General features: G+C 58.7%; 52 protein-coding genes. 40 read left to right on the forward strand and 12 right to left on the reverse strand.

What is annotated here, in order from left to right; genetic code table 11:
* Positions 1–52: 52 nt before the first annotated feature.
* From EJA72_RS24020 to EJA72_RS24030, 3 genes are all read right to left on the reverse strand, one after another.
* Positions 53–610: an L-threonylcarbamoyladenylate synthase gene (locus tag EJA72_RS24020; protein ID WP_157714392.1), complete on the reverse strand. Its 558-nt coding sequence runs from the start codon at positions 608–610 to the stop codon at positions 53–55.
* A 54-nt stretch (positions 611–664) separates the two neighbouring features.
* Complete coding sequence (dprA, locus tag EJA72_RS24025; protein WP_157714393.1) at positions 665–1765, reverse strand: DNA-processing protein DprA; 1101 nt, start codon at positions 1763–1765, stop codon at positions 665–667.
* Positions 1766–1844: 79 nt separating this feature from the next.
* Positions 1845–2870: a LysM peptidoglycan-binding domain-containing protein gene (locus tag EJA72_RS24030; protein WP_157714394.1), complete on the reverse strand. Its 1026-nt coding sequence runs from the start codon at positions 2868–2870 to the stop codon at positions 1845–1847.
* Between the two features lie 172 nt (positions 2871–3042).
* On the opposite strand from EJA72_RS24030, the gene def reads away from it, so the two are divergent.
* The 5 genes from def to EJA72_RS24055 all read left to right on the forward strand — a co-directional run bounded on the left by def (position 3043) and on the right by EJA72_RS24055 (position 7744).
* Positions 3043–3549, forward strand: a complete 507-nt coding sequence (gene def, locus EJA72_RS24035; RefSeq protein WP_157714395.1) for a peptide deformylase — start codon at positions 3043–3045, stop codon at positions 3547–3549.
* A gap of 71 nt (positions 3550–3620) precedes the next feature.
* Entirely contained in the window at positions 3621–4580 is a 960-nt protein-coding gene (gene fmt, locus EJA72_RS24040) for a methionyl-tRNA formyltransferase (RefSeq protein ID WP_157714396.1), read from the forward strand.
* Complete coding sequence (gene rsmB, locus EJA72_RS24045) at positions 4577–5887, forward strand: 16S rRNA (cytosine(967)-C(5))-methyltransferase RsmB (protein ID WP_157714397.1); 1311 nt, start codon at positions 4577–4579, stop codon at positions 5885–5887. Before fmt ends, rsmB begins: the two co-directional genes overlap by 4 nt.
* Before the next feature lie 21 nt (positions 5888–5908).
* Positions 5909–7282 carry a Trk system potassium transporter TrkA gene (trkA, locus tag EJA72_RS24050; RefSeq protein WP_157714398.1) on the forward strand — a complete coding sequence of 458 codons (1374 nt, stop codon included), beginning with the start codon at positions 5909–5911 and terminating at the stop codon, positions 7280–7282.
* Between the two features lie 147 nt (positions 7283–7429).
* Positions 7430–7744, forward strand: coding sequence for a tetratricopeptide repeat protein (locus EJA72_RS24055; protein WP_157714399.1), 315 nt, complete (start codon positions 7430–7432; stop codon positions 7742–7744).
* Here EJA72_RS24055 and EJA72_RS24060 read toward each other — a convergent pair whose 3' ends face one another.
* The 3 genes from EJA72_RS24060 to tag all read right to left on the reverse strand — a co-directional run bounded on the left by EJA72_RS24060 (position 7745) and on the right by tag (position 9637).
* The gene (locus tag EJA72_RS24060; protein ID WP_157714400.1) at positions 7745–7984 is read right to left on the reverse strand and encodes a PilZ domain-containing protein; all 240 of its coding nucleotides are present in this window, start codon (positions 7982–7984) and stop codon (positions 7745–7747) included.
* Positions 7985–8151: 167 nt separating this feature from the next.
* Complete coding sequence (locus tag EJA72_RS24065; RefSeq protein WP_178129554.1) at positions 8152–9039, reverse strand: lysophospholipid acyltransferase; 888 nt, start codon at positions 9037–9039, stop codon at positions 8152–8154.
* 40 nt (positions 9040–9079) lie between these two features.
* Positions 9080–9637 (reverse strand): DNA-3-methyladenine glycosylase I, encoded by a 558-nt coding sequence (tag, locus tag EJA72_RS24070; RefSeq protein WP_157714401.1) that lies wholly within the window; start codon positions 9635–9637, stop codon positions 9080–9082.
* Positions 9638–9718: 81 nt separating this feature from the next.
* Here tag and glyQ point away from each other — a divergent pair, with 81 nt between their 5' ends.
* The 4 genes from glyQ to EJA72_RS24090 all read left to right on the forward strand — a co-directional run bounded on the left by glyQ (position 9719) and on the right by EJA72_RS24090 (position 14125).
* Positions 9719–10672, forward strand: a complete 954-nt coding sequence (glyQ, locus tag EJA72_RS24075; protein WP_003213601.1) for a glycine--tRNA ligase subunit alpha — start codon at positions 9719–9721, stop codon at positions 10670–10672.
* Positions 10669–12723, forward strand: a complete 2055-nt coding sequence (glyS, locus tag EJA72_RS24080) for a glycine--tRNA ligase subunit beta (protein ID WP_157714402.1) — start codon at positions 10669–10671, stop codon at positions 12721–12723. The genes glyQ and glyS overlap by 4 nt, the downstream gene beginning before the upstream one ends.
* A gap of 6 nt (positions 12724–12729) precedes the next feature.
* Positions 12730–13263 (forward strand): D-glycero-beta-D-manno-heptose 1,7-bisphosphate 7-phosphatase, encoded by a 534-nt coding sequence (gmhB, locus tag EJA72_RS24085; protein ID WP_157714403.1) that lies wholly within the window; start codon positions 12730–12732, stop codon positions 13261–13263.
* Between the two features lie 82 nt (positions 13264–13345).
* Positions 13346–14125 carry a 1-acyl-sn-glycerol-3-phosphate acyltransferase gene (locus tag EJA72_RS24090; protein WP_157714404.1) on the forward strand — a complete coding sequence of 260 codons (780 nt, stop codon included), beginning with the start codon at positions 13346–13348 and terminating at the stop codon, positions 14123–14125.
* Between the two features lie 270 nt (positions 14126–14395).
* On the opposite strand, the gene gyrB is transcribed toward EJA72_RS24090, so the two are convergent.
* Genes gyrB through dnaA form a run of 4 tightly spaced genes read right to left on the reverse strand, consistent with a single transcriptional unit; the run spans position 14396 to position 20606 of the window.
* Positions 14396–16813, reverse strand: coding sequence for a DNA topoisomerase (ATP-hydrolyzing) subunit B (gene gyrB, locus EJA72_RS24095; RefSeq protein ID WP_157714405.1), 2418 nt, complete (start codon positions 16811–16813; stop codon positions 14396–14398).
* Positions 16814–16818: 5 nt separating this feature from the next.
* Positions 16819–17922, reverse strand: a complete 1104-nt coding sequence (recF, locus tag EJA72_RS24100; RefSeq protein WP_157714406.1) for a DNA replication/repair protein RecF — start codon at positions 17920–17922, stop codon at positions 16819–16821.
* A gap of 20 nt (positions 17923–17942) precedes the next feature.
* Entirely contained in the window at positions 17943–19046 is a 1104-nt protein-coding gene (gene dnaN, locus EJA72_RS24105; RefSeq protein ID WP_008155702.1) for a DNA polymerase III subunit beta, read from the reverse strand.
* 39 nt (positions 19047–19085) lie between these two features.
* On the reverse strand, positions 19086–20606 hold the full coding sequence (gene dnaA, locus EJA72_RS24110; protein WP_178129555.1) for a chromosomal replication initiator protein DnaA: 1521 nt from the start codon (positions 20604–20606) through the stop codon (positions 19086–19088).
* 566 nt (positions 20607–21172) lie between these two features.
* Between dnaA and rpmH the strand changes: the two genes are divergently transcribed.
* The 26 genes from rpmH to EJA72_RS24240 all read left to right on the forward strand — a co-directional run bounded on the left by rpmH (position 21173) and on the right by EJA72_RS24240 (position 48748).
* Positions 21173–21307 (forward strand): 50S ribosomal protein L34, encoded by a 135-nt coding sequence (rpmH, locus tag EJA72_RS24115; protein ID WP_003213577.1) that lies wholly within the window; start codon positions 21173–21175, stop codon positions 21305–21307.
* Positions 21308–21323: 16 nt separating this feature from the next.
* A complete protein-coding gene (gene rnpA / locus EJA72_RS24120) occupies positions 21324–21725 on the forward strand; it encodes a ribonuclease P protein component (RefSeq protein ID WP_201116479.1) in 402 nt (133 codons plus the stop codon).
* On the forward strand, positions 21718–21963 hold the full coding sequence (yidD, locus tag EJA72_RS24125) for a membrane protein insertion efficiency factor YidD (RefSeq protein WP_052966011.1): 246 nt from the start codon (positions 21718–21720) through the stop codon (positions 21961–21963). Before rnpA ends, yidD begins: the two co-directional genes overlap by 8 nt.
* Before the next feature lie 2 nt (positions 21964–21965).
* Positions 21966–23651: a membrane protein insertase YidC gene (gene yidC, locus EJA72_RS24130; protein WP_157714407.1), complete on the forward strand. Its 1686-nt coding sequence runs from the start codon at positions 21966–21968 to the stop codon at positions 23649–23651.
* Between the two features lie 79 nt (positions 23652–23730).
* Complete coding sequence (gene mnmE, locus EJA72_RS24135) at positions 23731–25101, forward strand: tRNA uridine-5-carboxymethylaminomethyl(34) synthesis GTPase MnmE (protein ID WP_157714408.1); 1371 nt, start codon at positions 23731–23733, stop codon at positions 25099–25101.
* Between the two features lie 550 nt (positions 25102–25651).
* Entirely contained in the window at positions 25652–27550 is a 1899-nt protein-coding gene (mnmG, locus tag EJA72_RS24140; RefSeq protein ID WP_178129557.1) for a tRNA uridine-5-carboxymethylaminomethyl(34) synthesis enzyme MnmG, read from the forward strand.
* A complete protein-coding gene (gene rsmG, locus EJA72_RS24145) occupies positions 27547–28191 on the forward strand; it encodes a 16S rRNA (guanine(527)-N(7))-methyltransferase RsmG (protein WP_157714409.1) in 645 nt (214 codons plus the stop codon). The genes mnmG and rsmG overlap by 4 nt, the downstream gene beginning before the upstream one ends.
* A gap of 18 nt (positions 28192–28209) precedes the next feature.
* Entirely contained in the window at positions 28210–29007 is a 798-nt protein-coding gene (locus EJA72_RS24150; protein ID WP_157714410.1) for a ParA family protein, read from the forward strand.
* A gap of 9 nt (positions 29008–29016) precedes the next feature.
* Positions 29017–29889 (forward strand): ParB/RepB/Spo0J family partition protein, encoded by an 873-nt coding sequence (locus EJA72_RS24155; protein WP_157714411.1) that lies wholly within the window; start codon positions 29017–29019, stop codon positions 29887–29889.
* A gap of 148 nt (positions 29890–30037) precedes the next feature.
* On the forward strand, positions 30038–30445 hold the full coding sequence (locus EJA72_RS24160; protein WP_157714412.1) for a F0F1 ATP synthase subunit I: 408 nt from the start codon (positions 30038–30040) through the stop codon (positions 30443–30445).
* A 16-nt stretch (positions 30446–30461) separates the two neighbouring features.
* A complete protein-coding gene (gene atpB, locus EJA72_RS24165; protein ID WP_157714413.1) occupies positions 30462–31331 on the forward strand; it encodes a F0F1 ATP synthase subunit A in 870 nt (289 codons plus the stop codon).
* 133 nt (positions 31332–31464) lie between these two features.
* Entirely contained in the window at positions 31465–31722 is a 258-nt protein-coding gene (gene atpE / locus EJA72_RS24170; protein ID WP_002555987.1) for a F0F1 ATP synthase subunit C, read from the forward strand.
* 56 nt (positions 31723–31778) lie between these two features.
* Positions 31779–32249: a F0F1 ATP synthase subunit B gene (locus EJA72_RS24175; RefSeq protein ID WP_008027535.1), complete on the forward strand. Its 471-nt coding sequence runs from the start codon at positions 31779–31781 to the stop codon at positions 32247–32249.
* Positions 32250–32261: 12 nt separating this feature from the next.
* Entirely contained in the window at positions 32262–32798 is a 537-nt protein-coding gene (locus EJA72_RS24180; RefSeq protein WP_008027533.1) for a F0F1 ATP synthase subunit delta, read from the forward strand.
* Positions 32799–32819: 21 nt separating this feature from the next.
* Positions 32820–34364: a F0F1 ATP synthase subunit alpha gene (gene atpA / locus EJA72_RS24185; protein ID WP_157714414.1), complete on the forward strand. Its 1545-nt coding sequence runs from the start codon at positions 32820–32822 to the stop codon at positions 34362–34364.
* 50 nt (positions 34365–34414) lie between these two features.
* The gene (gene atpG, locus EJA72_RS24190; protein WP_157714415.1) at positions 34415–35275 is read left to right on the forward strand and encodes a F0F1 ATP synthase subunit gamma; all 861 of its coding nucleotides are present in this window, start codon (positions 34415–34417) and stop codon (positions 35273–35275) included.
* 27 nt (positions 35276–35302) lie between these two features.
* Positions 35303–36682 (forward strand): F0F1 ATP synthase subunit beta, encoded by a 1380-nt coding sequence (gene atpD / locus EJA72_RS24195; protein ID WP_008155715.1) that lies wholly within the window; start codon positions 35303–35305, stop codon positions 36680–36682.
* A gap of 45 nt (positions 36683–36727) precedes the next feature.
* Positions 36728–37153 carry a F0F1 ATP synthase subunit epsilon gene (locus tag EJA72_RS24200; protein ID WP_157714416.1) on the forward strand — a complete coding sequence of 142 codons (426 nt, stop codon included), beginning with the start codon at positions 36728–36730 and terminating at the stop codon, positions 37151–37153.
* A gap of 117 nt (positions 37154–37270) precedes the next feature.
* Positions 37271–38638 (forward strand): bifunctional UDP-N-acetylglucosamine diphosphorylase/glucosamine-1-phosphate N-acetyltransferase GlmU, encoded by a 1368-nt coding sequence (gene glmU / locus EJA72_RS24205; protein WP_157714417.1) that lies wholly within the window; start codon positions 37271–37273, stop codon positions 38636–38638.
* Positions 38639–38841: 203 nt separating this feature from the next.
* The gene (locus tag EJA72_RS24210) at positions 38842–39621 is read left to right on the forward strand and encodes a DeoR family transcriptional regulator (RefSeq protein ID WP_178129559.1); all 780 of its coding nucleotides are present in this window, start codon (positions 38842–38844) and stop codon (positions 39619–39621) included.
* Between the two features lies 1 nt (position 39622).
* Positions 39623–41455, forward strand: coding sequence for a glutamine--fructose-6-phosphate transaminase (isomerizing) (glmS, locus tag EJA72_RS24215; protein ID WP_157714419.1), 1833 nt, complete (start codon positions 39623–39625; stop codon positions 41453–41455).
* A gap of 76 nt (positions 41456–41531) precedes the next feature.
* Positions 41532–42428 (forward strand): LysR family transcriptional regulator, encoded by an 897-nt coding sequence (locus EJA72_RS24220; protein WP_157714420.1) that lies wholly within the window; start codon positions 41532–41534, stop codon positions 42426–42428.
* A 133-nt stretch (positions 42429–42561) separates the two neighbouring features.
* On the forward strand, positions 42562–43188 hold the full coding sequence (locus EJA72_RS24225; RefSeq protein ID WP_157714421.1) for a glutathione S-transferase family protein: 627 nt from the start codon (positions 42562–42564) through the stop codon (positions 43186–43188).
* Between the two features lie 64 nt (positions 43189–43252).
* Positions 43253–45283, forward strand: coding sequence for a pyridoxamine 5'-phosphate oxidase family protein (locus EJA72_RS24230; RefSeq protein WP_157714422.1), 2031 nt, complete (start codon positions 43253–43255; stop codon positions 45281–45283).
* 161 nt (positions 45284–45444) lie between these two features.
* Positions 45445–46641, forward strand: a complete 1197-nt coding sequence (locus tag EJA72_RS24235) for a DUF3142 domain-containing protein (protein WP_157714423.1) — start codon at positions 45445–45447, stop codon at positions 46639–46641.
* The gene (locus EJA72_RS24240; RefSeq protein WP_157714424.1) at positions 46628–48748 is read left to right on the forward strand and encodes a hypothetical protein; all 2121 of its coding nucleotides are present in this window, start codon (positions 46628–46630) and stop codon (positions 48746–48748) included. Before EJA72_RS24235 ends, EJA72_RS24240 begins: the two co-directional genes overlap by 14 nt.
* Here the strand turns inward: EJA72_RS24240 and EJA72_RS24245 are convergent, their stop codons facing one another.
* A complete protein-coding gene (locus tag EJA72_RS24245) occupies positions 48749–49378 on the reverse strand; it encodes a LysE family translocator (protein WP_157714425.1) in 630 nt (209 codons plus the stop codon).
* Between the two features lie 145 nt (positions 49379–49523).
* Between EJA72_RS24245 and EJA72_RS24250 the strand changes: the two genes are divergently transcribed.
* Entirely contained in the window at positions 49524–49997 is a 474-nt protein-coding gene (locus tag EJA72_RS24250) for an Lrp/AsnC family transcriptional regulator (protein WP_157714426.1), read from the forward strand.
* A gap of 22 nt (positions 49998–50019) precedes the next feature.
* On the opposite strand, the gene lpdA is transcribed toward EJA72_RS24250, so the two are convergent.
* On the reverse strand, positions 50020–51420 hold the full coding sequence (lpdA, locus tag EJA72_RS24255) for a dihydrolipoyl dehydrogenase (protein ID WP_157714427.1): 1401 nt from the start codon (positions 51418–51420) through the stop codon (positions 50020–50022).
* Between the two features lie 215 nt (positions 51421–51635).
* Here lpdA and hflK (EJA72_RS24260) point away from each other — a divergent pair, with 215 nt between their 5' ends.
* The 4 genes from hflK (EJA72_RS24260) to EJA72_RS24275 are packed head-to-tail and all read left to right on the forward strand — an operon-like array spanning position 51636 to position 57593.
* Positions 51636–53594 carry a protease modulator HflK gene (gene hflK / locus EJA72_RS24260; protein WP_157714428.1) on the forward strand — a complete coding sequence of 653 codons (1959 nt, stop codon included), beginning with the start codon at positions 51636–51638 and terminating at the stop codon, positions 53592–53594.
* On the forward strand, positions 53591–54631 hold the full coding sequence (hflC, locus tag EJA72_RS24265; RefSeq protein ID WP_157714429.1) for a protease modulator HflC: 1041 nt from the start codon (positions 53591–53593) through the stop codon (positions 54629–54631). The genes hflK (EJA72_RS24260) and hflC overlap by 4 nt, the downstream gene beginning before the upstream one ends.
* A complete protein-coding gene (gene hflK, locus EJA72_RS24270; protein ID WP_157714430.1) occupies positions 54628–55686 on the forward strand; it encodes a protease modulator HflK in 1059 nt (352 codons plus the stop codon). The genes hflC and hflK (EJA72_RS24270) overlap by 4 nt, the downstream gene beginning before the upstream one ends.
* A complete protein-coding gene (locus EJA72_RS24275) occupies positions 55683–57593 on the forward strand; it encodes a cation-translocating P-type ATPase (protein ID WP_157714431.1) in 1911 nt (636 codons plus the stop codon). Before hflK (EJA72_RS24270) ends, EJA72_RS24275 begins: the two co-directional genes overlap by 4 nt.
* Positions 57594–57671 lie beyond the last annotated feature (78 nt).

Here is a 57671-nt window from a genome sequence, read left to right on the forward strand (position 1 = left end):
TCCCACAAGACCTGTGGGAGCTGGCCTGCCGGCGATGAACGATAACGTGGTCTCAAGCCGGGCGGATGACGTTCCCGGTCGCCAGATCCCGAATCACGCTCGGGTTCTTGCGCCCACCCAGATTCCCACCCATCACCCAATCAAGCTGCCCACGGAAATACTGTTCCACGCGAATCCGCGTGCGCGCCGCCGGCCGCCCTTGGGGGTTCGCCGAGGTCGACACCAACGGCCCGACCACTGCGCACAAATCCCGCACCAACGGGTGATCGCTGACCCGCAGCGCTACCGTTTCATGCACGCCGGTTATCCATTGCGGCAACATATTCTGATGCGGCACCAGCCAGGTATTCGGCCCCGGCCAGGTGCTGGCCATGCGGTCCATCCACAGTTCAGGGAAATCCTCGAACAGGAAGTCGAACTGGCGAATGTTGTCGGCCACCAGGATCAAGCCCTTGTGCACCGACCGGCCCTTGAGCAGCAGCAGACGTTCCACCGCTTCTCTGTCCCACGGGTCACAACCCAGACCCCAGACCGCCTCGGTTGGATAGGCAATCACCCCTCCTGCGCGAACGGCTTGCGCGGCTTGTTGCACACGCCAACTGTTGACCATGAAAAACTCTCCGGAATAAGGCTCTGCGCAGTTTACCGATCTTCCTTATAAAACCTAGCTCACCCGTGCAAACCAGCGCCCGCTTTCGCAGACGACCCGGCCTTCCATTTCCAGTTCGGTCAGCGCCGCCAGTACTTTGGGCAAGGTCCAACCGCTGGAGACGGACAAGGCTTCACTGGTGTGCGGCGCCGCATGTAACAGCATGAGCAGAGGATGGACCACCGACGACGTCTCGATGGACAAGGGCAACTGTTGCCAGCCGCGCAAGGCTTCGAGGATATGTTCGATGGTTTCCACCAGCATCGCACCGTCACGAATCAGCTGATGACAGCCCTTCGCGCCAGGATGATGAATCGACCCAGGAATGGCATACACCTCGCGACCTTGCTCCGCCGCCAGCCTCGCGGTAATCAATGATCCACTGGCCACACTGGCCTCGACCACCAGTACACCGAGGGATAAACCGCTGATGATTCGGTTGCGTCGCGGGAAGTTGCTGGCGGTGGGACCGGCGTCCAGCGGGAACTCCGAAAGCACTGCACTGCCCGACGCAATCATCGCGTCAGCCAACCGTCGGTTGCGCTGTGGATAAAACTTTTCAAGTCCCGTGCCAAGTACCCCGACCGTTTGCCCGCCCACGTCCAGCGCAGCTTGATGCGCGGCGGCATCAATACCCAGTGCCAGACCGCTGGTGATGACAAAACCGGCGCTGGCCAGGCTGCGCGAAAACGCGGCGGCGGTGTCCATCCCCGGCCGGGAAGCACGGCGACTGCCAACCATCGCCAGTTGCGGTTTTTCCAGAATTCCCGGATCGCCCGCCACGAACAACAGCGGCGGTGAATCGCTGATCTCTGCGAGCAGCGCCGGGTAGTCAGGTTGGTCCCACATCAGTAAATGCTGGGCCGGACGCTCAAGCCAGGCCAATGCGTGGCTCGCGCCATCACGGACTTCACTCGATCTTCGAGCCTCCGAACAAGTAGCCGGCAATCCCAGCGCACGCCATGCACTGGCCGGCGCGCTGATGGCTTTGGACGCCGAGCCGAAGGCTTCGAGCAATTTCTTGAACCGCGCCGGGCCGAGTTCCGGCAGACGATGCAGACGTAAACGAGCTTCCAGTTCCGCAGGGGAGACCGGTGCAGCAGCAGACGGTGACATGGATCATCCTTGATCGTTATGAGCCCCGTTCAAACGGGAATAAGCTGTGGATAACTCTGTTGGTAACTTGTGGAGCAGGCTAAGGATTTCGCACCTTGTCCAGCACCGCCAAAGAACGCGATGCATTGAGCACCAATCCGTAACTGAGTTTGTCGTAGGTGCGAAAAACCATCAGCAAACCGGCACGCTCATCCGGAATCTTCAACGGCTGGCCGGTGATTCGGTCACGCACGGTTTCGCCGGTTTTCATCACCACCAGCACGTTGCCTTCAGCCAGACCGTCGCGTTGCCCCTTGTTCAGCGTGACGACGTCCATCGCACCGATCTGCGTAACCCCGCGCGGCACATCAATGATCAAGCCGTTGATCTCGCTTTTGGGTGCACTGGGCATGAAGGTCGAGTTGATAGATCGTTCCTCCCCACTGAACAACCGGTCGCCAAGACGCACTTCCTGGGTCGTGCGCTGCAACGCCAGCGTGGCCACATCGCCTTCGGTGGCCACGACTTCACCGCCGCCAATGTCGTCAGCGTTGATGCCCAGGAATTCTTTGCTCTGCGGGTCGGTGTAGACCTTGCCCTGGCGGAAGATGCCGTACACCGGCTGATCCGGATCGAAATGACCGCGGGCGAAAATCCGGTCGCCGGTGCCGCTGAGCACGCGTTCGGCATCGCCGGCGACGATGTAGGGCGCCTTGTCGAAATCCTCGACCTTGTCGACGATGCGGTTGCTCAACAGAAAACTGTTGATCGATTGCAACGGAATGCTCGGGATGGCCTCAGCCACCGGACTGCTGCGGATGCGTGGCGAGAGCTTGATGGTGCCCCGTGACGCGCCGCGGTTGAGCGTCAACCGCGGCTGGCCGTTGACGTAGACCAGCGACAGCGAATCCCCGGGGTAGATCAGATTGGGGTTCTGGATCTGCGGGTTGGCCTGCCAGAGCTCAGGCCATTGCCATGGCTCACGCAGGAACTTGCCGGAGATGTCCCAGAGTGTGTCGCCTGCAACAACGGTGTATTGCTGTGGAAAACCTTCCCTGAGTTGCACTTGCCCGTGCGCCAAACCGGCCGAGGCCAGAAGGAGCAGGGCGAGTAGTGATTTCCTCATGCGGTGAATCCCTTTATTATGTGCGTTCGCGTGAAACGCCAGAGCCCTCGTGGCTCGCTCCGGATTCTTTGCAGAAAAGAAAAGGGAGCTACGCTTCACAACGGTAGCCTGCATCTTCGGACCCGCCAGGCCATCGACCCGACTTTACCTCACACGTGCAGCAAATAAGCCTATGGCCATTTTAGACATCCTCGAATTCCCCGACTCGCGTCTGCGCACTATCGCCAAACCTGTGGCTGTAGTGGACGACGAAGTACGTCAGTTGGTCGATGACATGTTTGAAACAATGTATGAAGCGCCAGGCATCGGCCTCGCCGCGACCCAGGTCAACGTGCACAAACGTATCGTCGTGATGGACCTCTCCGAAGACCGCAGCGAACCACGGGTGTTCATCAATCCCGAGTTCGAATCCCTGACCGACGAGATGGAGCAATACCAGGAAGGCTGCCTCTCGGTGCCGGGTTTCTACGAAAACGTCGATCGCCCACAGAAGATCAAGGTCAAGGCGCTGGACCGCGACGGAAAGCCCTACGAACTGATCGCAGAAGGCCTGCTCGCCGTGTGCATCCAGCATGAATGCGACCACCTCAACGGCAAATTGTTCGTCGACTACCTGTCCAATCTCAAACGCGACCGAATCAAGAAGAAACTGGAAAAGCTCCATCGCCAGAACGCTTGATGCCCTCCTTCCAAAGGCTTGCTGCGGCAAGCCTTTTTCTTTTGCGACTGCTTTGTAAATGAGAGCTTCCCATGACTGAGCCACTGCGCATCGTCTTTGCCGGCACCCCGGAATTCGCCGCTGAACACCTCAAGGCCCTGCTCGACAGTCCTTACGAGATCGTCGCGGTCTACACCCAGCCAGACCGTCCGGCAGGCCGCGGGCAAAAGCTGATGCCGAGCCCGGTCAAGCAACTCGCACTGGAAAACAACATCCCGGTGCTGCAGCCGCCGACCCTGCGCAACGAAGACGCGCAGGCTGAACTGGCAGCGCTCAAGCCGGATTTGCTGGTGGTGGTCGCCTACGGCCTGATCCTGCCGCAAGTGGTGCTGGATATTCCGCGTTTGGGCTGCATCAACAGCCACGCCTCCTTGCTGCCACGCTGGCGGGGTGCGGCGCCGATCCAGCGCGCCGTTGAAGCGGGCGACAGCGAAAGCGGCGTGACCGTGATGCGCATGGAACTGGGCCTCGACACCGGCCCGATGCTGTTGAAAGTCACCACGCCGATCACCGGTGATGACACCGGTGGCAGCCTCCACGATCGTCTGGCCGAAATGGGCCCACCGGCAGTGATTCAAGCCATTGCCGGCCTGGCGGCTGGCACGCTGGAAGGCGAAGTGCAGGACGACAGCCTCGCCACCTATGCGCACAAATTGAACAAAGACGAAGCGCGTATCGACTGGACCCGCCCGGCCATTGAGCTGGAGCGCCTGGTTCGCGCCTTCAACCCATGGCCGGTTACCCACAGCACACTGAACGGCGAAGCGCTGAAAGTACTCGCCGCCAGCCTCGCCGAAGGGCAGGGCGCCCCCGGTGAGATCCTCAGTGCGAGCAAGGACGGCTTGATCGTGGCCTGTGGCGAGCAAGCGCTGTGTCTGACGCGTCTGCAATTGCCCGGCGGCAAGGCGCTGAACTTCAGCGACCTGTTCAACAGCCGTCGTGAGAAATTCGCCGTCGGCACCGTGCTCGGTCAAACGGCGGACGCCCAATGAACCCGCGTCTGGCCGCCGCCAAGGCACTCGCTGCTGTTCTGAACGGAAAAGCCTCACTCAACAGTTCGTTGCCAACGCAAATGGACAAGGTTGAAGACCGCGATCGCGGTTTCACCCAAGACCTGGCGTTTGGCACCGCTCGCTGGCAGCCGCGCTTGTCGGCGCTGGCGGCGAAATTGTTGCAAAAGCCGTTCAAGGCAGCGGATGCCGATGTCGAAGCGCTACTGCTGGTCGGCCTCTACCAATTGCTTTACACCCGCGTTCCGGCCCACGCGGCCATCGGCGAAACCGTCGGTTGCGCCGATAAGCTGAAAAAGCCTTGGGCCAAGGCCTTACTCAACGCGGTGTTGCGCCGCGCCCAGCGTGAAAGCGAAGCGCTGCTGGCCGAACTTGAACACGACCCGGTGGTGCGCACGGCCCACCCGCGCTGGCTGCAAAAATCCCTGAAAGCGTTTTGGCCTGAGCAATGGGAAGCCATTTGCGCAGCAAACAACGCGCACCCGCCGATGATTCTGCGGGTCAATCGCCGTCATCACGCGCGCGATGCCTACCTGGGGCTGCTGACCGAAGCGGGCATTGCCGCCACGCCGTGTGTCTACAGCCAGGACGGCATCATCCTCGACGCCGCCGCTGACGTGCGCAGCCTGCCGGGTTTCGCCGAAGGCTGGGTCAGCGTGCAGGACGAGGCGGCGCAACTGGCTGCCGACCTGCTCGACCTGGCGCCAGGCCAACGGGTGCTGGATGCCTGCTGCGCTCCCGGCGGCAAGACCTGCCACATCCTTGAAGCCGAGCCTGCCCTGGCCGGCGTCGTGGCCGTGGACCTGGAAGCCAAGCGTCTGGTGCGGGTGCGGGAAAACCTTGCACGCCTGGGCCTGAGCGCTGAATTGATCGCCGCCGACGGCCGCGACACCGCGACCTGGTGGGATGGCAAACCGTTCCAGCGCATCCTGCTCGACGCGCCGTGCTCGGCCACTGGTGTGATCCGTCGCCACCCCGACATCAAGTTGACTCGCCAACCCGACGACATCGCCGCGCTGGCGGTGCTGCAAGGCGAATTGCTCGATGCGCTGTGGATAACTCTGGAGGTCGGCGGGATTCTGCTTTACGCCACCTGTTCCACGTTGCCGACCGAGAACACTGAAGTCATCGAGGCGTTCCTGGCCCGTACGCCGGGCGCCCGCGAACTGGACCTCGCCACGACGGCCGGCATCAAGCAGCCCCATGGTCGCCAGTTGCTGGCCCAGGAAGGCGGCCACGACGGGTTCTACTACGCCAAGCTGATCAAGATCGCCGCCGCGCGCGGTTAATGGATTCAATGGAGTGACTGGATGAAAATCATCATCCTCGGTGCTGGGCAGGTCGGCGGTTCGCTGGCGGAGCATTTGGCCAGCGAAGCCAACGACATCACGGTAGTCGACACCGACGGCGAACGCCTGCGCGATCTGGGCGATCGGCTGGACATTCGCACCGTGCAGGGCCGCGGCTCGTTGCCGACCGTCCTGCGCCAGGCCGGCGCGGACGACGCTGACATGCTGGTGGCCGTGACCAACAGCGACGAAACCAACATGGTTGCCTGCCAGGTCGCCCACACGTTGTTCCACACGCCGACCAAAATCGCCCGGGTCCGCGAAGCCGCTTACCTCACACGCAACGAACTGTTCGATAACGAAGCGATTCCCGTCGACGTGCTGATCAGCCCGGAGCAAGTGGTCACCAACTACATCAAGCGCCTGATCCAGTACCCGGGCGCCTTGCAGGTGATCGACTTCGCCGATGGCAAAGCGCAATTGGTGGCCGTGAAGGCTTACTACGGCGGGCCGCTGGTGGGGCAGCAGTTGCGTCAGTTGCGCGAGCACATGCCGAATGTCGAAACCCGCGTCGCCGCGATTTTCCGTCGTGACCGGCCGATATTGCCCCAGGGCGATACGGTGATCGAGGCGGACGACGAGGTGTTTTTCATTGCCGCCAAAGCGAATATTCGTGCGGTGATGAGCGAAATGCGCCGCCTGGATGAAACCTACAAACGCATCGTGATCGCCGGTGGCGGGCAGATCGGTGAGCGCTTGGCCGAGGCGATCGAAAGTCGCTATCAAGTGAAAATCATCGAAATGAACCCGGCGCGCTGCCGCCATCTTTCAGACACCCTGGACAGCACGGTGGTGTTACAGGGCAGCGCGTCGGACCGCGACCTGCTGCTGGAAGAGAACATCGCCGATGCGGACCTGTTCCTGGCGCTGACCAACGATGATGAAGCGAACATCATGTCCTCGTTGCTGGCCAAGCGCCTGGGCGCGAAGAAGGTGATGACGATCATCAACAACCCGGCCTATGTTGACCTGATCCAGGGCGGCGATATCGACATTGCCATCAGCCCGCAGCTGGCGACCATCGGCACCTTGCTGGCCCACGTGCGACGGGGCGACATCGTCAGCGTGCACTCATTGCGCCGGGGCGCGGCGGAAGCCATCGAGGCGATCGCTCACGGCGATGCGAAATCGAGCAAGGTGATTGGCAAGGCCATCGAGGACATCGGGTTGCCGCCCGGGACGACGATTGGCGCGATCATTCGCGACGAAGAAGTGATCATCGCCCACGACGACACGGTGATCGAAGCGGGGGACCATGTGATTCTGTTCCTTGTGGATAAGAAGCACATTCGGGATGTGGAGAAGCTGTTTCATGTGGGGTTGAGTTTCTTCTGAGGCTTTTTTGGAGGCTGACCCGGCCCCATCGCGAGCAGGCTCACTCCTACCTTTGGAATGCGCTCCCCTGTAGGAGTGAGCCTGCTCGCGATAGCCATCTCACTAGTCCCCATTCATCCCTGACTCACCTCTACCTAGGAGTCCACAATGATCGAATCCCTGGAAAAAATGCTCGCCAAAGGTGTGGATAACTCATTGCTGCGCTTCGGCCTGGGCAAGGGTTACCTGGATTTGGGCGAGAACGCCAAGGCGGCCGAACATTTCCAGCGTTGCGTCGAACTCGATCCGAAGTATTCGGCGGCGTGGAAGCTGCTGGGCAAAGCGCACCTGGCGCTGGCGGACTACTTGGCCGCGCGTCAGGCTTGGGAACAGGGCCTGGAAGCCGCCCGCGCTCACGGCGACAAGCAGGCCGAAAAAGAAATGACGGTTTTTCTGAAGAAGCTCGAACGTCAGGCGCTCTGATCAGAGATAACGCAGGCCAATGCCGTCGGCATCCACCAGCACCACTTCCATGCGAACCCGCGGCGCACCTGTGGGTAAATCCTGCACCTGACCGAACACCACCGCGCCTTTAGGCAACGCCGACAAGCGCGGATGCTTGACGTAGACGCCGGTGGTCGAAAGGTTGCGGGTCTGCCCAAGGCAATCGCCGAAGCTTTCGTGACTGATCTTGATACGAAACGATTTGATGTGTTCGGACATCTTCTGCGCCCTTTAATGAACAGTTGTGGATAACCCTGATCCTGTAGGAGCGAAGCTTGCTCGCGAAGGCGATTTAACATCCAACATCAATGTTGAATGTAATGGCCTCTTCGCGAGCAAGCTCAGCTCCTACAGGTTCAAGTTATCCACAGATCATGCCAATCAACTCAATACCAGCGCTCTTCGCCCGGCGGGCGCTTCTTGAAGCGCTTCATGCTCCACATGTACTGGCTCGGGTACGCCGCTACATAGCGTTCGACCACCTTGCTCATCGCCGCGCATGACGTTTCGGTATCGGTGCTGTACATGGCCTCCGGCGCGGCTTCGAGAATCACTTTGTAGCCCGAACCGTCCGGCAATCGCAGCGCATGCAGGAACACGCCAACGGCTTTGCCGCCAGCGAGCATGTTCGGCACAAACTTGCTGGTCAGGGCCTGAGTGGCGAAGAACGGCACGAAAATCCCGGCGGATTCGGCCGGTTCCGGGTCAGCGGGAATCCCCACTGCACCACCTTTGCGCACTTCCTTGATGACACTGAGGATGCCTTCCTTGGTGGAAGCGGCGACCTTGTTGCCCAGTTGTACGCGTTGCTTGCGCAGCAACTCATCCACCGCCTTCAACTTTGGCGGACGATAGAAAATGATCGGTTTGCACTGGCTGCAATAGAAGTGGTTCAACACTTCCCAGTTGCCCAGGTGGCTGGTAATCCCCACGACACCTTTGCCGGAAGCGAGGGCGTCCTTCAAGACGTCCAGCCCTTCGACTTCGCGCACCAGGTCAATGGAACGCTGTGCCGGCCAGATCCACGCGCAGGCGCTTTCGGTCAGGGATTTGCCAATGTCTTTCAGGCTCTGGCCGACCAGACGCTCGCGCTCGGTGGGGTCCATGTCGGGAAAGCACTTGGCGAGGTTGATCCGCACCACGTCGCGGGAACGGTTGGGAGTTTTCCACATTATCCAACCGATGGCCGAACCTACCGCCTGCACTGCCCGCCAAGGAAGCAGGGCAAACAACCGCAGAGCGCCTACCAGCAAGGCGCCTTTCAACTTATCCACAGGTCACTCCTGATCTTGTGCTGTGCGCGAGGCGGCTATTCTAACCGCCGTTCGCCAGTGTCGCGTAGCGATCGCAATCCTGGGTGTGGTCCATGACCATCCCCGAGGCCTGCATCAGTGCGTAGCAAATGGTCGGGCCGACGAACGTGAAGCCGGCCTTTTTCAGGCCCTTGCTCATCTCCACGGCGACCGGGGTGACCGCCGGCACTTCGGTGCGATCCTTGAAGTGATTGATCACAGGCTTGTCGCCAACGAACGACCAGAGAAACGCCACCGGGTCTTCGAGCGCCAGCCAGGCCTGGGCGTTGCGCCGGGCGGCGTTGAGTTTCAGGCGATTGCGGATGATGCCCGGATCGAGCATCAATTCATCGATTTCCGCGTCGCTCATCTGCGCCACCCGCTGCACGTCGAAGCCGAACAAGACCTCGCGATAACGCTCGCGTTTGCGCAGCACGGTGATCCATGAGAGGCCGGCCTGGAACCCTTCGAGCAAAAGCAACTCGAACAATCCCTGCGCATCGCGTAGCGGCGTGCCCCACTCCTGGTCGTGATAAGCCATGTACAGCGGATCTTCGGAACACCAAAAGCAGCGTGGCATAAGGCTCCAGGGGGCGTGCGCAGCAACGAATCGGGTATACTCCCGCTCTTTAAATCGCAGCCCAAGAAACAGGTGAATTTCGTGAGCCAGCCTACGCCAGCCGTGCGTACCTTCCAAGACTTGATCCTCGCCCTCCAGCAATACTGGGCCGAGCAAGGTTGCGTGGTACTTCAGCCCTACGATATGGAAGTAGGCGCCGGGACTTTCCACACTGCCACGTTTCTGCGCGCCATCGGCCCGGAAACCTGGAACGCCGCTTATGTGCAGCCCAGTCGTCGTCCGACTGACGGCCGCTACGGCGAAAACCCGAACCGTCTGCAGCACTACTACCAGTTCCAGGTGGTCCTGAAGCCGAACCCGGACAATTTCCAGGAACTGTACCTGGGCTCCCTCAAGCACGTCGGCCTGGACCCGCTGGTCCACGACATTCGCTTCGTCGAAGACAACTGGGAATCGCCGACCCTCGGCGCCTGGGGTCTGGGCTGGGAAGTCTGGCTCAACGGCATGGAAGTGACGCAGTTCACTTACTTCCAGCAAGCGGGCGGCATTGAGTGCTACCCGGTGACCGGCGAAATCACTTACGGCCTCGAGCGCCTGGCGATGTACCTGCAAGGCGTGGACTCGGTCTACGACCTGGTCTGGGCTGACGGTCCGTTCGGCAAAGTGACTTACGGCGACGTGTTCCACCAGAACGAAGTGGAGCAGTCCACCTACAACTTCGAACACGCCAACGTCGAGAAGCTGTTCGAGCTGTTCGATTTCTACGAAAGCGAAGCCAAGCGCCTGATTGAACTCGACCAGCCACTGCCGTTGCCGAGCTACGAAATGGTGTTGAAGGCGTCCCATACCTTCAACCTGCTGGATGCGCGCCGGGCGATCTCGGTGACTGCGCGTCAGCAATACATTCTGCGAGTGCGCACCCTGGCGCGTTCCGTTGCGCAAGCCTACCTGCTGGCTCGCGCCAAGCTGGGCTTCCCGATGGCGACCCCGGACCTGCGTGATGAAGTACTGGCCAAGCTGGAGGCTGCACAATGAGTGCTCTGGATTTTCTGGTTGAACTGGGCACCGAAGAACTGCCACCCAAAGCCCTGAACACCCTGGCTGATGCGTTCATGGCCGGTATCGACAAAGGCCTGCAGGCCGCTGGCCTGAACTACGAGACCAAAACCGTCTACGCGGCGCCGCGTCGCCTGGCTGTGCTGATCACCTCGCTGGCGACCCAGCAGCCGGATCGCAGCATCAACCTCGATGGCCCGCCACGCCAGGCCGCTTTCGATGCTGAAGGCAACCCGACTCAAGCGGCATTGGGCTTCGCCAAGAAGTGCGGCGTCGAGCTGAGCGAGATCGATCAGAGCGGCCCGAAACTGCGTTACAGCCAAAGCATCGCCGGCAAACCGACCGCGAGCCTGCTGCCGACCATCGTCGAAGACTCCCTGAACGACCTGCCGATCCCGAAGCGCATGCGCTGGGGCGCTCGCAAGGAAGAATTCGTTCGCCCGACCCAATGGCTGGTGATGCTGCTCGGTGACCAGGTCATCGATTGCACCATCCTCGCCCAGAAGGCCGGTCGCGATTCCCGTGGTCACCGCTTCCACCACCCGGAAAACGTGCGCATCACCTCGCCGGCCAATTACCTGACCGACCTACGTGCCGCCTACGTATTGGCCGATGCCAACGAGCGTCGCGAGCTGATCAGCAAGCGTACCGAAGCGTTGGCGACGATGCAGGAAGGTACTGCGATCGTCCCGCCAGCCTTGCTCGACGAAGTGACCGCGCTGGTCGAATGGCCGGTGCCGCTGGTGTGCTCGTTCGAAGAACGTTTCCTCGACGTGCCACAAGAAGCGCTGATCACCACCATGCAGGACAACCAGAAGTATTTCTGCCTGCTGGATGCCGACGGCAAGTTGCTGCCACGTTTCATTACCGTGGCCAACATCGAAAGCAAAGACCCGCAGCAGATCATCGCCGGTAACGAGAAAGTGGTTCGCCCACGCCTGACCGACGCCGAATTCTTCTTCAAACAAGACAAGAAGCAGAAACTCGAAGACTTCAACCTGCGCCTGCAAAACGTGGTGTTCCAGGAAAAGCTCGGCAGCGTCTACGACAAGGCCGAGCGCGTTTCCAAACTCGCTGCGTTCATCGCTCAGCGCATTGGCGGCAACGCTGCCTGGGCTTCCCGTGCCGGCCTGCTGTCCAAGTGCGACCTGGCGACCGAGATGGTCGGTGAGTTCCCGGAGATGCAAGGCGTCGCCGGTTACTACTACGCGCTGAACGACGGCGAGCCGGAAGATGTAGCCCTGGCGCTGAACGAGCAGTACATGCCTCGCGGTGCTGGCGCTGAACTGCCAACCACCCTGACCGGTGCGGCCGTCGCCATCGCCGACAAGCTCGACACCCTGGTCGGCATCTTCGGCATCGGCATGCTGCCAACCGGTAGCAAAGACCCGTATGCCCTGCGCCGTGCTGCACTCGGCGTGCTGCGCATCCTGATCGACAAGAAGCTCGACCTCGACCTGAACGACGCCGTGGCATTCGCCGTGAATGCGTTCGGTGCCAAGGTCAAGGCTGCCGGCCTGAACGATTCGGTGCTGGAGTTCATCTTCGACCGTCTGCGTGCCCGTTACGAAGACGAAGGCGTGGACGTCGGCACTTACCTGTCGGTGCGTGCCCTGAAGCCGGGTTCGGCGCTGGACTTCGATCAGCGTGTCCAGGCAGTTGAAGCCTTCCGCAAATTGCCGGAAGCAGCAGCCCTGGCGGCAGTGAACAAGCGCGTTTCGAACCTGCTGAGCAAGGTCGAAGGCTCGGTGCCGACGGTCGTTGAAGCCAAGTACTTCGACAACGCCAACGAATTCTCCTTGTACTCGGCGATCCAGCAGGCTGACCAGGCTGTCCAGCCGATGGCCGCTGCGCGTCAGTACAGCGAATCGCTGGCGCGCCTGGCAGCACTGCGCGAACCGGTAGATGCGTTTTTCGAAGCGGTAATGGTCAACGCCGAAGATGCCAAGGTCCGGGCTAACCGCTATGCGCTGCTGGCGCGTCTGCGTGGCTTGTTCCTCGGCGTCGCCGACATTTCGTTGCTGGGGTAAGACTGTTTGAAACTGCTGATTCTCGATCGGGACGGGGTGATCAATTACGACTCCGACGCTTACATCAAGTCGGTGGAGGAGTGGATTCCGCTCCCCGGTTCGGTCGAGGCCATCGCGCAGTTGAGCAAGGCCGGCTGGACGGTAGCGGTCGCTACCAACCAGTCGGGCATCGCTCGTGGCTATTACGACATCGCCACCCTGGACGCCATGCACGCGCGCTTGCGCTCGCTGGTGGCGGAGCAGGGTGGGGAAGTCGGGCTGATCGTCTATTGCCCGCATGGGCCGGACGAAGGCTGCGATTGCCGCAAGCCAAAACCCGGGATGCTGAAAACCATCGCCGCGCATTACAACGTATCGCTGACTAATCTATGGTTCGTCGGCGACAGTCTCGGTGACCTGGAAGCCGCCAAAGCCGTCGATTCTCAGCCAGTTTTGGTAAAAACCGGAAAAGGTGAAATAACCTTGGGCAAGACCCTACCGGTGGGCACCTTGATTTTTGACGATCTTGCGGCGATTGCCGCAGAACTTATCCACAATTAAAGCGCTTTCGAGATTCCTGACCAAGGATTGATCGGGGTTGCGCTTTATATAGACGGGCAGAGCCCGCACGGTAAACGTCGCCATGTCGATACTGCAGGCCATCAGAACCTTCCTCTTTTACCTGCTGCTGGGCACCAGTTCTTTGCTCTGGTGCAGCCTGAGCTTTTTTATCGCGCCGTTCCTGCCCTTCAAGGCGCGCTATCGCTTCATCAACGTCTACTGGTGCCGCTGCGCCTTGTGGCTGAGCAAAGTCTTTCTGGGCATCAGCTACGAAGTGAAGGGTGCAGAGAACGTACCTGACCAGCCGTGCGTGATTCAGTCGAATCACCAGAGCACCTGGGAGACGTTCTTCCTGTCGGCCTATTTCGAGCCGTTGAGCCAGGTGCTCAAGCGTTCATTGCTGTTTGTGCCGTTCTTCGGCTGGGCCATGGCCATGCTGCGTCCGATCGCCATCGACCGCGACAATCCGAAAGCCGCGCTCAAGCATGTGGCGAAGAAGGGCGATGAACTGCTGAAGGATGGCGTATGGGTGCTGATCTTCCCGGAAGGGACGCGCGTTCCCTATGGCACCATCGGAAAGTTCTCACGCGGTGGTACCGCGCTGGCGGTCAACGCCGCACTTCCGGTACTGCCGGTTGCGCACAATGCTGGCAAGTTTTGGCCAAAAACCGGTTGGGCGAAGAAGCAGGGCGTCATCACTGTGATCATCGGCAAGCCGATGTACGCCGAGGGCAGCGGCCCGCGAGCCATTGCCGATCTGAATGATCGGGTGCAGAGCTGGAACGAGCAAATGCAGCGGGAAATGGGATCACTTCCACCCGTTCCGCAGGCTCCCGCACCAGGTGATCAAGTGGCTGTCTGATTTCTGTGGATAACCTGTGTACCGTTTTGCTGAAAACCCGCTGAATCAGTTTTTAAGCTTATGATTTATATACATATTTCTTAAACTCATAAAATACCGAAAATGGTGCATAAGTTTTTTTCGGACGTAAAAAAACCGGCTGATATAGCCGGTTTTTTTATGCGTGTAAATTGGGTGGAACAGGTTGCTCTTATTGGGTGGGCGAGCTGAAAAAATCTGACAAAAAAAGGCCAGCGCATGCGCTGGCCTTTTTTTGGAGAACCGACCGAATCAGAAATCCAGGTTGGAAACTGCCAGTGCGTTGCTCTCGATGAAGTCACGACGAGGCTCGACCGCATCACCCATCAGGGTGTTGAAGATCTGGTCCGCGCCAATGGCGTCTTCGATGGTCACTTTCAGCATCCGGCGCTGGCTTGGGTCCATGGTGGTTTCCCACAGCTGATCCGGGTTCATTTCGCCCAGACCTTTGTATCGCTGGATGGTGTGACGCTTGGTGCTTTCAGCCATCAGCCATTCAAGTGCTTCCTTGAACTCGGTGACCGGCTTCTTGCGCTCGCCACGCTGGATGTACGCACCTTCGTCCAGCAGAGTGCTCAATTGAGCGCCCAGGGAAACGACGGTTTTGTAGTCGTTGCTGCCGAAGAAGTCGCGGTTGAAGGTGATGTAGTTCGACAGGCCGTGGGAGATCAGTTCGACCTCTGGCAGCCAGACGTTACGTTCACGGTCTTCACGCAGGCTGGCTTTGTAAACCAGGCCAGACTTCTCGACGGTGCGCAGACGGACTTCGTACTTGGCCATCCAGTCCTGCATCGCTGCGTGGTCCGACAGCTGTTCCATGCTCACGGCTGGCAGGTAGATGAAGTGCTCGGTCAATTCCTGTGGGTACAGGCGCGACAGACGCTTGAGGGTCTTCATCACCAGACGGAAGTCATTCACCAGACGCTCGAGGGCCGGACCGGAGATTCCCGGGGCTTCTTCGTTCAGGTGCAGGCTCGCGTCTTCCAGGGCCGACTGCGTCATGTACTCTTCCATGGCGTCGTCGTCTTTGATGTACTGCTCTTGCTTGCCTTTCTTGACCTTGTACAGCGGTGGCTGAGCGATGTAGATGTAGCCACGCTCGATCAGCTCTGGCAGCTGACGGAAGAAGAAGGTCAGCAGCAGGGTACGAATGTGCGAACCGTCGACGTCAGCATCGGTCATGATGATGATGTTGTGGTAACGCAATTTCGCAATGTTGTACTCGTCGCGGCCGATGCCGCAGCCCAGCGCGGTGATCAAGGTGCCCACTTCCTGCGAAGAGATCATCTTGTCGAAACGCGCCTTCTCGACGTTCAGGATCTTGCCCTTCAACGGCAGGATGGCCTGGGTCTTACGGTTACGTCCCTGCTTGGCGGAGCCGCCAGCAGAGTCACCTTCCACGAGGTACAGTTCGGAGAGGGCAGGGTCCTTTTCCTGGCAGTCAGCCAGTTTGCCCGGCAGGCCGGCGATATCCAGCGCGCCTTTGCGACGGGTCATCTCACGGGCTTTACGCGCCGCTTCACGCGCACGTGCCGCGTCGATCATCTTGCCGACGACCAGTTTGGCCTCGTTCGGGTTTTCCAGCAGGAAGTCGGAGAAGTACTTGCCCATTTCCTGTTCGACCGCGGTCTTCACTTCGGAAGACACCAGCTTGTCTTTAGTCTGGGAGCTGAACTTCGGGTCCGGTACCTTCACCGAAATGATCGCGGTCAGGCCTTCACGGGCATCGTCACCGGTGGTCGCGACTTTGTGCTTCTTCGCCAGGCCTTCAGCTTCGATGTAGGTGTTGAGGTTACGCGTCAGTGCGGAACGGAAACCCACCAGGTGAGTACCGCCATCGCGCTGTGGAATGTTGTTGGTGAAGCACAACAGGTTCTCGTTGAAGCTGTCGTTCCACTGCAGGGCGATTTCCACGCCGATGCCGTCTTCACGCTGGATGTTGAAGTGGAACACCTGGTTGACCGCAGTCTTGTTGGTGTTCAGGTATTCAACGAACGCACGCAGGCCGCCTTCGTATTTGAACAGCTCTTCCTTGCCGCTGCGCTCGTCCTTGAGGACGATGCCAACACCAGAGTTGAGGAAGGACAGTTCACGAATCCGCTTGGCCAGGATGTCCCAGCTGAAGTGGATATTCTTGAAGGTTTCAGCCGATGGCTTGAAGTGAATCTGGGTGCCCGTGGTTTCGCTCTCGCCAACGATTTTCATCGGCTCTTGCGGGACGCCATGGACGTAAGTCTGTTCCCAGATCTTGCCGCTGCGGCGAACGGTCAGGACCAGTTCCTTGGACAGTGCGTTTACAACCGACACACCTACACCGTGCAGGCCGCCGGATACTTTGTAGGAGTTGTCGTCGAATTTACCGCCGGCGTGCAGCACGGTCATGATGACCTCGGCTGCCGAAACGCCTTCTTCTTTGTGGACGTCTACCGGGATACCACGGCCGTTGTCGCGAACGGTGATGGATTCATCCGGGTGAATAATGATGCTGATGTCGTCGCAGTGGCCGGCGAGAGCTTCGTCGATCGAGTTATCGACCACCTCGAACACCATGTGGTGCAGACCGCTGCCATCGTCTGTGTCACCAATGTACATACCGGGACGTTTGCGTACGGCATCCAGGCCTTTCAGCACTTTAATGCTCGTTGAGTCGTACGTATTTTCTTCGCTCAATGCCTTCACTCCCGATGGTCGTGGGTCTGGGTGATACGGCCCTGTTCCACGTGGAACAGGGCGACTGGCGTTTCCGTCTGCCAGCCTTCCCTCAATAATTCGTGATCTACACAAGTGATAAACACCTGGCAGCGTAAGTCTTCCAGCAAGCGGCAAAGCGCGCGGCGGTGGTTCTCGTCCAGTTCGGACGGCAGATCATCCACCAGATAAATACACTGGCCGCGTCGGGCCTGGCTGACCAAATGCCCTTGGGCAATACGCAATGCGCACACCACCAACTTTTGCTGTCCGCGGGACAAGATGTCCGCAGCGTTATGTGCGCCTAATCTAAGGCGCAAATCAGCGCGTTGTGGTCCGGCCTGGGTATGACCCATTTGCTGATCCCGCTGAACAGACCCAGCGAGCACGGCGCTTAGTTCGCGGTCCTTGTCCCAGCCCCGGTAATAGCTGAGCGTCAAACCTTCCAGCTCAACCAATTCGCTCAAGGTCTGTTCAAAGACTGGTTTCAAAGCTTTGATGTAGGCGCGGCGGTATTCATCTATTTCAGCGCTGGCCTGGCACAGTTCCCTGTCCCAAACCGCTTGCGAAACGGCGTCAAGTGTACCATGCCGCAGCCAAGAGTTTCTCTGGCGCAAGGCCTTCTGCAAGCGCTGCCAGGTGGACATGAATCGCGGTTCCACGTGGAACACGCCCCAGTCGAGGAACTGCCGGCGGATCTTCGGCGCACCTTCGAGCAAGCGAAAGCTGTCCGGGTTGATCAGCTGCAGAGGAAGGATTTCCGCCAGCTGCGCCGCACTGCGAGCATTCTGCCCATCGATACGGATCTGAAACTCCCCTTGGCGATCGCGTGATATTCCCAGGGCGCTATGCCCACCCTCGGCCAACTCCACCTGACCGAACACCGTACAGGCAAGCTGCTCATACTGGATAACCGGTAAAAGGCGGGTGCTACGAAACGAACGGGCAAGCCCCAGCAAATGAATGGCTTCCAGCACACTGGTTTTGCCGCTGCCGTTGGCGCCGTAAAGAATATTGATTCGGGGGGAGGGGGAGAAGGTCACCGGGTGCAAATTGCGCACCGCGGTGACCGAGACGCGACTTAAGGACATCTAGCTTCTGCTAAGCATGATTACAGGCGCATCGGCATGACAACGTAAGCCGAGTCGTCGTTGTCGGACTCTTGCACCAGCGCGCTGCTGTTGGAGTCAGACAGGATCAGGCGAACCTGCTCGGTGGTCATCACGCCCAGCACGTCGAGCAGATAGCTCACGTTGAAGCCGATTTCCAGATTGCCGCCGTTGTACTCGACGCCCACTTCTTCTTCCGCTTCCTCTTGTTCCGGGTTGTTCGCCTGGATTTTCAGCTGACCGTTGGCCAGTTGCAGTCGGATGCCTCGGTACTTCTCGTTGGACAGAATCGCGGTACGGCTGAACGCTTCACGCAGGGCCTGACGATCGCCGAGTACCAGCTTGTCACCGCCTTTTGGCAGGACGCGCTCGTAATCAGGGAATTTACCGTCGACCAGTTTCGAGGTGAATGTGAATTCACCGGTGGTCGCACGAATGTGGTGCTGGCCCAGGACGATACTGACGATGCCGTCTGGCTCGGTCAGCAAGCGCGCGAGTTCAAGGATGCCCTTGCGCGGGACGATCACCTGATGGCGATCCGGCTGACCGATATCAGCCTTCATCGAGCACATGGCCAGACGGTGACCGTCAGTGGCCACAGCGCGGATGATGCCTTCAGAAACCTCCAGCAGCATACCGTTCAGGTAGTAACGCACATCCTGCTGGGCCATGGCGAAGCTGGTGCGTTCGATCAGACGGCGCAGTTTGCTTTGCTCGAGGCTGCAGGTCAGCGAACCCGGGCCTTCTTCAACGGTCGGGAAATCGTTGGCTGGCAGTGTCGACAGGGTGAAGCGGCTGCGGCCGGCCTTCACCACCAGCTTCTGCTCGTCGACCTTGATGTCGATCAGCGCGTCGTTAGGCAGGCTCTTGCAGATGTCCATCAGCTTGCGCGCAGGCACGGTGATGGAGCCTGGATCAGCCGGCTCTTCGAGTTGCACACGACCGACCAGCTCGACTTCCAGGTCGGTACCGGTCAGCGACAATTGCTGGCCTTCGACAACCAGCAGCACGTTGGAGAGCACCGGCAAGGTCTGGCGGCGCTCGACGACGCCTGCGACCAGTTGCAGGGGTTTCAACAGGGCTTCGCGTTGAATGGTGAAATGCATGGTCTAGTCCCTTGCCTTAATAAGCTGCGCTGGTGTTCATCAAGTGGTCAGTGTACGCAGCAGGTTCTTGTAGTCCTCGCGGATGTCCGCGTCGGATTCCTTAAGTTCGTTGATCTTGCGGCAGGCGTGCAGAACAGTCGTATGGTCACGGCCACCAAACACATCGCCGATTTCCGGCAAGCTGTGGTTAGTGAGCTCCTTGGACAGTGCCATGGCAACCTGACGCGGACGAGCGACCGAACGTGAGCGACGTTTGGACAGCAGGTCGGAGATCTTGATCTTGTAGTACTCGGCGACGGTGCGCTGAATGTTATCCACAGAGACCAGTTTGTCTTGCAGTGCCAACAAGTCTTTCAGGGATTCGCGAATCAGCTCGATGGTGATGTCGCGCCCCATGAAGTGCGAGTGGGCGATTACGCGTTTCAGCGCGCCTTCCAGTTCACGGACGTTGGAACGAATACGCTGGGCAATGAAGAACGCCGCGTCGTGGGGCAGATCGACTTTGGCCTGGTCGGCCTTTTTCATCAGGATCGCAACACGGGTTTCCAGCTCTGGCGGCTCTACGGCAACGGTCAGGCCCCAGCCAAAGCGGGATTTAAGGCGCTCTTCAAGGCCTTCGATTTCTTTCGGGTAGCGGTCACTGGTGAGAATGACCTGCTGGCCACCTTCGAGCAGAGCGTTGAAGGTGTGGAAAAACTCTTCCTGCGAACGCTCCTTGCGGGCAAAGAACTGAATGTCATCGATCAGCAACGCATCCACCGAGCGGTAGAAACGCTTGAACTCGTTGATCGCGTTCAGTTGCAGCGCCTTGACCATGTCGGCCACGAAGCGCTCGGAATGCAGGTACACGACCTTGGCATTCGGGTTCTTCTTTAATAGATGGTTACCCACAGCGTGCATCAAGTGAGTTTTACCCAAGCCGACGCCGCCATAAAGGAAGAGCGGGTTGTAACCGTGCTTGGGGTTGTCCGCCACCTGCCAGGCCGCAGCCCGCGCCAGTTGGTTGGACTTACCCTCAACGAAGTTTTCGAAGGTGAAGGTGCGGTTCAGGTAACTGGTGTGCTTGAGCGCACCTTCGACCTGCACCGTGCGCTGCTCGGAACGAACCGGAGCCTGCTGCGAGCTGGCGCCGGCCATTGGGTCGAAGCTGTCGCGAGACGGCTCTTCACTGACCTCAGCCACTTTTTGCGTCGAACGCTTGGTCTGTGTCGCTACCGGTGCCGGCGCCGACGGGCTGGCAGGTACTTGAGCAGCCTGAGCCTGGGACGCTGCGGCGGCCAAGGGCGCATTGGGCGCGGCGCGCGGTGCCGAACTGCGTTTGCTACCTATTAATAAGGAAAGCGCAGGCGCTGAGCCATTGCCGTGCTCATCCAGCAGTTCAAGGACGCGGCCCAGGTACTTTTCGTTGACCCAGTCGAGAACAAAACGATTCGGTGCGTAGACACGCAACTCGTCGCCTTCGGCTTCGACCTGTAGTGGACGGATCCAAGTGTTGAATTGTTGGGCAGGCAGCTCATCGCGCAAAAGCTCCACGCACTGCTGCCAAAGTTCCACTGACACGGATATCCCCTAAGTTGAAAGCCGGTGAGGCAAAAACAAGCGGCCATTGTAGCGACCAGACGCCGACTTATCCACACGTAGCGTGTCCGTCACTCAAGAAGAATCAGCGCCTTATACGAAAAAAAGACGACCAATGGTCTGTGCATAAGCTCTGTGGATAACCGGGTCTGAGCTCATTGCACAAGTGGGGGGTAAGCTCAGTGGATAACTCACCTGTGGATAACAAGCCCTTTCGCCCACAGCTTATCCGACAGCGCAGCACAGGGTTACCACCGTTTTCCACTGTAGTTGTCATTCTCTGTACAGCTTGTATTTTAAGGGCTAGAGCCAGTTATCCACAGATGATCGCTTCCCTAGCTTTTATAAGCTTTACAGAAAAGCTTTAAATAATTCCCTTCTTTATTTTTATATCTAGCGAAGGACGATGCAGCGCCAAACGCCTGGAGATCTATTTATAAGGAAACGTTGGTTGGAAATTGACCTAGAGGCTTGCTTTCTCTAGAATCCCCGGTCTCTTAAAACGGGGGCCATTCCGGCCCGTTGTGGACGAACCAGGTAACACGACAATGAAACGTACTTTCCAACCAAGCACTATCAAACGCGCTCGTACCCACGGTTTCCGTGCTCGCATGGCTACCAAGAACGGTCGTGCCGTTCTGTCGCGTCGTCGCGCCAAAGGTCGTGCGCGTCTGGCAGTTTGATAAGCCGGCACTGGAGGTGAGTCAGGACTTCAGTCGGGAAAAGCGTCTGCTTACTCCCCGGCATTTCAAGGCAGTCTTTGACTCCCCTACCGGCAAGGTTCCGGGGAAAAATCTCCTGCTCCTTGCGCGCAATAACGATCTCGATCACCCCCGTCTAGGGCTGGTTATCGGGAAAAAGAGCGTAAAGCTCTCCGTCGAGCGCAATCGCCTCAAACGTCTGATGCGCGAATCGTTCCGTCTGCACCAGGATTCACTGGTCGGCTGGGACATTGTTATCGTCGCGCGCAAAGGTTTGGGTGACGTAGAAAACCCCGAATTGATTCAGCATTTCGGCAAACTCTGGAAGCGTCTGGCACGCAGCACGCCGGTACCAGCAGTCAAAGCCGAAACTGTAGGGGTAGACAGTCCCGATGCGTAAACTGGCACTCGTTCCGATCCAGTTTTATCGCTATGCCATTAGTCCTCTGATGGCCAGTCACTGTCGTTTCTACCCCAGTTGTTCCTGCTACGCGTATGAAGCCATAGAAAATCATGGCCTTCTGCGCGGTGGCTGGCTGACCTTTCGTCGTTTAGGTCGCTGTCATCCGTGGAATCCCGGTGGTTATGACCCGGTTCCATCTATCCCTACCTCCCGTTCTTCTTCGATGGCCGAGTAATCATGGATATCAAACGCACGATCCTGATCGTCGCCCTGGCAATCGTGTCCTACGTTATGGTTCTTAAATGGAACCAGGACTATGGCCAGGCTGCCCTGCCGACTCAGAATGTTGCTTCCAGTACTACCGCACCGGGCCTACCGGACACGGCGACTGGCAATAATGCTTCTGTCAGTGACGACATTCCACGCGCCGCAAGCGATACCAGTGCTACCGCACCTGCTGAAACACCAGTAGCGGTAAGCAAAGACCTCATCCAGATCAAAACGGATGTGCTCAACCTGGCTATCGATCCACAGGGTGGCGATGTTGCCCAGCTGACGCTGCCGCTGTATCCACGTCGCCAGGACCATCCGGAGATTCCATTCCAGCTGTTCGATAACGGCAACGAACGGACTTATCTGGCTCAAAGTGGTTTGATTGGTACCGACGGTCCGGACGCAAGTCCTGCCGGTCGTCCGGTTTACTCCTCGGAGAAGAAGATCTACCAACTGGCTGACGGTCAGGACCAATTGGTCGTGGACCTGAAGTTCAGCAAGGACGGCGTCAACTACATCAAGCGTTTCACTTTGAAACGTGGCCTGTATGACGTCACCGTTTCCTACGTGATCGACAACGAAAGCGCCAAGCCTTGGTCGGGTGCGATGTTCGCGCAATTGAAGCGTGACGCCAGTTCCGATCCTTCTTCCAGCACGGCCACCGGCACCGCGACTTACCTGGGCGCCGCCCTGTGGACAAGTAACGAGCCGTACAAGAAAGTGTCGATGAAGGACATGGACAAGGCTCAGCTGAAAGAAACCGTTAACGGTGGTTGGGTTGCCTGGTTGCAACACTACTTCGTGACCGCGTGGATTCCGGCGAAGGGCGAAAACAATGTCGTCCAGACCCGTAAAGACAGCAAAGGCAACTACATCATCGGCTACACCGCGCCAGCAATCACTGTCGCACCAGGTGCAAAAGCTGAAACCAGCGCTGTGCTGTACGCCGGTCCGAAAAGCCAGGCTGTGTTGAAAGAGTTGTCCCCAGGCCTGGAACTGACTGTCGACTACGGCATTCTGTGGTTCATTGCCCAGCCAATCTTCTGGCTGCTGCAACATATCCACGCGATCGTCGGTAACTGGGGCTGGTCGATCATCTTCCTGACCATGCTGATCAAAGGGCTTTTCTTCCCGTTGTCGGCTGCCAGCTACAAATCCATGGCTCGTATGCGCGCAGTGGCACCTAAACTGGCCGCACTGAAAGAGCAACATGGCGACGACCGGCAGAAAATGTCGCAAGCCATGATGGAGCTGTACAAGAAAGAGAAGATCAATCCGCTGGGTGGTTGCTTGCCAATCCTCGTGCAGATGCCGGTTTTCCTTTCGCTGTACTGGGTTCTGCTCGAAAGCGTTGAAATGCGCCAAGCGCCGTTCATGCTGTGGATTACCGACCTGTCGATCAAGGATCCGTTCTTCATTCTGCCGATCATCATGGGCGCAACCATGTTCATCCAGCAGCAGTTGAACCCGACACCTCCGGATCCGATGCAGGCGAAGGTGATGAAGCTGATGCCAATCATCTTCACCTTCTTCTTCCTGTGGTTCCCTGCAGGTCTGGTGCTGTATTGGGTAGTCAACAACTGCCTGTCCATCACCCAACAGTGGTACATCACACGTAAAATCGAACGAGCTACCAAAGCAGCCGCTTGATTTACACTGTGGATAACCACTCAAAACGCCCCCTAGTGGGGCGTTTTGCTATCTGTCACTTTTGTCTGGATACCGGTTTATGAGCGTTCCTCGTGAAACCATCGCCGCCGTCGCCACCGCTCAAGGTCGCGGCGGTGTAGGCATCGTCCGCATTTCGGGGCCACTGGCGAGCGTCGCTGCCAAGGCCTTCGGCGGTCGCGAACTCAAGCCGCGATTTGCCCACTATGGTCCGTTCCTCAGTGAAAACGACGAGGTGCTGGACCAAGGCATCGCACTGTATTTCCCCGGTCCGAACTCGTTTACCGGCGAAGATGTGCTGGAACTCCAGGGCCACGGCGGCCCGATCGTGCTGGATATGCTGCTCAAACGGTGCCTGGAGCTGGGATGTCGGCTGGCCCGACCGGGGGAATTCAGCGAACGCGCGTTTCTCAATGACAAGCTCGACCTGGCTCAGGCCGAGGCGATCGCTGATTTGATCGAGGCAAGTTCTGCACAGGCAGCACGAAATGCACTGCGTTCCTTGCAAGGCGCATTCTCCGCACGTGTGCATAACCTCACTGAGCAGCTGATTGGCCTGCGGATCTATGTTGAAGCCGCTATCGACTTCCCGGAAGAAGAAATCGACTTTCTCGCCGATGGCCATGTACTGAGCATGCTCGATAAAGTGCGTGACGAGTTATCCACTGTACTGCGTGAAGCCGGGCAGGGTGCATTGTTGCGTGACGGCATGACCGTGGTGATCGCTGGTCGCCCGAATGCCGGTAAATCCAGTTTGCTGAATGCGCTGGCGGGTCGAGAGGCTGCAATCGTCACCGAGATTGCCGGCACCACCCGGGATGTCCTTCGCGAACATATCCACATCGATGGCATGCCACTGCACGTTGTCGACACCGCAGGCCTGCGGGATACCGATGACCATGTGGAAAAAATCGGCGTTGAACGGGCGTTGAAAGCCATCGGCGAGGCTGATCGTGTGCTGTTGGTCGTCGACGCGACGGCCCCGGAGGCACTTGATCCGTTCGCACTGTGGCCAGAGTTTCTGGAAACCCGTCCGGACCCGGCCAAAGTCACGCTGATCCGTAACAAGGCAGATCTCACGGGCGAGCCGATTGCCCTGGAAGTCAGTGAAGATGGCCACGTCACCATCAGCCTCAGTGCAAAGTCTGCCGGCACCGGCCTGGAACTGCTGCGTGACCACCTCAAAAGCTGTATGGGCTACGAGCAGACATCGGAGAGCAGCTTCAGCGCTCGCAGACGTCATCTGGAAGCCCTGCGACATGCCAGTGCTTCCCTCGAGCACGGCCGTGCGCAGCTGACCCTGGCGGGTGCGGGCGAACTGCTGGCCGAGGATTTACGACAAGCGCAGCATTCTTTGGGCGAAATAACCGGTGCCTTCAGCTCCGATGACCTGCTTGGACGCATTTTTTCCAGTTTCTGCATCGGCAAGTAACCCTCCCGCTGTCCACAGACAGGCCGTTCGTGCCTGTCTGTACCCTCCCTTTCTTCAAATATCTCCCAGTGCCGAGCAAATTATTTGTGCTTGAGCGAATTTTCCGTGCCTGGAATTTGGTCATCGAGCGCTTTTCTGTGGATTAAGCCCTGTGAATAACTGCCACTAAGGGCAGTTGATAACAGGGTCTGAAAACTGAAGATAACCGCATCTGTGGATAACCACCCCTTTCATCCACAGGCTTACACCGGTTATCCAAGGGCCTCCTTGGCACATGACCACAGGGTTTTGAATCTCTGTACACATTGAATTTAAAGGCCTGTATCAATCTATCCACAGAAACTATGCCCAGTAGAAATAAACATAAAAACAAAGATTTAATAAATTTCTCTCTTTTTAATTTCTATAACCGCGACTTCTCCACAGCTGGTTAAATTTTGTGCAAAGGGTTCTTTAGGAAGGGCGAAGTCCCTATACTTGCCGACCTGGTCCATAAACCTGGGCCCAAACTATTCCTGAATTACCTACTTAAGCAGGCACGAGGTGCGTGGTGGATTTCCCTTCCCGTTTTGAAGTGATCGTCATCGGCGGCGGTCATGCCGGTACCGAGGCAGCACTGGCGTCAGCACGTATGGGGGCAAAAACCCTGTTGCTGACGCATAACGTGGAAACCCTCGGCGCCATGAGCTGCAACCCCGCCATTGGTGGCATCGGCAAAAGCCATCTGGTCAAGGAAATCGATGCCCTTGGCGGCGCGATGGCCATGGCTACCGATAAAGGCGGCATCCAGTTTCGCGTGTTGAACAGCCGTAAAGGCCCCGCCGTGCGTGCAACTCGCGCTCAGGCAGACCGGATTCTGTACAAAGCCGCTGTCCGCGAAATTCTGGAAAACCAGCCGAACCTGTGGATATTTCAACAAGCCGCCGATGACCTGATCGTCGAACAGGACCAGGTTCGTGGTGTTGTCACCCAAATGGGCCTGCGTTTCTTCGCCGATTCCGTGGTGTTGACCACCGGTACGTTCCTTGGTGGACTTATCCACATCGGTTTGCAGAATTTTTCCGGCGGTCGCGCCGGTGATCCACCATCGATCGCGCTGGCTCACCGTCTGCGTGAACTGCCACTGCGTGTGGGTCGCTTGAAAACCGGTACTCCGCCGCGTATCGACGGCCGGTCTGTGGATTTCTCGGTGATGTCCGAACAACCGGGCGATACGCCGATTCCGGTGATGTCGTTCATGGGCAACAAGGAACAGCATCCACGGCAGGTCAGTTGCTGGATTACCCACACGAATGCCCGTACCCACGAAATCATTGCCGCGAACCTCGACCGTTCGCCGATGTATTCCGCTGCCGGTGAGATCGAAGGCATCGGTCCGCGCTATTGCCCATCGATCGAAGACAAGATCCATCGCTTTGCCGACAAGGAAAGCCATCAGGTCTTTATCGAGCCGGAAGGTCTGACCACGCACGAGCTGTACCCGAACGGGATATCCACATCCTTGCCGTTCGACGTGCAATTGCAGATCGTGCAATCGATCCGCGGCATGGAAAACGCGCACATCGTTCGCCCGGGTTATGCCATCGAGTACGACTACTTCGACCCGCGTGACCTGAAGTACAGCCTCGAAACCAAAGTTATTGGCGGCTTGTTCTTCGCCGGACAAATCAACGGCACGACCGGTTACGAAGAAGCCGGCGCCCAGGGTTTGCTGGCCGGGGCCAACGCGGCACTGCGTGCGCAGGGCAAAGATGCCTGGTGCCCGCGTCGCGACGAAGCCTACATCGGAGTATTGGTCGACGACCTGATCACGCTCGGTACCCAAGAGCCGTACCGGATGTTCACGTCCCGCGCCGAGTACCGTTTGATTCTGCGCGAAGACAACGCAGACCTGCGTCTGACCGAAAAAGGCCGCGTACTGGGTCTGGTCGATGATGCGCGTTGGGCGGCTTTCTGCAAGAAACGCGAAAGTATCGACCTCGAAGAACAGCGCCTGAAAAGCACCTGGGTTCGTCCGGGCACCGAGCAGGGCGATGCGATTTCCGAGAAGTTCGGTACACCGCTGACCCACGAGTACAACTTGCTCAACCTGCTGAGCCGCCCGGAAATCGACTACGCGGGCCTGATCGCCGTCACTGGCGGGGGCGCAGAAGATCCACAGGTCGCCGAACAGGTCGAAATCAAGACCAAATACGCCGGTTACATCGATCGTCAGCAAGACGAAATCGCGCGTCTGCGGGCCAGTGAAGATACGAAGCTGCCTGTGGATATCGATTACACGAACATTTCCGGTCTCTCCAAAGAGATCCAGAGCAAGCTAGGTGCGACCCGTCCAGAGACTCTGGGCCAGGCGTCACGCATTCCGGGCGTCACACCGGCAGCGATTTCGCTGTTGATGATTCATTTGAAAAAACGCGGCGCGGGCCGTCAGTTGGAGCAAAGCGCTTGAGTTCGTTGGTCACCTCGCAACACGCCGAAGAGTTATCCACAGGTGCTCGCCAGCTCGGTGTCACATTGACCGAAGCCCAGCACGCGCAGCTGCTGGGTTATCTGGCCCTGTTGATCAAATGGAACAAGGCCTACAACCTGACCGCGGTGCGCGATCCGGATGAAATGGTGTCCCGTCACTTGCTCGATAGTCTGAGCGTGATGTCGTTCATCGAAGACGGCCGCTGGCTGGACGTCGGTAGCGGCGGCGGCATGCCGGGCATTCCGTTGGCGATCCTGTTTCCAGACTCGCAAGTGACCTGCCTGGACAGCAACGGCAAGAAAACCCGCTTCCTGACCCAGGTCAAACTCGAACTCAAACTGGATAACCTCCAGGTTATCCACAGTCGCGTCGAAGCGTTCCAGCCTGCACAGCCTTTCAACGGGATCATCTCCCGGGCGTTCAGCAGCATGGAGAACTTCAGCAACTGGACGCGCCACCTCGGGGATGCCGATACACGCTGGCTGGCAATGAAGGGCGTTCATCCGGCCGATGAGCTGGTAGCATTGCCGGCAGACTTCCACCTCGATAGCGAACACGCCCTGGCCGTACCTGGTTGCCAAGGCCAACGCCATCTGCTGATACTGCGCCGCACGGCATGATTGGGAACACAAGCAAGAATGGCTAAGGTATTCGCGATTGCGAACCAAAAAGGTGGTGTGGGTAAAACCACCACCTGCATCAACCTCGCAGCTTCCCTGGTCGCTACCAAGCGTCGGGTTTTGCTGATCGATCTCGATCCACAGGGCAACGCCACCATGGGTAGCGGTGTGGATAAACACGGCCTGGAGAACTCGGTCTACGACCTGTTGATCGGCGAGTGTGACCTGGCTCAGGCCATGCATTTCTCCGAGCACGGTGGTTACCAGTTGTTGCCGGCCAACCGCGACCTGACAGCGGCTGAAGTGGTTCTGCTGGAAATGCAGATGAAGGAGAGCCGCCTGCGCAGCGCGTTGGCGCCAATCCGTGAAAACTACGATTACATTTTGATCGACTGCCCGCCGTCGCTTTCGATGCTGACGCTGAACGCATTGGTCGCCGCCGATGGGGTCATTATCCCCATGCAGTGCGAGTACTTCGCGCTTGAAGGCTTGAGCGACCTTGTGGATAACATCAAGCGCATCGCTGAGTTGCTGAACCCGAACCTGAAAGTCGAAGGTTTGCTGCGGACCATGTACGACCCGCGTCTGAGCCTGATGAACGACGTTTCGGCGCAGCTCAAGGAACACTTCGGCGAGCAGCTCTACGATACGGTGATTCCACGCAACATCCGCCTGGCCGAAGCGCCAAGCTATGGCATGCCGGCGCTGGCCTACGACAAAACATCGCGGGGCGCGATTGCCTATCTGGCATTGGCGGGCGAGATGGTTCGCCGTCAACGCAAAAACTCACGCATCGCCGCTGCTCAGGCAACTTAAGGAATCCCCATGGCCGTCAAGAAACGAGGTCTCGGACGTGGACTGGATGCACTGCTGAGCGGTCCGACTGTCAGCTCGCTCGAAGAGCAAGCCGTACAGGCGGATCTACGCGAACTGCAGCACCTGCCCCTGGACCTGATCCAGCGCGGCAAGTACCAGCCACGCCGGGACATGGATCCTCAGGCGCTGGAAGAGTTGGCGCAGTCGATCAAGGCCCAGGGCGTTATGCAGCCGATCGTGGTGCGTCCGATCGGTAGCGGTCGCTTCGAAATCATCGCGGGTGAACGTCGCTGGCGCGCCAGCCAGCAGGCCGGCCAGGAAACCATCCCGGCCATGGTTCGCGATGTACCGGATGAAACCGCTATCGCCATGGCGCTGATCGAGAACATCCAGCGCGAAGACCTGAATCCCATCGAGGAAGCGGTTGCACTGCAGCGTTTGCAGCAGGAATTCCAGCTGACTCAGCAACAAGTCGCGGAAGCAGTGGGCAAGTCCCGCGTGACCGTCGCCAACCTGCTACGCTTGATCGCGTTGCCGGAAGTTATCAAAACCATGCTGTCCCACGGTGACCTGGAAATGGGTCATGCGCGTGCTTTGCTTGGTTTGCCGGAAAATCAACAGGTTGAAGGGGCGCGACATGTTGTCGCACGCGGGCTGACCGTGCGCCAAACTGAAGCACTGGTTCGCCAGTGGTTGAGTGGTAAACCGGCACCTGCTGAACCGGTAAAGCCGGACCCGGATATCGCCCGGCTCGAGCAACGTTTGGCTGAGCGTCTAGGCTCTGCGGTGCAGATCCGCCACGGTAAGAAGGGGAAAGGGCAGTTGGTAATCGGTTACAACTCCCTCGATGAGCTTCAGGGTGTGCTTGCACATATTCGCTGAAACATTTCCTCATGTAGCGCGCAGTCGGAAATCACTACCTGACAGTTGAATAGGGGCAGATCCGCCCCTATACTCTGCGCGCATTTTGTCGGCACAAATTATGCCAAGTTATTGAATTCTGGCAGCCGACCATTGGAGAGCAATAGTGATGGATAGCCGCACGCCAAACCGCTTGCCGTTCCATCGCCTGGCAGTTTTTCCGGTGTTAATGGCTCAGTTTGTCGTTTTGCTGATCGCCGCTTTGGCGCTTTGGCAATGGCGCGGAGTCGTTGCCGGGTACTCAGGACTTTGCGGAGGCCTGATAGCCTTGCTGCCCAATGTTTATTTCGCTCACAGGGCATTTCGGTTTTCCGGCGCCCGAGCAGCTCAAGCCATCGTCCGGTCTTTTTATGCCGGCGAGGCGGGCAAACTGATTTTGACCGCAGTGCTCTTTGCATTGACGTTCGCAGGTGTGAAGCCATTGGCGCCGCTAGCTGTATTCGGCGTCTTCGTGTTGACCCAACTGGTCAGCTGGTTCGCGCCCCTGCTGATGAGAACAAGACTTTCGAGACCTTAGGGCGTTTGAGGCAACCATGGCAGAAACAACCGCTTCGGGCTATATCCAGCACCACTTGCAGAACCTGACTTTCGGTCAGCACCCTACCGGCGGCTGGGGCTTTGCCCACACCGCAGCAGAAGCCAAGGAAATGGGCTTCTGGGCTTTCCACGTCGATACCCTCGGCTGGTCGGTCGCATTGGGTCTGATCTTCGTTCTTCTTTTCCGCATGGCGGCAAAGAAAGCGACTTCCGGTCAGCCTGGTGCTTTGCAGAACTTCGTTGAAGTATTGGTCGAATTCGTCGATGGCAGCGTGAAAGACAGCTTCCATGGCCGTAGCCCGGTGATTGCACCGCTGGCACTGACCATCTTCGTCTGGGTGTTCATGATGAACGCCGTCGACCTGATTCCGGTCGACTGGATTCCTCACCTGGCCATCCTGATCACTGGCGATTCGCACATTCCGTTCCGTGCGGTATCGACCACTGACCCGAACGCCACCCTGGGCATGGCCCTGTCGGTGTTCGCGTTGATCATTTTCTACAGCATCAAGGTCAAGGGCATCGGCGGCTTCATCGGCGAACTGACCCTGCACCCGTTCGGCAGCAAGAACATCTTCGTTCAGGCTCTGCTGATTCCGGTGAACTTCCTGCTGGAGTTCGTGACGCTGGTCGCCAAGCCTATCTCCCTGGCACTGCGTCTGTTCGGCAACATGTATGCCGGCGAGCTGGTCTTCATTCTGATCGCTGTGATGTTCGGCAGTGGTCTGCTCTGGCTTAGCGGCCTGGGCGTAGTTCTGCAGTGGGCGTGGGCTGTGTTCCACATCCTGATCATCACCCTGCAGGCGTTTATCTTCATGATGCTGACCATCGTTTACCTGTCGATGGCGCACGAAGAGAACCATTAAGGCCAGTCTCGACTAGTCTGATGTCCCACTCGGTCAAACGAGTGGGTGCCCGAACAGGGCTATGAAACGATTTGTTTTACCGCTTTAAAATCTAAAAAACCTAAACCATACGACGTAAAAGTCGGGAGGAAAGATGGAAACTGTAGTTGGTCTAACCGCTATCGCTGTTGCACTGTTGATCGGCCTGGGCGCACTGGGTACCGCAATTGGTTTCGGCCTGTTGGGCGGCAAGTTCCTGGAAGGCGCAGCGCGTCAACCAGAAATGGTTCCAATGCTGCAAGTTAAAATGTTCATCGTTGCCGGTCTGCTCGACGCCGTAACCATGATCGGTGTTGGTATCGCTCTGTTCTTCACTTTCGCGAACCCATTCGTTGGTCAACTCGCTGGCTAATTACTCGAATCGTCGAGTAATTGGTGTGATGTGTAACGAACGAGCGAGGTGTTGGCGTGAACATTAATGCAACCCTGATTGGCCAGTCCGTTGCGTTCTTCATTTTTGTACTGTTTTGCATGAAGTTCGTGTGGCCTCCGGTCATCGCGGCTTTGCACGAACGTCAGAAGAAGATCGCGGATGGACTGGACGCTGCCGCCCGAGCAGCTCGCGACCTGGAATTGGCCCAAGATAAAGCGGGTCAACAACTGCGCGAAGCAAAAGCTCAGGCAGCTGAAATCATTGAGCAAGCCAAGAAACGCGGTAACCAGATCGTTGAAGAGGCTGTTGAAAAAGCCCGTATCGACGCTGACCGTGTGAAGGTTCAGGCTCAGGCCGAGATCGAGCAGGAACTGAACAGTGTCAAAGACGCGCTGCGTGCCCAATTGGGTGCTCTGGCCGTTGGCGGCGCCGAGAAGATCCTGGGTGCCACAATCGATCAAAACGCGCACGCGGAGCTGGTAAACAAACTGGCTGCTGAAATTTAAGCGAGGGCGATCATGGCAGAATTGACCACGTTGGCCCGACCTTACGCTAAGGCAGCCTTCGAGCACGCCCAGGCCCACCAGCAACTGGCCTCTTGGTCAGCCATGCTCGGCCTGGCTGCAGCAGTGTCGCAAGACGACACCATGCAGCGCGTGCTCAAGGCCCCGCGACTGACGAGCGCAGACAAGGCCGCCACGTTTATTGACGTGTGCGGCGACAAGTTTGATGCCAAGGCACAGAACTTCATTAACGTCGTTGCCGAAAACGACCGTCTCCCGCTTTTGCCGGAGATTTCCGCTCTGTTCGACCTGTACAAGGCCGAACAAGAGAAGTCGGTAGACGTTGAAGTGACCAGTGCTTTTGCATTGAACCAAGAACAGCAAGACAAACTCGCCAAGGTTCTCAGTGCACGACTCAACCGGGAAGTGCGCCTGCAAGTCGAGGAAGACAAATCCCTTATTGGGGGCATTGTCATCCGCGCCGGCGACCTGGTTATCGATGGCTCGGTTCGCGGCAAACTCGCGAGCCTTGCCGAAGCATTGAAATCTTGAGTTTGAAGGGGCAGCAGAGCAATGCAGCAACTCAATCCTTCCGAAATAAGTGAAATTATCAAGGGCCGCATCGACAAGCTCGATGTGACCTCCCAAGCCCGTAACGAAGGCACTGTCGTCAGCGTGTCTGACGGTATCGTGCGGATTCACGGTCTGGCCGACGTAATGTACGGCGAGATGATCGAGTTTCCGGGCGGCGTCTTCGGTATGGCTCTCAACCTGGAGCAAGACTCCGTAGGTGCCGTTGTATTGGGCGTCTACCAGTCTCTGGCTGAAGGCATGAGCGCCAAGTGCACCGGCCGCATCCTCGAAGTTCCGGTTGGTAAGGAACTGCTGGGTCGCGTAGTCGACGCACTGGGTAACCCAGTTGACGGCAAAGGTCCGCTGAACAACACCGAGACCGATGCGGTCGAGAAAGTTGCTCCAGGCGTGATCTGGCGTAAGTCGGTAGACCAGCCTGTACAGACTGGCTACAAGGCTGTCGATGCCATGATTCCTGTCGGCCGTGGCCAGCGTGAGCTGATCATCGGTGACCGTCAGATCGGTAAAACCGCTCTGGCGATCGACGCGATCATTAACCAGAAAGACAGCGGCATTTTCTGCGTCTACGTAGCGATCGGTCAGAAGCAATCGACCATCGCCAACGTGGTTCGCAAGCTGGAAGAAAACGGCGCACTGGCTAACACCATCGTCGTGGCTGCGAGCGCTTCGGAATCTGCAGCACTGCAATTCCTGGCACCGTACTCCGGTTGCACCATGGGTGAATACTTCCGCGACCGCGGTGAAGACGCGCTGATCGTTTATGACGATCTGTCGAAGCAAGCAGTGGCTTACCGCCAGATTTCCCTGCTGCTGCGCCGTCCACCAGGCCGTGAAGCTTACCCAGGCGACGTGTTCTATCTCCACTCCCGTCTGCTGGAGCGCGCATCCCGCGTTTCGGAAGAATACGTAGAGAAGTTCACCAACGGCGCAGTGACCGGCAAAACCGGTTCCCTGACCGCACTGCCGATCATCGAAACCCAGGCTGGCGACGTTTCCGCGTTCGTTCCGACCAACGTGATTTCCATCACCGACGGTCAGATCTTCCTGGAATCGGCCATGTTCAACTCCGGGATCCGTCCTGCAGTGAACGCCGGTGTTTCGGTATCCCGTGTGGGTGGTGCCGCTCAGACCAAGATCATCAAGAAGCTTTCCGGTGGTATCCGTACCGCCCTGGCTCAGTACCGTGAACTGGCAGCATTCGCCCAGTTCGCTTCTGACCTGGACGAAGCGACCCGTAAGCAACTTGAGCATGGTCAGCGCGTTACCGAGCTGATGAAGCAGAAGCAATACGCACCAATGTCGATCGCTGACATGGCGCTGTCGCTGTATGCCGCTGAGCGTGGGTTCCTGACTGACGTTGAAATCGCCAAGATCGGTAGCTTCGAACAAGCGCTGATTGCTTTCTTCAACCGCGATCACGCCGATTTGATGGCGAAGATCAACGTGAAGGGTGACTTCAATGACGAAATCGACGCTGGCATGAAAGCCGGTATCGAGAAGTTCAAGGCCACCCAAACCTGGTAAGCCGCAGCGGGAGCCGCAAGGCTCCCGCTTGCTAACCTGATAGGTGTTACATGGCAGGCGCAAAAGAGATTCGCAGTAAGATTGCGAGCATCAAAAGCACGCAAAAGATTACCAGCGCCATGGAAAAAGTGGCGGTCAGTAAAATGCGCAAGGCACAAATGCGCATGGCTGCTAGCCGTCCTTATGCGGAGCGCATCCGCCAGGTTATTGGCCATCTGGCCAACGCTAACCCGGAATATCGCCACCCATTCATGATCGACCGTGAAGTAAAGCGTGTTGGTTATGTCGTGGTGAGCAGTGACCGTGGTCTGTGTGGTGGCTTGAACACCAACCTGTTCAAGGCCCTGGTCAAGGACATGGCGAAAAACCGTGAAAACGGCGTCGAGATCGATCTGTGTGTAGTGGGTAGCAAGGGTGCGGCTTTCTTCCGCAACTTCGGCGGCAACGTCGTAGCAGCTATCAGCCACCTGGGTGAAGAGCCATCGATCAATGATCTGATTGGCAGCGTCAAGGTGATGCTGGATGCCTACCTGGATGGCCGTATCGACCGTCTGAGCGTTGTGTCCAACAAGTTCATCAACACCATGACGCAACAGCCTACCGTGGAGCAGTTGATTCCATTGGTGGCAACCCCGGATCAAGAACTCAAGCACCACTGGGATTATCTGTACGAACCGGACGCCAAAGAGCTGCTTGACGGCTTGATGGTCCGTTACGTGGAGTCGCAGGTCTACCAGGCGGTGGTCGAGAACAACGCGGCTGAACAAGCTGCGCGGATGATCGCGATGAAGAACGCTACCGACAACGCCGGTGATTTGATCAGCGATTTGCAGCTGATCTACAACAAGGCGCGTCAGGCTGCGATCACCCAAGAGATCTCGGAAATCGTCGGCGGCGCTGCCGCGGTTTAACGGTTCAAATATTCAGAGGATCCAGCTATGAGTAGCGGACGTATCGTTCAAATCATCGGCGCCGTTATCGACGTGGAATTTCCACGCGACAGCGTACCGAGCATCTACAACGCGCTGAAAGTAGTGAGCGCGGCCGAAACCACCCTGGAAGTTCAGCAACAGCTGGGCGACGGCGTGGTTCGTACCATTGCGATGGGTTCCACCGAGGGCTTGAAGCGCGGTCTGGAAGTCACCGATTCTGGCGCAGCCATCTCCGTACCGGTCGGTAAAGCGACTCTGGGCCGGATCATGGACGTACTGGGCAACCCGATCGACGAAGCTGGCCCGATCGACACCGAAGAGCGCTGGGGCATTCACCGTCCTGCGCCAACCTTCGCTGAACAAGCGGGCGGCAACGACCTGCTGGAAACCGGCATCAAGGTTATCGACCTGGTTTGCCCGTTCGCCAAGGGTGGTAAAGTTGGTCTGTTCGGTGGTGCCGGTGTAGGCAAAACCGTAAACATGATGGAACTGATCCGTAACATCGCCATCGAGCACAGCGGTTATTCCGTGTTCGCCGGTGTGGGTGAGCGTACTCGTGAGGGTAACGACTTCTACCACGAGATGAAGGATTCCAACGTTCTGGACAAAGTGGCACTGGTTTACGGTCAGATGAACGAGCCGCCGGGTAACCGTCTGCGCGTAGCACTGACCGGCCTGACCATGGCCGAGAAGTTCCGTGACGAAGGTAACGACGTTCTGCTGTTCGTCGACAATATCTATCGTTACACCCTGGCCGGTACTGAAGTATCCGCACTGCTGGGCCGTATGCCTTCCGCAGTAGGTTACCAGCCGACCCTGGCCGAAGAGATGGGTACTCTGCAAGAGCGTATCACTTCGACCAAAAACGGTTCGATCACCTCGATCCAAGCGGTATACGTACCTGCGGATGACTTGACTGACCCGTCGCCAGCGACCACCTTCGCCCACTTGGACGCCACCGTCGTTCTGTCCCGTGACATCGCTTCCCTGGGTATCTACCCAGCGGTCGATCCACTCGACTCGACTTCGCGCCAGCTGGACCCGAACGTAATCGGCCAGGACCACTACGACACTGCTCGCGGTGTACAGTATGTTCTGCAGCGTTACAAAGAACTGAAGGACATCATTGCGATCCTGGGTATGGACGAGCTGTCGGAAGCCGACAAGCAGTTGGTAAACCGTGCTCGTAAGATCCAGCGCTTCTTGTCGCAACCGTTCTTCGTGGCTGAAGTCTTCACCGGTGCATCGGGTAAATACGTTTCCCTGAAAGACACCATTGCTGGCTTCAAAGGCATCCTCAACGGTGACTACGACCACCTGCCAGAACAAGCGTTCTACATGGTCGGCGGCATCGAAGAAGCGATCGAGAAAGCCAAGAAACTGTAATCCCGGCGCCCGGCAACGGGCGCTAATTTAGGTTGAGGCAATCAGATGGCTATGACAGTCCATTGCGATATCGTCAGTGCGGAAGGGGAGATCTTTTCCGGCCTGGTCGAGATGGTGATTGCGCACGGTGCACTGGGTGATCTTGGTATCGCCCTGGGTCACGCGCCGCTGATCACTAATCTCAAGCCAGGTCCGATCCGCCTGATCAAGCAGGGCGGGGAAGCCGAGGTGTTTTACATCTCCGGTGGTTTCCTCGAGGTTCAGCCGAACATGGTCAAGGTGCTTGCCGATACCGTGCAACGTGCCGCCGACCTGGATGAAGCCTCCGCTCAGGAAGCCGTTAAGGCTGCCGAGAAGGCCTTGCATGAACGTGGTGCAGAATTCGATTACGGTTCTGCTGCCGCACGTCTGGCCGAAGCTGCAGCTCAGCTGCGCACCGTCCAGCAGATCCGCAAGAAGTTTGGCGGTTAATTCGCCATCGACTTGTTGTGCGATTGATTAAAAAGGGTAGCCTCGGCTACCCTTTTTTCTTTTCCGACTTTCATCACCTGGTCGCTGTTTCTGACCAGTCAGGATTGGTAGCCAGTCATGTCTCTTGAAATCGTTATTCTCGCCGCTGGCCAAGGCACACGCATGCGTTCGGCCTTGCCGAAAGTGCTGCATCCGATTGCCGGCAATTCGATGCTCGGCCATGTTATCCACAGCGCCCGGCAACTCCATCCACAGCGCATTCATGTCGTGATCGGCCACGGTGCCGACGTCGTACGTGAGCGCCTGGCGGCGGATGATCTGAATTTCGTCCTGCAGGACAAACAACTGGGTACCGGTCATGCGGTCGCCCAGGCTGTGCCGTTCATCAAGTCCGATACCGTGCTGATTCTCTACGGTGATGTGCCGTTGATTGAAGTCGAAACATTGCAGCGTCTGCTGAAGAAAGTAGCGCCGCAACAACTGGGACTTCTCACCGTCGAACTGGACGACCCGACCGGTTACGGCCGCATCGTTCGTAATGCCGCGGGTAACGTGACCGCTATCGTTGAACAGAAAGACGCCAACGAAACCGAGCGTGCCATCACGGAAGGCAATACCGGTATTCTGGCGATGCCGGTCGAAGGGTTGAGCGGCTGGATGAGTCGACTCTCCAACAACAATGCCCAAGGCGAGTATTACCTCACCGACGTGATTGCCATGGCGGTCAGCGATGGCCTGGTGGTGGCGACCGAGCAACCTCACGACGCCATGGAAGTGCAGGGCGCCAACGATCGTAAGCAGCTTTCCGACCTTGAGCGTCACTACCAGCTTCGCGCCGGCCGTCGTTTGATGGCACAGGGCGTCACCCTGCGTGACCCGGCCCGTTTCGATGTTCGCGGTGAAATCACTGTGGGTCGTGACGTGCTGATCGATATCAACGTGATCCTCGAAGGCAAGGTCGTTATCGAAGACGACGTGGTGATCGGTCCGAATTGCGTGATCAAGGACAGCACCCTGCGCAAAGGCGTGGTGATCAAGGCCAACAGCCACATCGACGGCGCGATTCTCGGTGAAGGCAGCGATGCCGGTCCGTTCGCACGTTTGCGTCCAGGGACTGTTCTTGAGGCTCGGGCCCATGTGGGTAACTTCGTCGAGCTGAAAAATGCTCATTTGGGCGAAGGTGCCAAGGCCGGCCATTTAACCTACCTGGGGGATGCTGAGGTTGGGGCTCGGACCAACATTGGTGCCGGTACCATCACTTGCAACTATGACGGCGCCAATAAGTGGAAAACCGTATTGGGTGAGGATGTGTTTATCGGTTCCAACAACTCGTTGGTAGCTCCTGTGGATATCTCCAATGGTGCAACGACCGCCGCCGGATCGACGATTACCCAGAATGTGGATAACTCACAATTAGCGGTGGGCCGTGCGCGGCAGAAGAACATCGACGGCTGGAAGCGGCCGGAGAAGATAAAGAAAGCTTGAGTTATCCACATTTCCTGTAGGAGCGAGCTTGCTCGCGATGGCGTTAACGATAACGCGTGCGCATTGGAAGAACGTCGCGCTCGGAATCATCGCCAGCAAGCTCGCTCCTTTAGGTTATCCACAGATCTTTTTATCGCTTCGCGCTTGACGGAGTTTCGACAATAGGTTTTGATTGCTTACGTTATCTTTCGAAACGAAACTTAATCATGTCGAAGCGCAACACGCCTCAACGCCGTCACAACATCCTCGCCTTGCTCAATGAGCAGGGCGAAGTCAGCGTGGATGAGTTGGCCAAGCGCTTCGAGACGTCGGAAGTCACTATCCGCAAGGATCTGGCGGCACTTGAAAGCAACGGTCTGTTGTTACGCCGCTATGGCGGTGCTATCACCATGCCGCAAGAACTTGTGGCCGATATCAGCCAGCCGGTCTCCAAGTACAAACAGGCCATCGCTCGCGCCGCCGTCACTCGGATTCGCGAACATGCACGGATCATCATCGACAGCGGCAGCACCACCGCGTCGATGATTCCGGAACTTGGCCAACAGCCGGGCCTGGTTGTAATGACCAACTCCCTGCATGTCGCCAACGCCTTGAGCGAACTCGAACACGAGCCCGTCCTGTTGATGACCGGTGGTACCTGGGATCCTCACTCCGAGTCCTTTCAGGGGCAGGTGGCCGAGCAAGTACTACGCTCCTACGACTTTGATCAGTTGTTCATCGGCGCCGATGGTATCGACCTGGTGCGCGGCACAACCACCTTCAACGAACTGCTGGGATTGAGCCGGGTCATGGCTGAAGTCGCTCGTGAAGTCGTCGTGATGGTGGAGGCTGACAAGATCGGCCGCAAGATTCCTAACCTGGAGCTGCCGTGGAGCAGCGTCCATACCCTAATTACCGATGATCGCCTGCCGCTTGAGGCACGTGATCAGATTCAGGCCCGCGGCATCACATTGATTTGCGCGGCTGTCAGTCAGGAGAAATAGCATGTGTGGAATTGTTGGCGCGGTCGCAGAACGTAACATCACCGCCATCCTGCTCGAGGGCCTGAAGCGCCTGGAATACCGTGGTTATGACAGCGCCGGCGTGGCGGTCTTCACCAATGACGAAAAGCTGGAACGCGTTCGACGTCCTGGGAAAGTCAGTGAGCTGGAACTGGCACTCGCCGCCGAGCCACTGATCGGTCGACTCGGTATCGCCCATACCCGCTGGGCCACTCACGGCGCTCCGTGTGAACGCAACGCCCACCCGATTTTCTCGGGCGGTCTGGCGGTGGTGCATAACGGCATCATCGAGAACCACGAAGCCCTGCGCGAACAACTGAAAGCCCTGGGTTACGTGTTCACGTCAGACACCGACACGGAAGTCATCGCCCACCTGTTGAACCACAAACTCAAGGATCTTGGCGATCTGACCGTAGCCCTCAAAGCCACCGTGAAAGAACTGCACGGTGCTTACGGCCTGGCCGTGATCAGCGCGGATCAACCAGATCGCCTGGTCGCCGCCCGCAGTGGCAGCCCGCTGGTGATCGGCCTGGGTCTGGGGGAAAACTTCCTGGCCTCCGACCAGTTGGCGCTGCGTCAGGTCACTGACCGCTTCATGTATCTTGAAGAAGGCGATATCGCCGAAATTCGCCGCGACAGCGTGCAGATCTGGGACGTCAACGGCAAGGCGGTCGAGCGCGAAGCCGTGCAGTACCGCGACGGTGCCGAAGCCGCCGACAAAGGCGAGTTCCGCCACTTCATGCTCAAGGAAATCCACGAGCAACCGGCGGTTGTGCAACGCACTCTCGAAGGTCGTCTGAGCGCCAATGGCGTGCTGGTTCAGGCGTTCGGTCCGCAGGCCGCCGAGCTGTTTGCCAAGGTGCGCAACGTCCAGATCGTCGCCTGTGGTACCAGTTACCATGCCGGGATGGTCGCTCGCTATTGGCTCGAAGAACTGGCCGGCATCCCGTGCCAGGTCGAAGTCGCCAGCGAATTCCGCTACCGCAAGGTGGTGGTCCAGCCCGACACGCTGTTCGTGACCATTTCCCAGTCCGGCGAAACCGCCGACACCCTGGCCGCGCTACGTAACGCCAAGGAACTGGGCTTCCTTGCCAGCCTGGCCATCTGCAACGTCGGCATCAGCTCGCTGGTGCGTGAGTCCGATCTGACCCTGCTGACTCAGGCCGGTCGTGAAATCGGTGTGGCCTCGACCAAAGCCTTTACCACTCAGCTGGTTGGTTTGCTGTTGCTGACGCTGTCCCTGGGCCAGGTTCGCGGTTCGTTGGCCAAAGGCGTCGAAGCCACCCTGGTCGAAGAATTGCGTCGCCTGCCAACTCGTCTGGGTGAAGCCTTGGCAATGGACAGCACTGTCGAAAAAATCGCTGAGCTGTTCGCCGAGAAAAACCACACGCTGTTCCTTGGTCGGGGAGCGCAGTTCCCGGTGGCCATGGAAGGCGCGCTCAAGCTCAAGGAAATTTCCTATATCCACGCCGAGGCCTATCCGGCCGGCGAGCTGAAGCACGGCCCATTGGCACTTGTGGATAACGATATGCCGGTGGTTACCGTGGCGCCAAACAACGAACTGCTGGAGAAGTTGAAGTCCAACCTCCAGGAAGTCCGGGCTCGTGGCGGTCAGTTGGTGGTCTTCGCAGACGAACAAGCCGGCATGACCAACGGGGAAGGGACGCATGTGGTGAACATGCCGCACATCCACGACATCCTGTCGCCCATCCTTTACACCATCCCGCTGCAGCTGCTCTCGTACTACGTCGCTGTACTGAAGGGCACCGACGTCGATCAGCCGCGTAACCTGGCGAAGTCGGTGACGGTGGAATAAGTTATCCACAGGTGATCGAAACATAAAGAATCGCAGCCAATGGTTGCGATTTTTTTTTCTGATTGAGGGTGTGCCCATGGACCGTTTCCAGGAAATGCAGGTGTTCGCTGTCGTCGCCCAAGAGCAGGGCTTTTCGGCGGCGGCGCGGCGTTTGGGCATGTCGGCGGCGAGTGTCACGCGGGCGGTGGCGGCGCTGGAGAAGCGCATTGGCACGCTGTTGCTGACGCGCACCACGCGCAGTGTGCATTTGAGCGAGGCGGGTCAGCGGTATCTTGAAGACTGTCGGCGGATTCTCTCTGAGGTGCAGGAAGCGGAGGATTCGGCCGCAGGCAGCCACGCTCATCCTCGTGGGCAACTGACGATTACCGCGCCAGTATTGTTTGGGGAGTTGTTCGTCACCCCGTTGATGGTCGGCTATCTGAGTCAATTTCCTGAGGTCTGCATCAACGGATTGCTGGTCGATCGAGTGGTCAGCATGGTCGAGGAGGGCATTGATGTCGCAGTGCGCATCGGTGAACTGCCCGATAGCAATCAACATGCGATTCATGTCGGTGAAGTGCGACGAGTTGTGTGTGGTTCGCCGAGGCTGTTGGCGACACATGGGCGGCCCCGTCATCCACAGGATCTGGCGCAAGCCCCCGTTATTGCAACGTCTGCCATTGGCCAGCAGCGCACCTGGCCATTTCTAGACGCGGGAGAGCCGGTCAACGTTCGACCGGAGCCGCGACTCGTGGTAACGGCGAATCAGGCGGCCATCACTGCCGCGAGCCTGGACCTGGGATTCACCCGGGTCCTGTCTTATCAGGTGGCGAGTAAAGTCGCTGCAGGTGAGTTGGAAATCATCCTCGCCGACTTCGAACTGCCGCCTCTTCCCATACACGTGGTGTATCAAGGCGGGCGCCAGGCCCCGGCGCGGGTTCGCAGTTTTGTAGATTTTGCGGTGAATGCGCTGCGTCAGCACCCAGATTTGTAGCACTGATGGTTTATTGCACCAGCTGAAATAATCGATTGCGTTTGCTGGTTATTCTGTTGTTTTGAGGATGGGTAGATGATGGCTTCCATCGGCGCTGACACCTGAGCAGCGCCACCCTTCAGCGGAGTCGACCATGCAAGCGATCAAACTCTACAACTTCCCACGTTCCGGCCATGCTCACCGTGTGGAGCTGATGCTGTCCCTGATGCAGCTGCCCACGGAGCTGATTTTTGTCGACCTGGCCAAGGGGGCGCACAAACAGCCGGAGTTTCTCGCGGTTAACCCGTTCGGGCAGGTTCCGGCCATCGATGATCAAGGCGTGGTGCTGGCCGACTCGAACGCGATTCTGGTGTACCTGGCGCAAAAATACGGTAACGGTCGCTGGCTGCCAGCCGATCCGCTCGGCGCGGCCAAGGTACAGCGTTGGTTGTCGGTGGCGGCCGGACCGATTGCCTTTGGTCCCGGCCGAGCCAGGCTGATCACGGTGTTTGGCGCGGCGTATAACGCTGAAGAGGTGATCGCTTTCTCGCACGTCTGGCTCAAATTGATTGATCATGAACTGGCGGGTTCGGCTTTTCTGGTTGGTAGCGAGCCGACCATTGCCGACGTCGCGGCCTACAGTTACATCGCCCATGCACCGGAAGGCAATGTGTCGCTTGAGGACTACGCCAACATTCGGGCATGGCTGGCGCGCATCGAAGCCTTGCCGGGGTTCGTCGGCATGCCGCGCACGGTGGCCGGCCTGCAAAAAACTGCCTGACGCTGACGGCCCGACATTGTCGGGCCCCTCACACTGCGCGAATTTCGCGGGGGGAGAAGCCGTAATGGAACGTTCACCTTGGCACGCGGGCGAAAAACAGTTGCAGGAGCACGTCGGCGTTGCCGAGCGAATGGAGACGTTGGGGCGCAGAGTGGTTCGCACCGAGATGCCGGACCAGCATCGTAAATTCTATGAGCAACTGCCGTTCATGCTGTACGGCGCGGTGGACGTCAACGGTAATCCTTGGGCGAGCATCCTTGAAGGGCCTCCGGGTTTCGCTCACTCACCCGTGCCCGGGGCGCTGCAATTCAATAGCTTGCCGGGGGCGGATGATCCGGCACAGTTGAACGATGGCGCAGCCATCGGCCTGCTGGGAATCGAATTGCACACGCGGCGTCGCAACCGCCTCAATGGTCGTGTGGGCGCAGTGACGAGCAAGGGCTTTGAAGTCACGGTCGAACAGTCCTATGGCAATTGCCCGCAATACATTCAATTGCGCCAGTTTCGCTCCGTACCGCTGGCCGACTCTGCGACCCGCATCGCACAGCATCTCAACACACTGGATGAAGCGGCCCAGGCGATGATCGCCGGAGCCGACACCTTTTTTGTCGCCAGTTATGTGGATGTCGATGGCCAACGTTCGGTAGACGTTTCACACCGTGGTGGCCAGGCCGGTTTCGTACAGGTAGAAGGCAATCGCCTGACTATCCCGGACTTCGCCGGCAACCTGTTCTTCAATACCCTGGGCAATCTGCTGATCAATCCCCGGGCGGGTTTGCTGTTTATCGATTTCAACTCGGGCGACCTGCTGCACCTCAGCGGTCGCACGGAAATTATTCTTGAAGGCCCACAGGTCGAAGCCTTTCAAGGCGCCGAGCGTCTGTGGACGTTCCACGTGGAACACGTGGTACGTCGACCCGCAGCATTAGCCCTGCGCTGGCGCTTCGACGGTGTTTCGCCCACCAGTTTGCTGACCGGCACCTGGGGGCAGGCCAATGCCCGGCTGCAAGCCCAGGCGTTGGGTGATCGTTGGCGGCCGCTGCGGGTAACGCGGATCGAAGCGGAGAGCCACAGCATTCTCTCGATTTATCTTGAGCCGGCCGATGGCGCCGGGTTGCCCGTGTTTCAGGCCGGTCAACATTTGCCGTTGCGGTTCAACATTGGCGGTGACGTGCATATCCGCACTTACAGCCTGTCGAGTGCGCCGTCGGATGATTTTTTCCGTATCAGTGTGAAGCGTGAAGGGTTGGTGTCTTCGCACCTGCATGACCAGCTTCGTGTCGGAGATCTGCTGGAGGCCCGTGCACCGCAGGGTCACTTCACCGTGGCGCCCCATGAACGTCGTCCGCTGGTGTTGTTGGCGGCGGGCGTAGGCATCACGCCTTTGCTCTCGATGGCGCGGGAGGTGGTGTACCAGGGCCTACGGACCCGGTCCATTCGGCCTACATGGTTTTTCCAGAGTTCGCGCACGCTGGCCGATCAACCTTTTCGTGCCGAATTGGATCGCCTGATCGAGGACGCCGGTGGCTCCGTGAGAGTCCTGCGTCTACTCAGTCAGCCGGAACCCGGCGTGCTGGAGGGCGAAGATTTCGACCTGACCGGGCGTATCGACACTGAATTGCTCAAGTCCATGCTTGAGGTTGAGGACTACGATCAGCTGGATTTTGTCCTCTGTGGCCCGGGAGGTTTTACCCAAGGGCTGTACGACAGTCTGCGGGAACTGGACATCCGTGACTCACAGATTCATGCCGAAACATTTGGCCCCTCGACGTTGCGCCGCCAGCCAGATCCGGATGCAGTGGTCATTGAGCAACCCCCAGCCGCCACCACGTCAGTGCCGGTGGTGTTCGAGCGTTCTGCCAAGGAAGCCCGCTGGCAACCCGATGGCGGCAGTTTGCTGGAGTTGGCGGAAAGCCGAGGCTTGCGTCCGGAGTTCAGTTGCCGGGGTGGTTCCTGCGGAACCTGCAAGACGCGTCTGATCAGCGGCCAGGTGAATTATCCGCAGCCTCCAGCGGAAATGCCGGACGACGGACATGTGCTGATTTGTTGTGCGATTCCGGCACAGGGCTCGCAGCCTTTGGTGCTGGACCTGTAGCAGCTGCCGAGCCTGCGTTCGGCTGCGAAGCAGTCGTAGAATGGTACGCCGCGGTGTTTCAGATAAACCGTGTACCCAGAATTACGACTGCTGCGCAGCCGAACGCAGCCTCGCAGGCTCGGCAGCTGCTACAAGGGATTTGATTCTATTCAAGGAGCTTTATGGTTTTTCTCGCTCGCCTAGCTGTCTTGTTGGCAGCGCTGGTGCTGCTCACCGGTTGCGAACGACACGACGGGCCAGCGCTCGATCAGCAACTCTACGTCTGGCAGCGGCAATGGACACCCGCCCACGAAGCCGCGCTCAAGGACAGTCGCGCGGATTTTTCGACCGTGCGGGTCCTGGCCTTGCAGGCGTTCCCGCAGGCTGGGTGGAGTCCGGCGCGAATCGACCCGGCGCTGCTCAAACAGGATGGTCGGCCGCTGATTGCGGTCATTCGCCTTGATGGCCAGCTCAAGTCGCTGAATCAGGGCGATGTCATCGCACGGATTCAACAACTGCTCAGCGACTGGCAAGGATTGGGGCTGCAGCTCGCCGGCGTGGAAATCGACCACGATGCGGGTAACGCTCGCCTACCGGCCTACCGCGAATTTCTTACACACCTGCGGGTTGTTCTGCCGGCATCAATGCCGCTGAGTATCACCGCGTTGCCGGCCTGGCTCGACAGCCCAGAGTTGCCATCGTTGTTATCCACAGTCGACAGCAGCGTGCTGCAGGTGCACGCCGTCAACGATCCGCGTCGCGGTTTGTTTGACCCGGATCAGGCCAGAAGATGGGCCAGCGCCTGGAGCCGCATCACTTCAAAACCTTTTTACCTGGCGCTGCCGGCGTATGGCGTGGCGCTGTTGCCGCGGGTCAGCGGCGTGCCAGAAGTGGAAAGCGAAGTGCCCGTCGAACACGTCGGTGAGCGTAGGGAGTTGCTGGCCGACCCACACCAACTGAGTAAATTGGCCAGCGCGTTACGCAACGATCCACCACCTCATCTGGCCGGCCTGATCTGGTTTCGGCTGCCGCTGCCCAATGATCGACGAGCCTGGAGCCTCACGACTCTGCGTGCGGTCGCAAGGGGCGATGCGCTCGACAGTCACCTGAACGTGCAGCTCTCGTCGAATGAAGGCCTGTTTGATATCAGCGTCAGCAACCGGGGCAATCTCGACACAGCTTGGCCCGAGCGGCTGACCCTCGCGGTACGGGATTGTGATGGCGCCGATGCACTGGCCGGTTATGCATTGCAACAGAGCCCCGATCTGCTTACCTTCACCCGCCTGCGCGACGGTCGACTGCCGGCCGGCGGACAACGCGCCATCGGTTGGGCGCGCTGTGCACATATTGATCAAGGAGGTTCGAATGTTCATCCGTAACTGGCCCCGCCATTTGCTTTGCCTGAGCCTCGGCTTGCCGATGGGTTCGGCGTTGGCCTGCGGGCCGGATTTCCCCATGCGTCTGCTCGACAATCGGGGACAGTCGCTGGAGGAGCTGCCGGAAGGGAACTTCAACTTCGAGGTCAATCGTCTCGGGCATGCCATCGTTGGTTTGAAAACCATCACCCAGACTGCTGCTTACGCGGAGGCCGCCGATTATGCTGAACAGCGGAGCAACGCCGAGCAGGTTGGTTTGACGGCCGAGCAGCAAGCGCTCGTAAAACAGCTTCGTGAGCTGACTGATCCTCATCAGGTTGAAGAACAGGGCGCGACGTTACCCGATGAACTCAGGTTCTACCTGGCGGGCGCGGCGGCGTTCAATACCGGTGATCATGCGCTGTCGGCCGAATATTTCCACGCAGTGTTGGCGCTGCCGGCCGGGGAACGACTGTTGCGCAGCACGTGGGCCGCTTACTCATTGGGGCGAGCGCTGTTTGCCATGAGTGCCGAAGCGGATGCTGGCGCCGACCTGTTCAGTCAGGCTCGTCAGGCCTTTGAGCAGACCCGTCAGCTGAGCATTGATGGCTTCAGTGACCCCATGGAACTGGGGGTTGCCAGCCTTGGCGAAGAAGCGCGCGTGGCGCGTACGGCCGGTGATTGGGACAGCGCCATCGAACTCTATGCCACGCAAAACCTGCAGGGTTCGGCGGTGGGCTACACCTCGCTGAAGCTGTTGATGAACGATCTGGCTGCAATGCCAGAGGAGCAATTAGCCGGGTTGCTCAAGGGCAAACCCGTTCAGCAATTGGTCACGGCTTCGCTGATCAGTCGACTCGGCTGGTCATTCGGTGATCAACCGCCGAATGAACAGAAACTGATCAAACTGCTGCAAAACAGCACCCGTGGCAGCCTCGATAATGCTGATCGACTGGCGGCGGTGAGTTATCAACAGGGCGATTACGCCAGCGCCAACGCCTTCCTTGAACACGCGGGCGAGGGTGGTCTGGCGTGGTGGTTGCGGGCAAAACTGGCGCTGCGCGACGGCGATAAAGGCGCTGCCGCCGCCGCGTATGCCAAGGCTGCGCAAGCCTTCCCGCAGAATGAATCATGGGGGGAGCGGCGCACGCCAGCCTGGGATTTTGAAACACTCCAGCCCAAGTGCCGGGTCGAGGGCGAAAGCGCGATCCTGGCGTTGCAACGCGGAGACTATCTGCAAGCGTTCGATCAGTTGTATCGCAGCAACGGCATTTACTGGTTCGACGCCGCAACAGTCGCCGAGCGGGTGCTGACCGTCGATGAACTCAAACATTACGTCGACACTCAAGTGCCGGCGCCGCCACCGCAGACCCAACAGGATCGCGATAACTACGTGCCGTTGCCGGTGGCGGCGAAATTGCGTGACCTGCTCGGGCGGCGTTTGCTGCGTGAAGAGCGCTACGACGAAGCGCCGGGGTATTTCGACAATACGACGCTGCAACACCAGGCCCGGTGGTATGGGGAATTGCGCCGTGACGCCGAATCGAAATGGTGGCCGAGCAAGCGCGCATTCGCGTACTACAACGCGGCGACCCTGGCCCGCTTCAACGGAATGGAGTTGTTGGGTTACGAAATGTCCCCGGATTACGCGACCTTCGGTGGCAATTACAGTCTTGAAAGCAGCGAGCTCAAGGTCGGTCCCCTGGTGGCTGAAGAGGAAGTCAAACGCCAGCAGGCCAGCGCCGCCCAACCCGATCTGCGTTACCACTACCGTTATGCCGCGAATGCATTGGCCAGTCGTGCTGCCGATTACTTGCCTCATACCAGCCAGGCCTTTGCAGCCGTGCTTTGCGCCGCGACGGGGTGGAATAGCGGGCAGGAAGAAAAGAGCGCGTTCTATCAGCGCTATGTCAAAGAAGGCCCCTACGTGGATTGGGCGATGTTCTTTGGTGAGCATTGCCCTTATCCGGATTTCCAGAATGCCGACAAGCGTTACGTGACCCAGGCGTTGAGCCCGATTCGCGCATTGTTGCGGCCCTACAAAAAGTGGCTGGAAATAGGCGGTGCTGTGCTGCTCGCCGCTTTCGCACTGGTGCTGATCAATCGTCACAAGCGCAAAACGCGGACTTGATCACGCCTGTTGAACGAAGGTCAGGCGCACTGCGAAGCCAATCAACAGGCTGCCGAACAACCATTGCTGCAGGCGTTGAGCCGATGGACTGCGTTGCAGCCAGCGGCCGAGTGCGGCGCCGGTCAAGGCATACGCGCTGTCGAACAGCAAACCGACACCGACCAGCACCACGCCAAGGGTCGCGAATTGCGCAAGCACTGGCCCGGCATGAGGGTCGATGAACTGTGGCAACAGCACCGAACAAAACAACAGCGCTTTTGGATTGAGCAGGTTGGTCAGCAAACCGCGCTGGATTGCTTCGCGCCAGTGAGTGTCTGCGGGTTTTACTTCTGCATTGTTCAGCGCCGGCAGCATCGTGGTTCGCAGGCATTGAATGCCGATCCACAACAGGTACGCGGCACCGGCCAGCCGAACAACCTCGAAGGTCCAGGGCGCCGCTTTGAACAACGCCGCGAGCCCTAGCGCCGCGAGTGCCACATGGCAGCCACGCGCAATGCCCAAACCCACCGCCGTCGCCAACGCCGCGCGTTTGCCGTGACGGGCACCTGTCTGCAACAGCAGGATCATGTCCGGGCCCGGCAACAGGTAAACCACCGCCAATGCCATGAAAAACAGCCAGAGACCTGCCATGTTGCACCCCGTTCGTTGTCGATGTGGTAGAGGCAGTCTAGGGCGGAAGGGCAAGGCAGGTGGTTGCGTAGTTTGCTTCTAAAGCTTCTGTGATTGGCATAACCTGCTACGTTATTACAGCTAAACCATCAGGATCTGCCAAGTCATGAAACTGGACGCCTACGACCGAAAAATTCTCGCCGCCTTGCAACGGGACGGTCGCCTGAGCAATGTGCAATTGGCTGAGGAAATCGGCTTGTCGCCGTCGCCGTGTTTGCGCCGGGTGCGGATGCTTGAAGAGGCCGGGGTGATTCGGGGCTACCAGGCGAATCTCGATCGCGATGAAGTGGGGCTCGGGCTGACCGTGTTCGTGGGGGTCAAGGTTGAACGCCACAACGATGAACAGGCCGAAGCCTTTCGGTTGGCGGTGACGGCGTTGCCGGAGGTGATTTCGGCGTTCCTGGTATCAGGGGAATCGGATTTTCTGTTGCAAGTGGTGGTGCCGGATCTGCGCGCCTATGACCGCTTCCTGACGGGACGTTTGTTGAAACTGCCAGGGGTGAGTGACATCCGCAGCAACTTTGCGATTCACACGGTGAAGACGCCGGGGGCATTACCGCTTGAGCATTTGCCGCTCTAGGCCGTGTGCCCCCTTCGTCGGATTACATCTGCGTCGCCATCCCCTCCACATTCATCGCCGCCTGGCGCAACGCCTCGGAGCGGGTTGGGTGTGGATGACAGGTCAGCGCGATGTCCTCGGCGGAAGCGCTGAACTCCATGGCCACGCAATATTCGCCAATCATTTCACTGACGCTCGGGCCGACCAGGTGTACGCCGAGCACTTCGTCGGTGCGTTCATCGGCCAATACTTTGGCGAAGCCTTCGGTTTCGTGGTTGATCTTCGCCCGGCTGTTGGCGGTAAAGGGGAACTTCCCGACCTTGTAGGCACGGCCTTCTGCCTTGAGCTGCTCCTCGGTCTTGCCGACGCTGGCCAGTTCCGGTTTGGTGTAGATCACATTAGGGATCAAGTCGTAATTGACCTCGCCGGCCTTGCCAACGATTTGTTCCACGCAGGCCATCGCCTCGTCTTCGGCCTTGTGCGCGAGCATCGGCCCTGAAGTCACGTCGCCGATCACCCAGACGCCGGCCGCTTCGGTGCGATGGCCCTTGTTGGCGAGCATGCCGCGCTTGTCGGTCGAGAGGCCGACGTTTTCCAGGCCCAAGCCTTGGGTGTAAGGCCGACGCCCGATGGACACCAACACATAATCGGCTTCAAGCACCTCGGCGGCGCCTCCGGCAGCGGGTTCGACGCTGAGCTGCACCCCTGCATCGGACGCGACGGCGCGGGTGACTTTGGAACTCAACTTGAAGTTGATGCCCTGTTTGCTCAAGGAGCGCTGCAGGGTTTTGCCCGCCTCGGCATCCACTCCCGGGCAGATCCGGTCGAGAAACTCTACGACCGTGACCTGCGCACCCAGGCGCCGCCATACCGAACCCAGTTCCAGGCCGATCACGCCGGCGCCAATCACCACCAGGTGTTTGGGCACTTCAGCCAGCGACAGGGCGCCCGTGGAATCGAGGATGCGTTTATTATCGATCTCCACGCCGGGCAGGGGAGTGGGCTCCGAACCGGTGGCGATGATGATGTCCTTGGCGATCAGTTCGGTCTTGCCGCCCTGGCTGTCGGTCACGGTGACTTTGCCCGGGCCGTCGATGTGCCCCCAGCCCTTGATCCAGTCGACCTTGTTTTTGCGAAACAGAAACTCGATGCCCTTGGTCAGCCCGGTAACGCTTTCATCCTTCTGTTTCATCATCTGCGCGAGATTGAGCGTAGGTTTGACTTCAATCCCCAGGTTGGCGAATTCAGCACCCATGGCTGCGTCGTAGAGCTCCGAGGCATGCAGCAATGCTTTGGACGGCATGCAACCCACGTTCAGGCAGGTGCCGCCGAGGGTGGAGCGTCCTTCTACGCAGGCCGCTTTCAACCCCAGTTGGCCAGCACGGATGGCTGCGTTGTAGCCGCCGGGGCCACCGCCCAGAATCACGACGTCATAGGTGCTCATGGATGTACTCCTGGATGGGAAAAGACTGGATGGGTAAAAGTAGTTCCTGAAGAAAATTACGAACGTAATATGTGCGTTGCGAGGCATTTCGGTCAAGGCTTCAGGTAAACGACAGGTTGAGCACCTTTAGATAGCGCGTTTAAAAACGGAAATTTCACGACTTTCGTTATACCGTAACGAAATGCATTTTGAGCAACGATAATCACTGGGGTGGTATGCAAGTCGATCTCGATGTCGATGGGACGCACGTAGCCGAGCTGCCGCGTTTCCAGCAGGCGATTTTTCAAGGAAGACGATTACGTCAGCTCGCCATTGGCCTGGGCGCTCTCGTGGCCTCGGGCTGGGTGTTAGCGTTTTTTGTCGGGTTGTTTGCACCGCAGTCGCTGTGGCCGGCTTTATTGGTCAATCAGAGCGCCGGCTTGCTGGTGTTGATGGCTGGTTTGCAATCGGCGGGATGGATCACCCAGTGGCGCGCGCGGGCGATGAATCCGGTCGTGCGGGAAGTTGATACTGAGGAAGTAGTTGCCCCGGTGGGCTGGTACGAACGGTTACTGGATCGGATCAGTCAGCGATGGGTCAACGTGCTGGGTCAGATCGGTCCGGCAACGTTGTGGCTGGGTGCCTGGGCGCCGCTGACAGTGTTGAGCATCGAACAAACCTGGAACCTTGCCCTGCCGCCCGCCGCGTTGGGCCTTTCGGCCTCCGTCGGCGCTGCGCTCTCATTATTGCTGGCCTTTGGTTTGCTGGTGCTGGAGCGGCAACTGGCCCAGGAAAACAACGCGCAATGGCCTGAAGCCTCGGCGTTGGCACAACTGAGCCGAGTGGCGATCATTTGCCTTGTATTCGGTGCGATGTGCCTGTTATTCGGCAACGAAAACTCGGTCTGGCCGGTGCGACTGGCCGTGTTGATTGGCGTGTTGCCGGGCTTGGTCGCCGTCGAATTGTTGTTGCGCGCAGTACTGTCACTATTCAGTCCCCGGCGTGAACAACTCGAGCCAGCGTTGCTGGCGCGAAGCTTCGTCGCGGACATGCTGCGCTGGCCCCCGCAGCCTTTGCTGGTATTGCAGCACGAATTGCACAACCGCTTCGGCATCGACCTGCGGCAGATCTGGGCCATCACGTACATGCGGCGGGCGTTTGTGCCGGTGTTGGCGGTGGTGTCCATCGTCGGTTGGTCGTTGACCGGGATTCACGAAATCCCCATGCAAGGGCGAGGAATCTACGAGCGCTTCGGCAAACCGGTGGAAGTGTTCGGCCCCGGCCTGCATGCAGGTTTGCCATGGCCGTTAGGCCGAGTGCTGAGTGTCGAGAATGGCGTCGTCCATGAGTTGGCCACCAGCGTCGGCGAAGCCTCCGCGCCCATCGTGGCCGAACCGGCTGAAGGGCCGGCGCCGGCGATTGCCAATCGTCTGTGGGACGCGAGCCATGTGAATGACAAATCCCAGGTCATCGCCAGCAGCCGTGCCAACAAGCAGAGCTTCCAGATCGTCAACATGGACGTGCGCTTCGTCTACCGCATAGGTCTGACGGATCAGGAAGCGCTGGCTGCCACCTACAACAGTGCTGATGTGCCAACGCTGATTCGCAGCACCGCCAGCCGCATTCTGGTTCACGATTTCGCCTCGAGAACACTCGATGGTTTGCTCGGGGAGGACAGGGTAGGGCTGGCGGAAGAGATCGGCCGCGCGGTGCAGACGGACCTGAAAAAACTCGACAGCGGCGTGGAAATTCTCGCCACCGTGGTGGAGGCCATTCACCCGCCAGCGGGGGCTGCCAATGCGTATCACGGTGTGCAAGCGGCGCAAATTGGCGCTCAGGCATTGATCTCCCGCGAGCGCGGTGCCGCAGCGGAAGCGACCAACCAGGCACAATTGCAGGCCAGTATCGCTCGCGATCAAGCGACGGCCAGCGCGCGGGAAATCAACGCCGCCGCCCAAGCGGCCGACTTGAGATTCAGCGCCGAACAAAAAGCCTACGCCAGCGCCGGCCAGGCCTTTGTGCTTGAGCAATACCTCAGCCAACTTTCCCAGGGCCTGGCCAATGCCAAGTTGCTGGTCCTCGATCATCGATTGGGCGGCAGCAGCAACGCGCCGACCATCGACCTCCGCACATTCACGCTGCCGGCCGACCCATCGCCTGCGCGTAAAACCGCTCAGCCAGGAGCTGCCAATTGAGCCAGTCGCACACTCACGATCACGACGACCACACTGGCCACGATCATGGTCATGGCGGGCATCACCATGGGCATCACCATCACCACCATGGCGATCCACAAGACGCGGGCCCATTTCCGTGGCGACGCATGGGTTGGGCTGCATTGCTGGTGGCGTTCGCCGTCGCGGCGGCGAGTCTGGTGCAGGTCAGATCAGGCGAAGCCACGGTCATCACACGCTTCGGCAACCCGTCACGCGTATTGCTTGAGCCCGGCCTTGGCTGGCGTTGGCCAGCACCGTTTGAAGCGGCAATCCCCGTCGACCTGAGATTGCGCACCACCTCCAGCGGCTTGCAGGATGTGGGCACGCGGGATGGTTTGCGCATTATCGTTCAGGCGTATGTGGCCTGGCAGGTGCAGGGCGATCCGGACAACGTGCAGCGCTTTATGCGCGCGGTGCAGAATCAGCCAGATGAAGCGGCGCGGCAAATTCGCACGTTTGTCGGTTCGGCGTTGGAGACTACGGCCAGCAGTTTTGATCTGGCCAACCTGGTCAATACCGATGCCAGTCAGGTGCGCATCGCCGACTTCGAGGCCCAGCTGCGTCAGCAAATCGATCAGCAGTTGCTGACCACTTATGGTGTTCGCGTGCTGCAAGTCGGCATTGAGCGTCTTACTTTGCCGTCAGTCACGCTCACCGCCACGGTCGATCGCATGCGCGCCGAGCGTGAAACAATCGCCACCGAACGCACCGCCATCGGCAAGCGCGAGGCGGCGCAAATCCGCTCCGCCGCCGAACGCGATGCGCGAATCGTGCAGGCGGATGCCACGGTCAAAGCCGCCGACATCGAGGCGCAATCCCGTGTCGAAGCCGCGCAGATTTACGGCCGTGCCTATGCGGGTTCGCCGCAGCTCTACAACTTGCTGCGCTCACTCGACACCTTGGGCACCATCGTCACGCCTGGCACCAAACTGATTTTGCGTACTGATGCGGCGCCGTTCCGGGTGTTGGTTGATGGGCCGCCGGCGCTCGATAACAAGCCCGGGTCGCAGCCATGAATTTGGTTCCACGTGGAACAAACGGGTTAAGCAGCCCCTGGATTCAAGCCGGGCGTTTGGCGTTTCTCGCGTTATACGCGGTGACCGTTTTGGCCGCATTGGCTTGGGTGTTCTCCAATGTACGGCAGATCGATCCGCAGAATCGGGCGGTGGTTTTGCACTTTGGCGCACTGGATCGAATTCAAAATGCCGGTTTGCTATTGGCTTGGCCGAGCCCCTTTGAGCAGGTGGTTTTGTTGCCGGCGGCAGATCGGGTGATCGAGCGTCGCGTGGAAAACTTGCTACGAACGGCTGATGCGGTGCAGGCCGATCGAGCGGCGAGTTTCGCCACACCGATCAGCGATGCACTCGCCGGATCGGGTTACCTGCTGACGGGTGACGCGGGTGTGGTGCAACTGGACGTGCGCGTGTTCTACAAGGTGACTGAGCCCTATGCCTTCGTTCTTCAAGGCGAGCATGTGCTGCCAGCGCTAGATCGATTGGTCACCCGCAGCGCGGTGGCACTCACGGCCGCGCGTGATCTCGACACAATCCTGGTCGCGCGTCCGGAATTGATCGGCGCCGATAATCAGGCAGCGGAGCGCCGTGAAAGACTTCGCGGTGATTTGGTGCAAGGCATCAATCAACGTCTGGCCGAACTGAAGGCGACTGGTCAAGGACTTGGAATCGAAGTCGGGCGGGTTGATGTGCAATCGAGTTTGCCCGGGCCTGCGGTCAATGCCTTCAATGCCGTTTTGACGGCCAGCCAGCAGGCGGATAAAGCTGTGGCCAATGCGCGCACCGAAGCTGAGAAAGTAACGCAGACGGCCAACGAACAAGCCGACCGTGCGCTGCAAGTGGCCCATGCGCAGGCAAGCGAACGCCTGGCCAAAGCCTCGGCCGACACGGCAACCGTGTTGAGTCTGGCCAAGGCACAACAGCAGGGCACCGACCCACAAATGCTGTTGCGCATTTACCGCGAGCGGATGCCGAAAATTCTCGGTCAGGCCGGCTCGGTCACCACGGTCAATCCGAAAGACGATTCCCGCCTGATCATTCAGGGAGCCACTCAATGACCGCACAAACCGCCGCTGCACCGAGCCTCTTGTCCTCAGCGGAACAGCGCAGTGCCGCACGCCAGCTGACCCTCGCGATGCTAGCCCTGGGCCTGTTGGCGCTCGGCTTGATTTGGCGCTGGCTGGCGCCGGAGCAGAACGGGGTCAGTCAATTAATGTTGGGTTTTGCTTCGGTGCTGGTCGCCGTCCCGGTGATGCGCTCGGCCTGGTACAGCCTGCGCTTTCCCAGTTTGCATGGCATCACTGACCAGTTGATCGCCCTCGCGATGCTCGGTGCGTGGGCGACCGGGGATTTGCTCACGGCGGCATTGCTGCCCATCATCATGATCTTCGGCCACGTGCTGGAAGAGCGCAGCGTGATCGGTTCGCAAGAGGCGATTCACGCGTTGGGCAAATTGACCCGGAGTCATGCGCGTAAGGTTCAGGCGGACGGCTCCATCGTTGAAGTCGACAACAGGACCCTGAAACCGGGTGACCATGTCGAAGTGCGCGCGGGTGATCGAGTGCCAGCGGATGGTCGCGTGTTGTCTGGCCAGGCGAGCCTGGACACTGCATCAATCACGGGTGAATCGGTTCCGATCGAAGCGGGTGTCGGCATGCAAGTGTTCGGTGGGGCGATCAACCTCGACGGCCTGTTGCGCATCGAAGTGACGCGCACGGGTAACGAATCGACCCTCGGTAAAGTCATCGCGCTGATGCAAAGCGCCGAGCGTTCGAAGCCGCCGATTACGCGTCTGCTGGAGCGTTATGCCGGTAGCTATATGGTGTTGGTGTTGCTGCTGGCCGCCGTGACCTGGTTCATCACCAACGACGCGCAAGCGATGCTGGCGGTGCTGGTGGCGGCGTGTCCATGTGCGCTGGTGTTATCCGCACCCGCCACGGCGATTGCCGGTGTGGCGGTGGCGGCTCGTCACGGGATTCTGATCCGTAGTTCGGCGTTCCTCGAAGAGCTGTCGGACCTGACTTCGCTGGTGGTCGACAAGACGGGGACCCTGACATTCGGCACCCTGCGTTTGCAATCCATCGACAGCCCGCTGGAAGACCACAGTGACTTGATGAAACTCGCCGCCAGTCTTGGATCTGCCAGCAGCCATCCGGTGAGTCGTGCGCTCGCCGGGCTGGTCGCTCAGGAACATTTCCTGCTGCTCTCGGACATTCACGAGCGTCAGGGATTGGGTGTGGTGGCAATGACGGAACAGGGTGAGGCCGCGCTCGGTCGGCCGGAATTGTTCGCGCAGTTGGGTATCGTCACTTCCCCTGTTCCCGAGCACGATGGCCCCATTGCCGGCCTGGCGCTCAACGATGAATTTCTGGCTTGGCTGTTGCTGGCCGACAGCGTCAAACCTGAAGCGCGATTTGCCTTGGAAGAGCTGCGTGAGCTGGGGTTGGGGCGACAGTTGTTGCTCACCGGCGACCGGCAAAGTGTCGCTCACACCTTGGCGCGGGATGTCGGCATCAGCGACGTCGAAGCCCAGGCGTTGCCTGAGGACAAACTCAATCGTGTATTGAAGGAAATCGGCAGTGGCTTCCGGCCGATGGTAGTGGGCGACGGCATCAACGATTCGCTGGCGCTCAAGGCTGGCGTGGTCGGTGTGGCCATGGGCGCGGGCGGGGCGGATATCGCCTTGGCCTCGGCCGACATCGTGTTGATTGGCAGCGACTTGCGTCGGCTCGGAACCTGCGTGCGGTTGAGTCGTCAGTGCCGGCAGACGTTGCAGGTGAACGTGATCATCGGGCTGGGTTGGACGCTGGCCATCGTTGCCTTTGCTGCATTTGGCTGGCTCGGTGCAGCGGGGGCGATGATTGCTGCTTTGCTGCACAACTTCAGTACGTTGCTGGTGCTGGGCAATGCGGGGCGTTTGCTGCGGTTTCAGGAGCCCTTGCTCAAGCTGAAAGACGAAAACTGAACGCGTTTAACTTTTCAGAACTGCGCGCCGTGTTTGTAGTCATTTATTCTGAGGGCATGTCATTTCCGTGAATTCGCA

This window comes from Pseudomonas sp. PB120, assembly GCF_009761815.1.
Taxonomy (GTDB): Bacteria; Pseudomonadota; Gammaproteobacteria; order Pseudomonadales; family Pseudomonadaceae; genus Aquipseudomonas.

Coding starts and splice junctions, on each gene's coding strand:
- EJA72_RS24020 (WP_157714392.1), bottom strand. CDS start 610: ATGGTCAACAGTTGGCGTGTGCAACAAGCCGCGCAAGCCGTTCGCGCA.
- dprA (WP_157714393.1), bottom strand. CDS start 1,765: ATGTCACCGTCTGCTGCTGCACCGGTCTCCCCTGCGGAACTGGAAGCT.
- EJA72_RS24030 (WP_157714394.1), bottom strand. CDS start 2,870: ATGAGGAAATCACTACTCGCCCTGCTCCTTCTGGCCTCGGCCGGTTTG.
- def (WP_157714395.1), top strand. CDS start 3,043: ATGGCCATTTTAGACATCCTCGAATTCCCCGACTCGCGTCTGCGCACT.
- fmt (WP_157714396.1), top strand. CDS start 3,621: ATGACTGAGCCACTGCGCATCGTCTTTGCCGGCACCCCGGAATTCGCC.
- rsmB (WP_157714397.1), top strand. CDS start 4,577: ATGAACCCGCGTCTGGCCGCCGCCAAGGCACTCGCTGCTGTTCTGAAC.
- trkA (WP_157714398.1), top strand. CDS start 5,909: ATGAAAATCATCATCCTCGGTGCTGGGCAGGTCGGCGGTTCGCTGGCG.
- EJA72_RS24055 (WP_157714399.1), top strand. CDS start 7,430: ATGATCGAATCCCTGGAAAAAATGCTCGCCAAAGGTGTGGATAACTCA.
- EJA72_RS24060 (WP_157714400.1), bottom strand. CDS start 7,984: ATGTCCGAACACATCAAATCGTTTCGTATCAAGATCAGTCACGAAAGC.
- tag (WP_157714401.1), bottom strand. CDS start 9,637: ATGCCACGCTGCTTTTGGTGTTCCGAAGATCCGCTGTACATGGCTTAT.
- glyS (WP_157714402.1), top strand. CDS start 10,669: ATGAGTGCTCTGGATTTTCTGGTTGAACTGGGCACCGAAGAACTGCCA.
- EJA72_RS24090 (WP_157714404.1), top strand. CDS start 13,346: ATGTCGATACTGCAGGCCATCAGAACCTTCCTCTTTTACCTGCTGCTG.
- recF (WP_157714406.1), bottom strand. CDS start 17,922: ATGTCCTTAAGTCGCGTCTCGGTCACCGCGGTGCGCAATTTGCACCCG.
- dnaN (WP_008155702.1), bottom strand. CDS start 19,046: ATGCATTTCACCATTCAACGCGAAGCCCTGTTGAAACCCCTGCAACTG.
- rpmH (WP_003213577.1), top strand. CDS start 21,173: ATGAAACGTACTTTCCAACCAAGCACTATCAAACGCGCTCGTACCCAC.
- yidD (WP_052966011.1), top strand. CDS start 21,718: ATGCGTAAACTGGCACTCGTTCCGATCCAGTTTTATCGCTATGCCATT.
- yidC (WP_157714407.1), top strand. CDS start 21,966: ATGGATATCAAACGCACGATCCTGATCGTCGCCCTGGCAATCGTGTCC.
- mnmE (WP_157714408.1), top strand. CDS start 23,731: ATGAGCGTTCCTCGTGAAACCATCGCCGCCGTCGCCACCGCTCAAGGT.
- EJA72_RS24150 (WP_157714410.1), top strand. CDS start 28,210: ATGGCTAAGGTATTCGCGATTGCGAACCAAAAAGGTGGTGTGGGTAAA.
- EJA72_RS24155 (WP_157714411.1), top strand. CDS start 29,017: ATGGCCGTCAAGAAACGAGGTCTCGGACGTGGACTGGATGCACTGCTG.
- EJA72_RS24160 (WP_157714412.1), top strand. CDS start 30,038: ATGGATAGCCGCACGCCAAACCGCTTGCCGTTCCATCGCCTGGCAGTT.
- atpB (WP_157714413.1), top strand. CDS start 30,462: ATGGCAGAAACAACCGCTTCGGGCTATATCCAGCACCACTTGCAGAAC.
- atpE (WP_002555987.1), top strand. CDS start 31,465: ATGGAAACTGTAGTTGGTCTAACCGCTATCGCTGTTGCACTGTTGATC.
- EJA72_RS24180 (WP_008027533.1), top strand. CDS start 32,262: ATGGCAGAATTGACCACGTTGGCCCGACCTTACGCTAAGGCAGCCTTC.
- atpA (WP_157714414.1), top strand. CDS start 32,820: ATGCAGCAACTCAATCCTTCCGAAATAAGTGAAATTATCAAGGGCCGC.
- atpG (WP_157714415.1), top strand. CDS start 34,415: ATGGCAGGCGCAAAAGAGATTCGCAGTAAGATTGCGAGCATCAAAAGC.
- atpD (WP_008155715.1), top strand. CDS start 35,303: ATGAGTAGCGGACGTATCGTTCAAATCATCGGCGCCGTTATCGACGTG.
- EJA72_RS24200 (WP_157714416.1), top strand. CDS start 36,728: ATGGCTATGACAGTCCATTGCGATATCGTCAGTGCGGAAGGGGAGATC.
- glmU (WP_157714417.1), top strand. CDS start 37,271: ATGTCTCTTGAAATCGTTATTCTCGCCGCTGGCCAAGGCACACGCATG.
- glmS (WP_157714419.1), top strand. CDS start 39,623: ATGTGTGGAATTGTTGGCGCGGTCGCAGAACGTAACATCACCGCCATC.
- EJA72_RS24220 (WP_157714420.1), top strand. CDS start 41,532: ATGGACCGTTTCCAGGAAATGCAGGTGTTCGCTGTCGTCGCCCAAGAG.
- EJA72_RS24225 (WP_157714421.1), top strand. CDS start 42,562: ATGCAAGCGATCAAACTCTACAACTTCCCACGTTCCGGCCATGCTCAC.
- EJA72_RS24230 (WP_157714422.1), top strand. CDS start 43,253: ATGGAACGTTCACCTTGGCACGCGGGCGAAAAACAGTTGCAGGAGCAC.
- EJA72_RS24235 (WP_157714423.1), top strand. CDS start 45,445: ATGGTTTTTCTCGCTCGCCTAGCTGTCTTGTTGGCAGCGCTGGTGCTG.
- EJA72_RS24240 (WP_157714424.1), top strand. CDS start 46,628: ATGTTCATCCGTAACTGGCCCCGCCATTTGCTTTGCCTGAGCCTCGGC.
- EJA72_RS24245 (WP_157714425.1), bottom strand. CDS start 49,378: ATGGCAGGTCTCTGGCTGTTTTTCATGGCATTGGCGGTGGTTTACCTG.
- EJA72_RS24250 (WP_157714426.1), top strand. CDS start 49,524: ATGAAACTGGACGCCTACGACCGAAAAATTCTCGCCGCCTTGCAACGG.
- lpdA (WP_157714427.1), bottom strand. CDS start 51,420: ATGAGCACCTATGACGTCGTGATTCTGGGCGGTGGCCCCGGCGGCTAC.
- hflK (WP_157714428.1), top strand. CDS start 51,636: ATGCAAGTCGATCTCGATGTCGATGGGACGCACGTAGCCGAGCTGCCG.
- hflK (WP_157714430.1), top strand. CDS start 54,628: ATGAATTTGGTTCCACGTGGAACAAACGGGTTAAGCAGCCCCTGGATT.
- EJA72_RS24275 (WP_157714431.1), top strand. CDS start 55,683: ATGACCGCACAAACCGCCGCTGCACCGAGCCTCTTGTCCTCAGCGGAA.